This is a genomic window from Dictyobacter arantiisoli (assembly GCF_008326305.1).
Lineage (GTDB): Bacteria > Chloroflexota > Ktedonobacteria > Ktedonobacterales > Ktedonobacteraceae > Dictyobacter > Dictyobacter arantiisoli.
This window is the reverse complement of record NZ_BIXY01000063.1, coordinates 1-41,410: the sequence shown is the minus strand read 5'-3', so window position 1 is coordinate 41,410 and position 41,410 is coordinate 1. Positions and strand designations below refer to the sequence as shown.

The 41,410-nt window shown below is 46.8% G+C and carries 28 protein-coding genes and 3 CRISPR repeat arrays; of the genes, 13 read left to right on the top strand and 15 right to left on the bottom strand.

Going from position 1 to position 41,410, the window contains the following annotated elements:
* Positions 1-346 precede the first annotated feature (346 nt).
* From F1593_RS18880 to csx15, 9 genes are all read left to right on the top strand, one after another.
* Positions 347-1,213 carry a CRISPR-associated ring nuclease gene (locus F1593_RS18880; protein ID WP_172632248.1) on the top strand — a complete coding sequence of 289 codons (867 nt, stop codon included), beginning with the start codon at positions 347-349 and terminating at the stop codon, positions 1,211-1,213.
* Between the two features lie 450 nt (positions 1,214-1,663).
* Positions 1,664-3,655, top strand: a complete 1,992-nt coding sequence (gene cas10, locus F1593_RS18875; protein ID WP_149403121.1) for a type III-B CRISPR-associated protein Cas10/Cmr2 — start codon at positions 1,664-1,666, stop codon at positions 3,653-3,655.
* A complete protein-coding gene (locus tag F1593_RS18870) occupies positions 3,652-4,965 on the top strand; it encodes a type III-B CRISPR module-associated protein Cmr3 (protein WP_149403120.1) in 1,314 nt (437 codons plus the stop codon). Before cas10 ends, F1593_RS18870 begins: the two co-directional genes overlap by 4 nt.
* Entirely contained in the window at positions 4,965-6,347 is a 1,383-nt protein-coding gene (gene cmr1, locus F1593_RS18865) for a type III-B CRISPR module RAMP protein Cmr1 (protein ID WP_149403119.1), read from the top strand. Before F1593_RS18870 ends, cmr1 begins: the two co-directional genes overlap by 1 nt.
* A complete protein-coding gene (cmr4, locus tag F1593_RS18860; protein WP_149403118.1) occupies positions 6,347-7,246 on the top strand; it encodes a type III-B CRISPR module RAMP protein Cmr4 in 900 nt (299 codons plus the stop codon). Before cmr1 ends, cmr4 begins: the two co-directional genes overlap by 1 nt.
* Positions 7,247-7,249: 3 nt before the next feature.
* Complete coding sequence (gene cmr5 / locus F1593_RS18855) at positions 7,250-7,645, top strand: type III-B CRISPR module-associated protein Cmr5 (RefSeq protein ID WP_149403117.1); 396 nt, start codon at positions 7,250-7,252, stop codon at positions 7,643-7,645.
* Positions 7,642-8,721, top strand: a complete 1,080-nt coding sequence (gene cmr6 / locus F1593_RS18850; RefSeq protein WP_149403116.1) for a type III-B CRISPR module RAMP protein Cmr6 — start codon at positions 7,642-7,644, stop codon at positions 8,719-8,721. Before cmr5 ends, cmr6 (F1593_RS18850) begins: the two co-directional genes overlap by 4 nt.
* Before the next feature lie 42 nt (positions 8,722-8,763).
* Positions 8,764-9,888 carry a Card1-like endonuclease domain-containing protein gene (locus F1593_RS18845; protein WP_149403115.1) on the top strand — a complete coding sequence of 375 codons (1,125 nt, stop codon included), beginning with the start codon at positions 8,764-8,766 and terminating at the stop codon, positions 9,886-9,888.
* A gap of 112 nt (positions 9,889-10,000) precedes the next feature.
* On the top strand, positions 10,001-10,378 hold the full coding sequence (gene csx15 / locus F1593_RS18840; protein ID WP_149403114.1) for a CRISPR-associated protein Csx15: 378 nt from the start codon (positions 10,001-10,003) through the stop codon (positions 10,376-10,378).
* A 61-nt stretch (positions 10,379-10,439) separates the two neighbouring features.
* Here the strand turns inward: csx15 and F1593_RS29630 are convergent, their stop codons facing one another.
* On the bottom strand, positions 10,440-10,571 hold the full coding sequence (locus F1593_RS29630) for a hypothetical protein (protein ID WP_268907070.1): 132 nt from the start codon (positions 10,569-10,571) through the stop codon (positions 10,440-10,442).
* Positions 10,572-11,454: 883 nt separating this feature from the next.
* Positions 11,455-12,555: a serine hydrolase domain-containing protein gene (locus F1593_RS18835; RefSeq protein ID WP_172632247.1), complete on the bottom strand. Its 1,101-nt coding sequence runs from the start codon at positions 12,553-12,555 to the stop codon at positions 11,455-11,457.
* A gap of 278 nt (positions 12,556-12,833) precedes the next feature.
* Between F1593_RS18835 and F1593_RS18830 the strand changes: the two genes are divergently transcribed.
* From F1593_RS18830 to F1593_RS18815, 4 genes are all read left to right on the top strand, one after another.
* Positions 12,834-15,056 (top strand): ATP-binding cassette domain-containing protein, encoded by a 2,223-nt coding sequence (locus F1593_RS18830; protein ID WP_149403112.1) that lies wholly within the window; start codon positions 12,834-12,836, stop codon positions 15,054-15,056.
* An 88-nt stretch (positions 15,057-15,144) separates the two neighbouring features.
* Entirely contained in the window at positions 15,145-15,726 is a 582-nt protein-coding gene (locus F1593_RS18825) for a YdeI/OmpD-associated family protein (RefSeq protein ID WP_149403111.1), read from the top strand.
* A 1,005-nt stretch (positions 15,727-16,731) separates the two neighbouring features.
* Positions 16,732-17,226, top strand: a complete 495-nt coding sequence (locus F1593_RS18820; RefSeq protein WP_149403110.1) for a TIR domain-containing protein — start codon at positions 16,732-16,734, stop codon at positions 17,224-17,226.
* A gap of 78 nt (positions 17,227-17,304) precedes the next feature.
* A complete protein-coding gene (locus F1593_RS18815; protein ID WP_149403109.1) occupies positions 17,305-20,211 on the top strand; it encodes a tetratricopeptide repeat protein in 2,907 nt (968 codons plus the stop codon).
* Positions 20,212-20,262: 51 nt separating this feature from the next.
* Positions 20,263-21,840: a CRISPR direct-repeat array (repeat unit 37 nt; unit sequence GTTATAATCCCGCGTTCGGGCTTTCTCTCATTCTGAC).
* Between the two features lie 414 nt (positions 21,841-22,254).
* Here F1593_RS18815 and F1593_RS18810 read toward each other — a convergent pair.
* From F1593_RS18810 to cmr6 (F1593_RS18755), 13 genes are all read right to left on the bottom strand, one after another.
* The gene (locus F1593_RS18810; RefSeq protein ID WP_235932625.1) at positions 22,255-22,902 is read right to left on the bottom strand and encodes a hypothetical protein; all 648 of its coding nucleotides are present in this window, start codon (positions 22,900-22,902) and stop codon (positions 22,255-22,257) included.
* A gap of 115 nt (positions 22,903-23,017) precedes the next feature.
* Positions 23,018-23,197 carry a hypothetical protein gene (locus F1593_RS18805; protein ID WP_149403108.1) on the bottom strand — a complete coding sequence of 60 codons (180 nt, stop codon included), beginning with the start codon at positions 23,195-23,197 and terminating at the stop codon, positions 23,018-23,020.
* 389 nt (positions 23,198-23,586) lie between these two features.
* Entirely contained in the window at positions 23,587-24,084 is a 498-nt protein-coding gene (locus F1593_RS30145; protein WP_443092219.1) for a hypothetical protein, read from the bottom strand.
* A 2,811-nt stretch (positions 24,085-26,895) separates the two neighbouring features.
* Positions 26,896-27,186 (bottom strand): CRISPR-associated endonuclease Cas2, encoded by a 291-nt coding sequence (cas2, locus tag F1593_RS18800; protein ID WP_149403107.1) that lies wholly within the window; start codon positions 27,184-27,186, stop codon positions 26,896-26,898.
* A 19-nt stretch (positions 27,187-27,205) separates the two neighbouring features.
* Positions 27,206-27,787: a CRISPR-associated endonuclease Cas1 gene (cas1, locus tag F1593_RS18795; protein ID WP_149403106.1), complete on the bottom strand. Its 582-nt coding sequence runs from the start codon at positions 27,785-27,787 to the stop codon at positions 27,206-27,208.
* Positions 27,784-28,797, bottom strand: coding sequence for a CRISPR-associated endoribonuclease Cas6 (gene cas6, locus F1593_RS18790; protein ID WP_149403105.1), 1,014 nt, complete (start codon positions 28,795-28,797; stop codon positions 27,784-27,786). Before cas6 ends, cas1 begins: the two co-directional genes overlap by 4 nt.
* Before the next feature lie 14 nt (positions 28,798-28,811).
* Positions 28,812-31,334: a type I-D CRISPR-associated helicase Cas3' gene (gene cas3, locus F1593_RS18785; RefSeq protein WP_149403104.1), complete on the bottom strand. Its 2,523-nt coding sequence runs from the start codon at positions 31,332-31,334 to the stop codon at positions 28,812-28,814.
* An 18-nt stretch (positions 31,335-31,352) separates the two neighbouring features.
* Positions 31,353-32,087, bottom strand: coding sequence for a type I-D CRISPR-associated protein Cas5/Csc1 (gene cas5d / locus F1593_RS18780; protein WP_149403103.1), 735 nt, complete (start codon positions 32,085-32,087; stop codon positions 31,353-31,355).
* A 23-nt stretch (positions 32,088-32,110) separates the two neighbouring features.
* The gene (cas7d, locus tag F1593_RS18775; RefSeq protein WP_149403102.1) at positions 32,111-33,127 is read right to left on the bottom strand and encodes a type I-D CRISPR-associated protein Cas7/Csc2; all 1,017 of its coding nucleotides are present in this window, start codon (positions 33,125-33,127) and stop codon (positions 32,111-32,113) included.
* A 104-nt stretch (positions 33,128-33,231) separates the two neighbouring features.
* A complete protein-coding gene (locus F1593_RS18770; RefSeq protein ID WP_149403101.1) occupies positions 33,232-33,696 on the bottom strand; it encodes a hypothetical protein in 465 nt (154 codons plus the stop codon).
* Positions 33,693-36,341: a type I-D CRISPR-associated protein Cas10d/Csc3 gene (gene cas10d / locus F1593_RS18765; protein WP_149403100.1), complete on the bottom strand. Its 2,649-nt coding sequence runs from the start codon at positions 36,339-36,341 to the stop codon at positions 33,693-33,695. The genes F1593_RS18770 and cas10d overlap by 4 nt, the downstream gene beginning before the upstream one ends.
* A gap of 262 nt (positions 36,342-36,603) precedes the next feature.
* Entirely contained in the window at positions 36,604-37,722 is a 1,119-nt protein-coding gene (locus tag F1593_RS18760) for a helix-turn-helix transcriptional regulator (protein WP_149403099.1), read from the bottom strand.
* Positions 37,723-37,768: 46 nt separating this feature from the next.
* Positions 37,769-38,742: a CRISPR direct-repeat array (repeat unit 37 nt; unit sequence GTTGTAATCCCGCTTTCGGGCTTTCCTGCTTTCTGAC).
* 250 nt (positions 38,743-38,992) lie between these two features.
* A CRISPR array of direct repeats spans positions 38,993-40,059; the repeat unit is 37 nt; unit sequence GTTGTAATCCCGCTTTCGGGCTTTCCTGCTTTCTGAC.
* Between the two features lie 402 nt (positions 40,060-40,461).
* Positions 40,462-41,295, bottom strand: coding sequence for a type III-B CRISPR module RAMP protein Cmr6 (gene cmr6, locus F1593_RS18755; RefSeq protein ID WP_149403098.1), 834 nt, complete (start codon positions 41,293-41,295; stop codon positions 40,462-40,464).
* Between the last annotated feature and the right edge of the window lie 115 nt (positions 41,296-41,410).

Sequence of the window (41,410 nt, the reverse complement as noted above, 5' to 3'; positions counted from 1 at the left end):
AAGAATGCACCACAAGCACTTGCAGCTCTGAACGGAGGGATCTTAGCTCTCATGGATTGGCTTGCTGTTCGTAACGTTGCTTCACAAATGCGGCATTTTTGTGCTCACCCCCAAGAAGCAATTCAATTGCTTCTTGGGAAGCTTTCGCGGTAAAATGGGTACACCAAAAAGCCCTGGAATGACGTGATGAGGTATATTACGCTCCCGGAGTGCATGTGTTAAACTATAGAAAAGTACTGATTTTCCAGCATGTGGTGGACCACCAATCAAAATTGCGGGTAATGGATTCATTCTTTCAACAACTCCTTTTGTATCACTAGTCAACATGGAAGATAGGAAGAGACTCGTGCCAGATCGTCCTCATATTCTCCTCGCAACGCTGGGTGGTCAGCCCCAGGTTGTCACTTTTACGCTTGATCTCCTGCTCAAAAATTTTCCCATCAGCCATGTAATTGTTCTGCATCCCAAAGCGACCACTGAAAAACTGCAACGCTCCCTTAAACAATTGCAAGCCGAGTTCGTAGACGATTACTATCAAGCAGCCGGGCGCGTTATCCACTTTCGATCGCACATCCTGCGCATGGATGGTGATCCTATCGACGATATCGTTGACGACCAGCACGCCGACGCCACCCTGGAAACAATCCATCAACTAATCGTCGATCTCAAACGCCAGGGCCATCACATCCATCTATCCATAACTGGTGGTCGGCGGCTCATGTCCTTGCTTGCCATATCCGTCGCGGCCCTCAATTTTGATCGTCACGATCACATCTGGCATATCCATACACCCGAAACTACCGTTGCGCAGGTCAAAAACGGAGCACGCATGCATGTAGCAGAAGAGGCTGGCGTCAAACTGATTCGCGGTCCCTTCATCACCCTGGGAGCTTACATCACGCCAGGCAACACCTCATTTAAAACCGCCGAACAGGAACAGCAAGATCTACTTGATCAACAAGAACGCCAGCGCTGCCAGCGTGTCATCGAAATGGCCACACCTGCTCAGCTCAAAATCCTCAAAGCCTTCGCACGAGGACTGCGCACCCAGCAAGTCGCCAACGAACTCACACTCAGCGAACCCACCATCCACAGTCACAAAACCATCCTGCTCCAACACTGCCGCAACGCCTGGAATATCCCGGTTGCTGAGCCACTGGACTACCACTTCATCTACCAGAAATTTGGCAGTTACTTTGGAAGCGACGACTAAAGCAAGTATAACTAATCGGACGCTAAAACACATCATTACTTCTATTGATTCTGCTCATAAGGCTAATGAGTCATCCATAGCACTTATAAGCAGGATCTAATAGTTCTCCCTATCACGTGACGCGCTCTTGCTTTATAGGAAAACGAATTGTGAAAAAAATTCATTGATCTTCACGATTCATAAATATCTATGAGATTTTTCATTAGTATCTATGATGCTCTTAGCCATACAAAGACTTATACTACTTATGTTTGAGATAGAGATAATGAATCAAAGTTACGAATGTGCAGGCGACTACTGCATAGCCAATTACATGAATAGTTACTTATGGTAGCTATATTTTGCATTTAATAGACATATACAAATTTTCGTAGTAAGATGGTCAAGCACATCATGCATTACGGGTTATCGTTGTTACCACAATAGTGTTTGAACAGGTAGTGAGGGTTCATGCCATATCTGTTTCTTTTCCATATCGGGCCAGTACAGAGTTTTATTGCAAGTGCGCGGCGAACGCGCGATCTCTGGTTCGGCTCTCAGCTATTAAGCGATCTCTCCTGGACAGCGGCGGCATATATTGCCGACACATATACTCATGAGGCACTGATTTTCCCTTCTTTTGAAAAGCCTGAAGAGCTACGTTCGCTAGAAGCTGAACGCAACGTATCGAATAAGATTGTCGCTCTCCTGGAACCAAAGGAAGATGGAGCAAAATTTGCACAGGAGGTAAAACAAGCAACTATTCAACGCCTGGATAAAATCAAAAAACAACTGTATCAGGAACTCGGGGATGTGTCTTTTCATGACAAGGTCATGGATAAACAGTTGGAGGATTGTCTAGAGTTCTTCTGGGTGGCACTACCTTTTCCTTATCAGGGCAATAGCGACTACTCAGAGGTGCGAAAACGGCTGGAAGCCCTGATGGCTGCTCGCAAGGCAACCTATACCTATCAACCCGTCAGTTGGGGCAGCACACAGCATAAATCATCGATTACCGGCACGCTTGAGAGTGTCATTCCTCAGGGAATTTATACGCAACCAGAACAACAACGCATCTCAAAACTCTTTGAAATTTTCCGTGCGGGACCCGCTGAGCATCTTTCAGGCATTGATTTGCTAAAGCGCCGAGGAAAATTTTCGGATAGAGAGGATGCACAAGCATATTTTTTAAGCACATCTCATATCGCCGCTCAACCATATCTTGAGCGTTTAGAACTTCTGGAACAAGATCCAAAAGTAGCTATGCAAAAGGTAAAGAATGCCTGGATCACATATCATAACCATCTCAAAAACAAATTGCCAACACTAAGACATGAAAATGTTCCCAATCAGAATAAGACACTCGAACATTCCATCATTGGCTTTGCAGATGGGGCACTACTCTTCGAGGAGCATCTTACTGAGCACGCGAATAAAAATGCTGATGTTTTGCAAAAAGCCACTGATTATCTCCATACATTCAAATCTGAAGTCGATATAGCCTGTGGGCAAAAGCTAGTCATTGATCCATATTATGCGATTGTGGTTGCAGATGGTGACCGGATAGGCGAGATCATCGATACGCTCGCGAAACAAGCTGGAGGATATCACAATCATCAACGTTTTTCGCAGAAGCTGGCCTTATTCGCAGGGGAAGCCAAACAGATCGTCAGAAAATATCAAGGAACACCTATCTATACTGGTGGCGATGATGTGCTGGCCCTTGTACCACTGCATAAACTGCTAGAGTGCACAAAACAACTTGCCGAAACATTCCAGAAGACACTGGCTCCAGCACTGAATGACATCGACCCGCCAACACTTTCGATGGGGGTGGCGATTGTCCATCACCTTTCGCTGTTACAGGAATCATTGGGGCTGGCTCGTAGGGCTGAACGGCTGGCGAAGGGTGTTGACAAAAAGAATGCGCTGGCAATCCTGATCAGTAAGCGCAGCGGCGAGCAATCGATTATCAAAGGACCACGCGTGCAGGTTACAGCGGCGCTTGAGCAATACATCAAATATTATCGCGAGGGCGTGATCCCTTATGGTCTGGCTTATGAACTACGTACGATGTATCAACTCCTCTTGCCAATCGAGCAAAAGCTGTCCGATGAACTAAAAGAGATTATCTGGAGTAATACAAAACGTATCCTTAAACGTAAGCTGGATCTGCCAGGAAGTAAGGTCAGGCAGACATCTTCATCGCAGCCAAAGACCGATGAAGAAAAAAAGGCACAGGATTCACAGGCCAAACAGATTCTGCTGACTCTTTTGAAACCTATCGAGGGACGACCGGAACACGACCACCTTTTTGAGAATATGGTAGTCGACAAAAAAGACAAACCTGTTCCATTGCCAGAATTTATCAATGAGCTCCTCATTGCCCGCGAACTGGCGGAAGCTATGCAGCTAGCAAAGATAGTGATAGAGCCACAAGCAACAAAAGGAATAGATGCATGAGTATCTGGATTATTGAGCCACATGATCCCCTGCTCTTTCGGGATGGACGCCCATTTGGGGCCTCGCCGGGAGCAATTGCCAGGTCACTCCCTTTCCCTTTCCCTTCAACTATTGCGGGCGGTCTACGTTCGCAAATGGGACTGGACGATCAGGGACGTTTCCGGTTCACCGAGAAAGAAGAACTAGAGCACCTCAAGAAGGTTGGTGTTCGTGGCCCTATCCTTGTTCAGCTCCCGCAAAAAGCCCAGGAAAAGGCACGGTGGCTGGTACCTGCTCCCCTGGATGCGCTCCCTTTTGAGATCAAGAAGGGAGAGGCAGAAGAAAAGCAGCCAACACGATTTACGATTGAGCAGCTTGTTCCATTGACCCCATTAGCAGAGGTCATGACCGATCTAGATACGGGCGAGCAGACACAGCAATCTCTCTGGCTAGTAGGCTTGCCCAATCACCGGTCCGAGAAGCCCAGTACCAATACTCCTGCATACTGGTATTGGGAGCGATTTTTGGCCTGGTTAGAGAATCCAAAAACGGATTGCTGGAAAACTATCACAGCCCCGGCGCTTGGCATCAAAGGACCTGCCACCGAAGAGCGTGTCCATGTGGCAATGGATCACCAGACGCACACGGGACGCGATGGATTTCTCTTTGCCACATCCAGCCTGGAGTTTACAGCCAACGAAAAAACAGAGCAACAGGAAGAAGAACAACAACCTCCCTCCCTGGCACAAGCACGTCAGCTTGGATTAGCGGTAATAGTTGATGAGAAAAAAGATATCAATGATGAAGCTCTTTTACAGCCACAGTATGGCCTGGGTTGCCTGGGCAGCGAACGCCGCCTCGTCAACTGGTCTCCAAGCCAGGAGAATATTCCTTGCTGCCCGGATACTATCAAACAATCCATTATTGCTAATAGCGCCTGTCGCCTCGTACTGCTAACACCCGCCTATTTTGCTCAAGGATATCTTCCTCAATGGATATTGAATCGGCCACAGGCTATCAAGCCTCAGCTCAAAGCCATGGTGAACAAGCGTCCACAGGTAGTCTCGGGATGGGATATTGTCAAGAAAGAACGCAAACAATCACATCGACTTGCCCCCGCAGGTACCATCCTCTTCCTGGAACTACAAGGAGACGAGCCAGCTATTGAGGAATGGATTGACGAGATCTGGCTGCACTGTATCAGTGATGATGATAATGGCCCTACACCTGATCAATATAGGCTCGATGGATTTGGTCTGGCGGCCCTGGGCACCTGGATAGATAAAACACTTCCATTGCGCATTGATTCTGATCCGAAGGGGAAACAATAATGATGGGTAGAACACATCGAGAGGCCACACCACCAGATGTCCAGCTAACAAAGATCGAAGATCCAAACATCATCACCCAGATACGTGAATATCAACTGATCACCCCTCTCTTCGGAGGAGGCGTCAAAGCTGGCGAAAATGACAGCCTCACACCCATTCGTGGGACCGCCATTCGCGGCCAACTCCGCTACTGGTGGCGCGCCACGCGGGGTGGCAAACCCGAATTTGAGGGAAATCTCAAAAAAATGAAAGAGGCCGAAGGCCACATCTGGGGCACCGCCACGCTCACCAAAGATCAAAGCCCGCAAAAAATAGCGGATGTCATCCAGATCCGTGTTGAAATAATTCATGGCGGCAGCGCCAAAGAGCCATTTGAAATTCCTGAAGAGAAAACTCAATCTGGTAAATTCAAATCCAGGGAACATTCAGAAAATAAGATTCATTCCTACGCAGCATTTCCCATTCAGCCACAAGATAAAGATTTATCAGGCTCCGAAAAACCTCCACTGAAAAAAGTGCAGGAGGATATTAAGTTTCGGCTGACCATTTCTTTTCCTCGACATATCGTATCCGAAATTGAAGCAGCACTTTGGGCCTGGGAAACCATTGGCGGGGTTGGTGCTCGCACCAGGAGAGGCTTCGGTGCCTTACGTTTACTTACAGTTGACAGCAAAGTACACAATGACTTTCCAATATCAGAAAAAAATATTGATGTACACAAATGGATGACTGAAAAGCTTGGAAAGTATATTCCCGAAAACGCGCAATGGCCTGAGGAAGTGCCTCACCTGGAAAAAGGCATGGCGCTTCAAGCAGCGACAAAAGCAAAAGATGCTAAATTTGCCTGGTATAACCTCATCAAAAAGCTTTTTGCTTTTCGCCAGACACCCTTTGGGCGTTCGGGGCGTAGTTGTTGGCCCGAAGCTGAAACAATTAGACATCTCACAAAGAAAAGACATTACGGGGAAAAAAATCATCCGAAGAAATTTCCACGGGCAGCATTTGGGCTTCCAATTATATTTCATTTTAAAGATGATGAAAAGACAACAAGTAAAAATCCTGATCCACAAGAAACAATTTTGCAACCCAAAGGCACAAAAGATGAAGAAAAGATAGAACAGGGAGGTCGTTTTGCGAGCCCTCTTATCCTCAAACCACTTACGTGTAAGAACAATCAATCAGTAGGCATAGCATTCATTCTTGAAGGATCAAATTTACCAGCAGAAGGAATCATTCTGGTAGAAAAAGATAACAAAGACAATACATATCCAGTAGAAGCCCAGTTAACGGCTGCCGATTTGAAACAGTTACCAGAGCTTAAATTGCAAGGTCAAACGGATATCTTAAAAGCATTTATGAACTATCTTGGAGAAAACAGATAATGAAAGCACAGCTAACATTTATCCATACTCTTTCATCCCTGCATGCAGGGGTTGGCCAGGGCGCAGGCGTGATTGATCTACCGATTGCGCGTGAGAAAGCAACGAGCATCCCGTATCTTCCAGGTTCTTCGCTCAAAGGCTCTATTCGCACACGCTACCTGAACGAAAATGGAGAGCAAAAAACGTTGCGCCTCTTTGGTGCTGATGAGGTTCAGGGCGAGAATACAACGGCCAGCCTGGTCCAGTTTTCGGATCAAAGACTCCTACTCCTCCCGATCCGTAGCCTGGCAGGTACCTTTGCCTGGGTCACCTCCCCATTTATCCTCTCTCGCTTACAGCGTGATACCGAGCACCTGCAAATGCCGGGACCAGCAAATACTATTCCAGTGGTGGAGTCTCTTAATAGCTGCCTGCTTCCCAATGAGACAAGCGCACTCAAGCTCCAGGTTCCAGATAAAGATACCATGGTCTACTTAGAGGATCTCGATTTACAGGCAAAGCCAGATCCTGAGCTTGAACGCTGGGCGCACTGGTTAGGTCAGTGTATCTTCCATCAAAACACGCGCTGGCAAGATATGCTCACCGCGCACCTGTGCCTGGTTCATGATGATCTCTTCAGCTTCTTACTGACAACAGGCACTGAAATCACCGCGCGCATCAGATTACAAGAAGGGACCAAAACAGTCGTCAAAGGAGGTCTCTGGTACGAGGAGACGCTGCCCGCGGAAAGCATTCTCTCCGGTGTTGTGATGGCTACCCCTTTGCAAAGGCAGTCGCTCACACAGGACGAGATCATGCAGGAAGTCGAAAAGCTGATCAAGACCCCGCTACAACTAGGCGGAAAAGCCACCGTAGGTCATGGGCTCTGCCGCGTAATGATGCCTGGGAAGGATCAATAAATCATGCAAACACGAGATCAACGCGATGCGGCACATATCTATCAGCAGGTGCTTGAGATCAGCCAAAAGGGTGACGACAACGCGAAAAGCTATGGCGTGATCGCTCATAAACTGCCGATCCTGATACATTCCGCCGGATTGGTACAGGCGCTCTTTTTTGTCGCGTCACGCAAAGAAAACAAAACAATGCTCGATCAATTTCTGAAAGACCTGGCCACGGCCGTTGGGCAGAAAGATGGTGAGCAACTCTTAATAGCCGCTCAGAAGGCCGATCTAATCGAATATATCTATCTCACCCAGCGCGTTCTAGACGCTTTGCTCTGGTACAAACGCTTCGCACAATCCCTGCTGGATGTTGATACCAGCGATAGTATAAACGAGGGAGAGCAAGCCGAATGAAAAACCAACGCCAATGGACCTTGCTTCAAGATGCCAAAGAAATACATCCAATCTTCGAGGAATCCATACGCCAGCAATTCCAGACACATGCAGGACTCTGGCTCGACAAATATGTGCGCGACGAACCGCTATCAAATTCTGGAGAAGAAACCATACAGCCGCGTCCACAACTGATCGACGAAGTAGCTAACCTGCCCATTCCTAAAAGCTATCCCGACTACTACAAACAATGGGAACAAACGCTCAAGAATTACGAAGCTCGCACCAAAATCGCCAGCACCAAAGGGCGCATGATCGTCCACCTTGGTGCTGAAAGCGTGATTGAAACATCGATCGCGCTACACCATACCTATGGCACTCCCTATATACCCGGTAGCTCACTCAAAGGATTAGCCGCCAGTTACCTGAGCCAAAAACTCCGCCTCCTAGTCAAAGAAAAAGGAGAAACCAGCGAGGATTACAAAAAGCTTGCGACAGACTACAAAATACTGTTCGGAGATCAAGATGAAGCTGGCTATATCATCTTCTTCGACGCCCACTATCGCCCTGAATCAGCGATTTATCAGGGGCGAGAACAGCCACTACACTCAGATGTCATGACCGTCCATCATCCTAAATACTATCAGGGATCACAGGCACCTAACGACAAACAAAGTCCCGTCCCCATCCCATTCTTAAGTGCCACTGGTCACTACCTGATCGCCCTCGCCGCCCCCGACCTGGAACAAAAACAAGCCTGGATCGACTTCACCTTCGACCTGCTCGCCCAGGCACTACTCGACTGGGGCATTGGAGCCAAAACATCCAGTGGCTACGGACGCATGACCATTAAGGAACCACCCATAGATCCAGTTGTACGCCAGATCGAAGGTTATCACAAAGAACTCAAAGCGCTGTCAAACAATTCAATCAAAAATCAGATAAATAACCATTACCAACACTGGGAAAGAATTAAGGATCATCCCCTGGGCACAAATTTTGCACGAGCTATCGTTGAAAAAATACGCCTGGCCAACTGCGAAAAGGACCTTCGAGAGAAACCCTGGTATAAGGAACTTCTGGCAGTTATTGATTAAGAATAGATTTAGATGTGTCAATAGAAGAAATAGAGGGAATCTATGCCTAAAGCCTTATTGGTCCTCTTTGGAGGTCGCTTAATTCCTAATGTCCTCACCATGATTCATGAGAAGCCAGATCTTCTTGTTGCTATAGTATCAGAAAGTGTAACTAAAGGGTTGCCTAATTTTCATAAATTGGTGGATACGCTTTCTGTCGAAAAAAAGCCCCTTGTAGACACATCTTTTGTGGTTAATGCTTTCAATGTTGAAGAAATAAGTAGCCAATGCAAAAATGCTGTTGACGCACATCCAGGTTACGAATGGATATTTAACATTACCTCAGGTACTGCAATCATGAGTATTGGCGCCTATGAGGCAGCCAAAATATTGCAGCATAATGGCCATTCTATAAAATGTTGGTACATAGACACAGGTAATACAAATGTTGTTTCGCTTCTTGACCAGGAGAAACCAGATACTGCGATGTTTGATATCAGTGTTGAACAATATATTGCTACGTATAATTGTCGCTTAGAACCAGGCAACCTTGGGAATTTACGCAAACTGGCCGAAGAAAAATGGCTCCCTTTTGCACTAGAACTGGTTCAGCATCACGAAAATATTGATTTGCTAAAGCAAGTTATACAGGAAATACAGGATGAAAACAGTCGTAGGAAAAAGGAGCAAAAGAAACGCGAGATCACCAAAGAACCACCAATGATCATCAATCCGCAAGTTTATAATGTGCAAACCAGAGAGGCTTACTCACTTCTAGAAGCTGCTTATAATGTAGGCATATTGAACAAATTAAGCAGCAAAGGATCTTCCATTACTATCGATATTACTCCTCAGCAGTTTAATTTTCTGAATGGCACCTGGTTAGAAGTATATGTATGGCATGAAGTAAAAAAATTAAATCGATTTACTGATTGCCAATGGAATCAAGAGCTTTATCCTTTACATGAAGCACCTTCCCCGGCAAATCTTAATGAGCTAGATGTTTCTATGATCCACAAAGCTCAAATGTTTTTTGTAGAATGCAAAGCAGGGAAGGATGCTTTCTCAGCCAAGACATTAAGTACATTTGATTCCGTCGCCAATACATTAGGAGGAAATTTTGTTACAAAAATTTTGGTAACAAGCCTTGCTGCCAAAAGTGATGACCACAGAACCAACATTTTTTAGAACTAGCCGAGGTCAGAAAAATAGTTATCATCACAAGAGACACATTGACTCAAGTTGGTCAGATTATAGGTCAACAAATCAAACAACCTGAACATACGAGGATGTAATAGTTATGTTAGTGCTCAATTTCTCTCATCCTTTGACAGAAGCACAAAAATCCCAGATTCAAACACTCGCGGGCAAAGCCATTGAGGAAGTAAAGACGATCGCAGTCCAGATCAACCAGGATGAGCCATTGGAAACACAGCTTATTGCCATCATTGACGCAGCGCAACTCAGCTCACAAGAATGGCAATCGCTCCCTTTGCTCATCAACCCGCCAGGATATGCGCCTGCGGCATTCGTCTTGCTCGCAATGCTGCATGGGCGCATAGGACACTTCCCGGCGCTCATCAGGATGCGCCCCAAACACGATCCCATTACCACCTTTGAAGTCGCCGAGATACTGAATCTACAACATATCCGTGAACAAGCCCGCCAGCAGCGGTAACTGACCAAAAAATCCAGAGCGAAATGATCACTACCTATCTGCGCTGATCATTTCGCTCTCATCATTCTACACCACAACCTGAGACCGAGAGGATCGTACGATGAACGGCAAAGCGCACCTCCATCGCGGCCCAACGCTCTCTCCCCTGCCCTGGCACCATTATTGAGGAACAAATACCCCCAATTTTCGCCATCCATTCCCGCTCTTGAAGCAGTATTGCCCCTTGTGATGGGACAGGCTACGTTGACGCGTAGCTAAACTTACAGGATCCTCCTACGGATCGATCGCTCTGCAACCGGGTGTATTTAGAGCAAAAGCCAGAGCTCACGGAAAACTTACAGGATCCTCCTACGGATCGATAGCTCTGCAACTCAAGCATAAAGAAAGCCCCTGCCAGCGACCAACTTCCAGCTTACAGGATCCTCCTACGGATCGATAGCTCTGCAACCCGCCGCTTCCGTAGCTGGAAATAGCCTAATTCCCTCTTACAGGATCCTCCTACGGATCGATAGCTCTGCAACCGCGGGTGGCGTGCGCGTTTTTTTTGGCACATATGACCTGCGGTTTGAACAAGGCCCTTGTTTTGGCTTCTGAGAGCTACATGTTCTCTCTTGTTATACGCGATTTTGGGGCTGTGGTCAAGCTTTTTCGAAAATCGATTTTTGTGCACTATCACGGTAGGATTTTCGGATGCACTTTTGCACGTTCAATCTATTCATCATGCCTGATACATGGTACCAGGCGGCCAATTAGGGCGGATTTCTGTCCTCATTATGAGGGATGCTTTGATGGTGGCTGGCGGTTTTCGAAGTGGTGCTCTGTGAAGCCTGTTTTTAGAGGGTTGTCTGTGTTCTATGGGCATGATTGCGGTACGATGAAGAGAGCACGGGCCTGCGCTGCGCTTCGTGCCGTGCCTACATACAGCTTCCATCATTGGTGGTTTTCCCCTACATTCATTTTATGAAGGGGTATTGACTCTTGTGGTCGGGATCTGTGACTCGTATAGGCCTGTTCCTCAAAGTGTCTGTAGCTACAGACACTTCGTATTTGAGCGAGATTGTCCTTTACAGGTTAAGTTATCCCAGTGTGCTAGAAGATAATGCAGGAAGGATAAAGTCTGGTATCAGTGCTCGAATCTTGTTGTGTTGTTCTCGATCCTTTTGTGCTTGCTCGGTTGATGCCGCCGTGACCACAATGAGGTCGAGTTCTGGAATAACATAGATATATTTGCCCCCGAAGCCTGATGCAAAGAATGCCTGGAAGCCCTGCACCTGCTCTATCCACCAGAGGTATCCATAGTTCGCGTTGACGGGCGGACCTCCATTGCTCTGCTTGTGCGTGGAGGCGGCGCTGTAATCCTGAGGAATTATCTGTGTTCCATCCCATTGACCATGGTTGAGATAAAGAAAGCCAAGTTTTGCCATGTCTCGTGCTGTAAAATGCGCTCCAAAGCTGCCAGTGCTCGTGCCCTGTGGGGAAACTTTCCAGGGATAGCCATCCTGTTCGTCCCATAAGGCATCTGCATGCCACATATGTGGTCCTGTTTCTTCATGTTTCCAGGAGAAGCGGGTATCTTCGTTGCGCCAGATCCCCAGGATTTCAAAGAGCGTCTGGTCAGCAAAGGCGGCGGCCTTCATCCCCGTCACCTGAGTTAAGATGCCTGAAAGAATATCGACACTGCGATTATCATAAAAGAAACGCTCACCTGGTTGCTCAACCATCGGGCGTCGCAGTGAGGAATGTACGATGTCGCGCCAGAATTCGTGAGGATACGTTTCTGTAAAGCCCGTTTGGAAGCTCAAGAGATGGCGTAAGGTGATAGCCTGTTTCCGTGGATCTTGCTCTTGTTCAGCGATCTCTGGAAAGAAGTCTAACATGTGCTGATCCAGGCTATGGAGTTGCCCTTGCGCTAATGCGATACCTATGAGCGCCGAGATAACACTCTTCGTTACTGAGCTAATTGAGTTAAGACTGTTTTGATGGAATCCTTGATAATAGTGTTCAAAAGCCAGATATCCATTACGAACAATCAAGAGAGCATGCAGCCCTGGTAAATACTCGTCTATATATGCTTGCATGCTAACAAACCGATCTGGCTGAAAGCCCACGGCTTGTGGCGCACGTGTTTGCCAGTTTATCGTTGGCCAATATGTGCGTTGTGGAAATGAATCCAACATAAGCATCTCCAATATATAAATTTATCCACTTCATTTTATCACTTCAACTGAACAACCTGTCAGAGCATTAGCAAACAGCAGAGATCGCCTATGTATGGAGTCGCACCAGAGGAGAAAATTGGAGAAGATTTGCCCATCCTTCTGTGTTATACTGTTCCTTTGTACAAGCTCAAGCGGAGAGGCGAAGGCGTCAGAACAAAGGCATCTCATCATTGGAAGCCTGCTTGAAAGATTCAGTGGTCACTATTCTAGCGATGTGAGAGGAAGCATAGATCAGCATGGTGCAAGAATATATCGAAATTCGTGGTGCCCGCGAGAATAATCTCAAGGATGTCTCGCTAAGGCTGCCCAAGCGCAAAATCACCATTTTTACCGGCGTGTCTGGCTCTGGGAAGTCATCGGTGGTCTTTGATACGATAGCCAACGAAGCACAACGGCTGTTATTCGAGAATTTTAGCATGTTCATTCGCAACTTCCTGCCACGCTATCCCCAACCAGACGCCGATGCGATTGAGAACCTGAGCATGGCAGTGATTGTTGATCAGAAACGCCTGGGCGGGGGATCGCAATCGACGGTGGGCACCGTTACTGATATCGCGTCTGTGTTGCGCCTGCTCTTTTCGCGCATCGGTAAACCCTACGTGGGCTATGCCAATGCGTTTTCCTTCAACGATCCCCAGGGCATGTGTCTGGAATGTAATGGGCTTGGCCGCAAGATCGGCATTGAACTTGAGGTACTGATTGATACAACGAAATCGCTGAATGAGGGAGCGGTCATCGCTCCGGGATTGGCCGGTTGGGAATGTGAACTTTATGCGCATGCGGGCTTCTTCGACAACGACAAGAAGATAGCCGATTATACACCAGAGGAACTGGATCTGCTTCTCTACACCGAAGCCCGTAAACATGAGGGTCTGCCGTACAACACCTATGAGGGTCTGGTGTCCAAGTTCAATCGCAAGTTCGTTGCGCGGGACATCCAGACGCTCTCAGCTCGCATACGGCAAAAGGTTGAGCCATTTTTGAAGCTTGGCCCCTGCCCGCTCTGCAAGGGTAGCAGGCTCAATCAGGCCGCATTAAGCTGTAAGATCGAAGGATACAATATTGCCGAACTGGCAATGATGGAGATTGATGAGCTTTTAGAGGTTGTCAAGGGTATCACAGAACCGGCGGCGGCACCAATCGTTCGGACATTGATCGAACGGCTGCAACATCTGGTAGAGATTGGCCTGGAGTATCTCAGCCTGAATCGACTCACCGATACTCTATCGGGGGGTGAGTCGCAGCGGGTCAAAATGGTCAAGCATCTTAACGGCAGTCTGGTAGATGTCATGTACATCTTTGATGAGCCAAGCATCGGACTGCATCCGCGCGATGTCCATCGCCTGAACGAACTTCTGGAGCAATTGCGCGATAAAGGGAATACCGTCATTGTTGTCGAGCACGATCCTGATGTAATTCAGAGGGCCGATTATATCATCGATATGGGACCACATGCCGGGAGCGAAGGAGGCAAGATTGTCTATGAGGGCGATTTCACCGGCCTGCTCCAGGCCGATACGCTGACCGGCAACCATTTGTTGCGTAAAAGGCCGCTTAAGGAGAACTTTCGCCAGGCGACCGGGACACTGCCAATCGTCCATGCTACAGTGAATAATTTGCAGGATGTTAGCGTGGATATTCCCACTGGCGTGCTGACAGTCATCACTGGCGTGGCTGGTTCAGGCAAAAGCTCGTTAATCAATGAAGCTTTTCTGAGCCAGCATCGGGGAGCGGTGGTGATTGACCAATCGTCTCTAAGCACATCCAGTCGCTCCAATCCCGCCACCTATACCGGCATTATGGATGATGTACGCAAGGCTTTCGCGACGGCCAACCATGCCGAGGCCGGTCTGTTTAGCTTTAACTCAAAGGGGGCCTGTTCCAATTGTCAGGGACTCGGCGTCACCTACACCGACCTTGGCTTCCTTGAGGGAGTCAAGCTTCCGTGCGAAGTGTGCGGCGGCAAGCGCTTTAAGGATGAGGTATTGGCCTACACATTAAACGGAAAATCGATTGTAGATGTGTTGAACATGACCATTCATCAGGCGCTGGAGTTTTTGAAGATCAAAGAAGTACAGCCAAAGCTCCAGGCTTTGAGCGATGTGGGACTGGACTACCTGACCCTTGGTCAACCCCTGAGCACCCTCTCAGGCGGCGAATGTCAACGTCTTAAACTGGCTAGCGAACTCCACAAGCGGGGCAGTATCTATGTCATGGATGAGCCAACGACCGGGCTGCACCTCTCGGATATTGGTCGGCTGCTGACCATCATGAACCGACTGGTAGATGGTGGAAATACAGTGATCGTAATTGAGCACCATCTGGATATCATTCGCAACGCCGATTGGGTCATTGATATGGGACCGGAAGGCGGCAATAAGGGTGGCATGGTGATCTTTGAGGGCACGCCGCGAGAACTGCTCAACGCAAAGCATTCATTAACCAGTCAGTATCTGTAATAGATCCACTTGAGGCAGAGGAACACAACGCCTTCTATTTTGCAGCATAGATCTTTTGTTCTATCCAATTCTATTGTATACTTGAGATATGAAAAATCACGAGGAATTAGCAATCAAAGAGTTTACGACCCAGCAAGACTGGGAAACATGGCTTGCAGAGCATTACGCCGATCCAACAGGCATCTGGCTCAAAATTGCCAAAAAGGGCACTGGTATTCTCTCGATCTCGTACGCGGAAGCGCTGGAGGGTGCACTCTGCTATGGTTGGATCGATGGGCAGAAGGCTGCGTTTAACGAGCAGTACTGGCTCCAGAAGTTCACTCCACGCCGTGCAAAGAGTATCTGGTCGCAGATCAACTGCGACAAAGTCGATGCATTGATCAAGGCTGGAAGAATCCATCCAGCGGGCCTGCACCAGGTCGAACGAGCAAAGGAAGATGGTCGCTGGGAGGCCGCTTACGCAAGTCAGAGCAAGGCGACAGTGCCAGACGATTTGCAAGAAGCACTAGACAAAAGTCCCCAGGCGCGCGACTTCTTTCTCACCCTGAACAGTGTGAACCGCTACGCCATCCTATTTCGAGTCCAGACCGCCAGAAAAGCCGAGACTCGCGCGACCCGTATCCAGAAGTTTGTGGAAATGCTCGCAAGAGGAGAGAAGCTTTATCCTTAGCAATTTTCCTCATGGAATTGACCCGTTTTTGGAGGGGACCCAAACGTAAAAATTAGGGCAGTGAAAATACCTGAAAAATGAGAAATATGGCATTGACGTACGTACGTAATAGGAGACCTGTTTTATTCAGCCGTAGCGTTCTAATCCCGTGGTCGGGCTTTCCCTCATTCTGACGACCGCGCTTATCAAGTTGACGGAAGAACTGAAGAGTTCTAATCCCGTGGTCGGGCTTTCCCTCATTCTGACTCCGGTGCTTATACTATAGCATAAAAAGCGGGTTGAGGGTGTGTTTTGCGGGAGGCTCTATTTTAACGAGAAAATTTTGCCGTTCTTTGAGGCTTTTTTTGAAAAAAATAAGCTCGACGCGCTTCTCAAGCGGAGCGGGAGGCTCAGCTCAGATGTGTCGGTGCACCTACCTCCCGCGATAAGGCTTGTATTGTACCAGTCCTGTTTCATCCATAGTGATTCCAATAACTGCTCTACCATGCCAAGAAAGATGGGGCAGCAATTTCTCTCTTTCGAAAGGCTCATTATCAACCACAGTACATTGAAAAGATACCAGCATAAATAGGACTTCTCATCAACTTGTAAATGCTCATACTTAAGCAGAACAAGTTAAGAAAAATGCTAGCAGAGATAGAGCAACGGCTTACTCCCACAGTCCAATCATTACATAGATGAAACAAAATAGCAGGATAATAAATGCTCGTCACTTCTAAAACGTTACCGCCATTCATAAATGTCATTTTTCTGTATACTATTATTTATCTATAAATCCTGATATCTTATTACCGCTTGGTCGATATGTAAACTATTTAATAGAAAATTAATCAATACGTATTTTAAAATCACCATTCTGATGCGTTTAACTCAATATAGCATATCACTGTAGGAACTTTAATTCTCAAGATTGTCAAGTAACACCGCTTATACTATACTATTAACATAAATCGGCTTAGTGGTATTTGCAAATACCATTCTTTTTCCATTTACGGAGATAACTGCATGTTGACAGAATTAGAAGCTTCAGGCTTTGTCAATATATTTATAGCTTACGCGCATCAAGATGCAAAGCTTGAACATATACTCTTTAAGCATTTGAATCCTATGATTCGACAGAAGCTTATTTGCCCGTGGGATGATCGACAAATCATGGCTGGTAAAGTACAGCAAGAGGAACTGATCAAAAATTTTAATGAGGCAGATATCATCCTCTGTCTGATCAGCCCTGATTTCATTGGTTCTGACTATCACAATTGGATAGAAACTCAATCTGCTTTAGATAAACAGGCGTCAGGTGAGGTAAAAGTTATCCCAATTTTATTAAAATCAGTTCAGTGGGAAGATACAATATTTGGTTCTTTAACAGTAATTCCAAGAAATAAAAAACCAATCGCAGAAGATCGTTTTAGGGACCGTGCATTTACTGAAGTGGCCAGAGAGATCAAAAGAGTAGTGGAAGAGGTTCGTCATGGTCATCCTTTTGTGCACATTTTGTAAAAATACTTGCGCCAGAAAATCCTTTTGTAGTATTGATAACGTACGATTGATGCACTCATTGTGGTAAAGGAGTATATCTTGGCAATTCATTCAAATTCAACAGGACCACTTCCATTTCAGGCCAGTACTACTTCTGAGGAAATATCTAATGAAACGATGGATACTTTTTCCCGGCTTCCTGATCCGGTTGAACCCATAAAGATCGCCATTCTATTTTGTGACGATGATAGTACTTTAAACCAGCAGCTCAAAAAATATTTAAATCCTTTGATCAAAAATAAATATGCTCACATATATCAAGAGCTATCTGCAGGTTCATTGGTAATAGAAAATATACTGTCGCAGATGGATAATGCTGATGTGATTATTATTTTACTTAGCGTAAATTTTGATTGTGATCCGGTGTGGAACGATTCTAAAATACATAGACATATCAAAAAGTGTGCAGAAAATGGTAAGCGTATTTGGCCCATCGCAACAAATTTCTATGGATATGAAATGTCAGATATTTGTAAAGATTATAATATTTTCTTTTCAGCAGAAACAGATAAGAAAGTAGCTGCAAATCAAGATGAGATGTACCTCAAGATATTTCGAAAGATAGCTCATGAAATAGAGTACATGCTCTTGGATCGATATTCTCAAATAGGGGATGTCTATGTTAAACAGTTACAATTCTCACAAGCTCTCAATATATACAACTATAAATTTGTTTATGTTCAAGAGTATGCTCCCATTTTACTTAGAAAAGGACGCATCTTTCGCCAACAAGGAAAATTTGAAGAAGCCAAAGATTGCTTTAAAGCAATAAATTCATATTCATCAATTATTCAAACACTTGCAAAGTCTCAGGGACGTAAGATACCTGCTTTAACACCTATAAGTTCAGAACTTATCATGGTCATGAATGACTACAGCTATGGTTGCGCTCTTATGGAGTTGGGAGGGCTAGTAGAGATATCACAAATAGAAAGTTGGCAAACATATTTCACGAAAACAACACAAATATTTCAGCAAGTGTATCAATATTGTGCGATTCTTCTTGAGCAGAAGACCTTGCCCATCAAAAAAAATCTACAAGAGGTTTGTGCCATGGCTTATTGCAGTGAAGGAGATGTATACACATTGCTCGGGCACAGAAATCATCACGTTGATTACTACAATCACGCATATAATTTATATGTTTCTGCTCATACTATGCAATCAGACACTCCCTTATATTTGTTGAATATGGGTAAAACATGTGTCACATTAGGTAATTTGTGCCAGGATGAGCAATGGTACACGCAAGCTCTTATTCATTATACAGATGCAACCGTTAAATCTGGTGAGAATGCACCAGCCTATATGGGATGTGGCGATGTCCTTTTTCATTTGCAACGTTATGATGAGGCACTGACTGCATACAACGAGGCTTTACACTGTAATCCACCTCAACAAGCACCATTATTTGCGAAAATGGGCCACATATTTCTAACGCAAAAGAAAGCACAAGAAGCTTTGCTTTCCTTCGAAACTGCGCTGCAACTAGAAGCAGAGAATGCCCAATATCATGCGGGCAAAGGACAGGCTCTGGCAATGCTGAATCGATATAAAGATGCATTGCAGGCATATGACCTGGCACTAAATTATGGCAATAGTTCACTTGACCTTATTGCCCGTAGAGTCAGTGTCCTTGTGGAAATAGTTGAAGAAGAATACGCATATGGTCACTCCGCTGAAGGGTTTACTGCTTTTAAGGAAGCATTGAATATATGTCAGCGGCTTTTGACCCAGGTCAACAAAGAACAGCAAGCAGATATTTTTTGCAATATAGGACGGATCTATTTTGCTCAAAATAAAATTATTCCCAGCCTCATCTATTATGCGGATGCAATTGACACTACCGGACACAAGGCGAGTAACTATTTAGGCGCAGCAAAGATTTATACTGAAATGGGCGATCAGGCGAATGCGGATAAATATTTTCGATCTACTTATCAATTGCTGGCTGATGCTGAATCAAAAATTAAAGCCGATTATTATAAGGCTTTTGGTCGATATCATGAACGCTTTGCAGGTCAAACAAAATCGGAGGCATACGTCAGATCATGGGAAGGGGCATGTACTTACTACGAAAAAGCAATTGCTCTTTATACTCATGCGTTTAGACGTGCTATAACCCATGTCAATTTAGGTGAAGCATACAGAGAAATTAACCGATATGAAGAAGCAATTGATGCTTTTAGCAATGCATTAGAAGAAGATAGCGAACTTATCGCATGCTATTTCCTGCAAGGAGAGTGCTATGCATATTTAAAACAGTACACGAAGGCATGTGAGCTTTTTTCAAAAGCAATTGAAGTTGGTTACGATATTATATTTGTGAGGATCGCGTGGGGAAATGCACTCCTAAAAAGAGGGCGATACCTGGAAGCAAAAGAAAAATTCGAAGGCGTGATTACGAAGGCCAAACAGAATATCTCTACTGACGTAGCTGAAAATAAGCATAAGACTGAAATTGCCTATGCTTATGGTGGTATAGGTATTGCTCTGTATTATTTAGACGATGAAGAAGACGCGATCCAAGCCTTTGTGAAGGCAAACAATTTTGATCCTTATATATTTAAATATCAATATTATGCTCGCCCACTTGATAGCATTATGACTTCGATTGAAGTGCGTATACGCAATAATCCCTCCGATTGGGTAGCTTATAGACAAAAAGGAGATATTTTGACTGTCCTCAAACAGTATGAAGAAGCATTCAACATGTATACAAAAGCAATGCAAAGCGGAAGACTTCTTGATGCTCAATTGGCAGATGTCATCCACAAACGTGATAGCGTATCCAAACAATATGCAGAATACCAAAATACAAACAAACTAAATAACAATTCTGAAACGTTGGTTACTCAAAAGCAAAGAAATGATATTACATCAACGTCACATCACCAACAGCCTAAATGGCTTGGGAAATTGTTTAATAGACAGCGAATCAAATAAGCAAGCAAGCCATGAAGCAAAGAAGATATTCACGAACACAATAAACAAAAAGTTATAATCCCGCTTTCAGACTTTCCCTTATTCTGACACAACAGATCAGCTGGTGCCATCAGGTGATGCGGCGTTGTAATCCCGCTTTCGGGCTCTTCCTCTTTCTGACACAAGCACACAACGGGACCAGGCGCTACTCAACCAGCTGTTATAATCCCGCTTTCGGGCTCTTCCTCTTTCTGACTTAGAGAGCAAGAGGTGGACGCTCGCACAGCGGTCGTTATAATCCCGCTTTCGGGCTCTTCCTCTTTCTGACTTCTCGATCTCCTTTTTTCGTGGTTGCTAGGCAGAGGTTGTAATCCCGCTTTCAGGCTTTCTCTCATTCTGACCGCGTGCTATTGAGCAACTCCCGTCACACTATGCTGTTATAATCCCGCTTTCGGGCTTTCTCTCATTCTGACATGCATTTTGTATAAAATACACACCAAACAGACCAGTTATAATCCCGCTTTCGGGCTTTCTCTCATTCTGACCGATGTGGAGTTACTGCACCCTGAGCGTGCTCTGGTCATGTTATAATCCCGCGTTCGGGCTTTCTCTCATTCTGACTATTGTCTCCTGGAGAATATCGGATAGATTTAAAAGTTATAATCCCGCGTTCGGGCTTTCTCTCATTCTGACTCAATATTGCCTTTTTTGTCCCCACTAATTTGATAGTTATAATCCCGCGTTCGGGCTTTCTCTCATTCTGACGACACGAGAGAACTGGCAGTACAGCATCCCCTTCTGTCTGTTATAATCCCGCGTTCGGGCTTTCTCTCATTCTGACGTGGATTATTCGATGTAACGTATGCGGAGAAACGAGGTTATAATCCCGCGTTCGGGCTTTCTCTCATTCTGACTCAAGTACACAACAGAATCCGTAGCAATCTATGTTGTTATAATCCCGCGTTCGGGCTTTCTCTCATTCTGACACTGAGTGCTCTGTTTCCTGAGCATGATCGCTTGATTGTTATAATCCCGCGTTCGGGCTTTCTCTCATTCTGACCGTTTTCCCCTCGCGTTGGATAGGATAGGCTGCCGGTTATAATCCCGCGTTCGGGCTTTCTCTCATTCTGACTCAGTACGATCCAAAATTAAAGTTGTGTGTTGGTATTGTTATAATCCCGCTTTCGGGCTTTCTCTCATTCTGACACCAGCCTGGTCAGTGGCAAGGTGAGGATTGCAAACGTTATAATCCCGCGTTCGGGCTTTCTCTCATTCTGACGCATTTTGAATCATAACCGTTCGTATTGTTTGTCAAAAGTTATAATCCCGCGTTCGGGCTTTCTCTCATTCTGACAGTCATACGGAAAAATACAAAAGATTATGTGGTGACACGTTATAATCCCGCGTTCGGGCTTTCTCTCATTCTGACAAAATGAACGCAAGAGATAAAGGTTATGAATCTGCATTGTTATAATCCCGCGTTCGGGCTTTCTCTCATTCTGACCAACAAAACATTCGATCTCAAGATAGATACAGAAAGTTATAATCCCGCGTTCGGGCTTTCTCTCATTCTGACCCCCAAAGGTTTTGTCCAACGTCTTCGAGACATGAAAGTTATAATCCCGCGTTCGGGCTTTCTCTCATTCTGACCCTTGCTCTTATATTATAGCATAAGAAGCGGGTTGAGGGGGTATTTTGCGGGAGGTCCTGTTTTGGTGGCTAGATTTATCTCTTTTTTGAGGGCTTTTCAAGGGTTTGATGTGCTGGACCAGCCTCTGAAGCCACGCGGGAGGCTCAGCTCAAGACTAACGGTACACCTACCTCCCGCGAAAATACTATAATGTAATACAATGGTGTTCATCCAAAGCCAGTTCTTTGTTTGACCCTATCAGGTGATAAACGCCAGCTCGAAATACGCTACTACGTGATCAGATACACAACGAGCAAATTTTCACAAGGAAAAGAGAAGCAAAAATTTATAGCTCGAAAGTAATCATCAAAATATATAATCTGGAGTATCTTCTCAAGCTAGCTCAGACAAAGTCAACCTCAATCATAGTAAGTTTACGATGCAGAAAAATAGGCTGCTTTCAAAAATGCGGTAAATGCTCCCATCTCTTCTCGATACTCTGCCAGTTTCTGTTGTTGTATCTCCAGTGGAGCATCCAAATAAAAATCTTCCCCTCCCTGGATGGAAAGTCGTGTTCGCCCACTTACTCTGCCAGAAAGTATGAGTCTGCAATCAAAAGAAGTCACGCGATCACGATAAAATTGCTCCAGATACTGAATGAGTTTATGACGCACTGGACATTGTAACAATCTGGCCTGATAACGCAATTTATGCATCTCCACATATTTGCTATTGCGGAGCTCTTTCAATATCTGAGCTTGTTCCTTGGCAGATGGATCTTTTTGTAGATGAGCTGATTCTTCCTGCAACTTTTCGGCCTCTTGAAACTTTTGCTGGGCAGTCTTCAGAAGTTCAAGATGTTCAGAACTTTGCACTTCTACATCAACCCATGGAATGGCAAAACGCTCTCCTTCGACAATATGGCCGCCACACGACATCGTCGTTGGGATATCGAGTGCATTGAGAGCGAGCACCGTTTCCATAATCGGTTCGTCAATCGGCATACCAAGCCCATCGGTCTTATGAGCAAACAGTTCGCCCAGTTCGTTCCATCGCTGTTGTAACACATCCTTTTGCAGCATCCATTCACCTTCTCACAGTACCAGATAAGCCACAACACACATCAAGAGGGAGTCAAACCATTTTATTATGCTCTAACCAAACGGATCACAACAGACAAAGCTCGGATCTATCCACTTATTGAGCGGCAACGACATTGGGAATCGTCTTACTACTTTTCGGAATTTCCGTTTTAGCCCAGGTATCATCCTGTGCACAATGATATAGCATGCGATCATACTGCTTTCCAGTCTTCGAGTTATGACTCGTATCAACCTTCCACACGGACATCTCTTGTTGGCACACAGGACATTTCATAGCCGTCACTCCTTGCTTCTCATCAAAATCAACGCACCCTATAACTATCATTATACCCGACCAACATATGCACAGCATACAAGCATATATAAACTATTGATATACTGAAGCCATAAAACCGCATGATATCTTATGTGAATTGCTATTTGTAGGGGGTATAAAGAAGCAAAATTAGTGAAGTGCATTCAGCTAGAGCAACATGAGCTCGGGCTGTTCCTCTTTCTGACTTTTCCCTTGCCGTTACTGGTAAAATAAACGCGCTGTTGTAATCCCGCTTTCGGGCTCTTCCTCTTTATGACGTTACGGATAAAGATTATGAGCGACTCATGTATGTGTTGTAATCCCGCTTTCGGGCTCTTCCTCTTTCTGACACAACAGGCCATCAAGCGTCATATTATCGAGAATGTTGTAATCCCGCTTTCGGGCTCTTCCTCTTTCTGACACAACAGGCCATCAAGCGTCATATTATCGAGAATGTTGTAATCCCGCTTTCGGGCTCTTCCTCTTTCTGACCGCTGTTGCCAATGTATTGCGGATACGCAACCCGGCAGTTGTAATCCCGCTTTCGGGCTCTTCCTCTTTCTGACTCCCTCGCCCTGCAACAGAAGGTGATATCTATAGATGTTGTAATCCCGCTTTCGGGCTCTTCCTCTTTCTGACTCTGGCTGCTTTTCCAGCGGTAAACAGACACAAGAGTTGTAATCCCGCTTTCGGGCTTTCTCTCTTTCTGACCAAGAGACGCCGGTTGCTGCCGGCGTCTCCACTCCAGTTGTAATCCCGCGTTCGGGCTTTCTCTCTTTCTGACTCAAAGATGCAGCATCAGGATCAATTTCCATTCCGAATGTTGTAATCCCGCTTTCGGGCTTTCTCTCTTTCTGACCATCCAAAGAGGCATGCGTCTCCCAGACACGACTCGTTGTAATCCCGCGTTCGGGCTTTCTCTCTTTCTGACGAGCGTAATTACGATATCAACTATGTCGCGGGGTTTGTTGTAATCCCGCGTTCGGGCTTTCTCTCTTTCTGACGGAAAGAACAAATGCATAGATCTCGCACTGTGTAGGAGTTGTAATCCCGCGTTCGGGCTTTCTCTCTTTCTGACGCTCAAGCAGCGTCTCACATCATTACAGCGGCCAGATGTTGTAATCCCGCGTTCGAGCTTTCTCTCTTTCTGACGCATTGCAACCCGGCGGGAATACATACCTGCTGGACGTTGTAATCCCGCGTTCGGGCTTTCTCTCATTCTGACTTTACCAGAGGAGATTCTACAGGCGATTCAAGAGAATTGTTGTAATCCCGCGTTCGGGCTTTCTCTCATTCTGACGCGGTGAGCGAACAGTTCGGCGTTGGCACTCCCGTGTTATAATCCCGCGTTCGGGCTTTCTCTCATTCTGACGAGCCAGGCACTAGGCATTGAAAGCGCCGGTACGGTGTTATAATCCCGCGTTCGGGCTTTCTCTCATTCTGACGTGTTGCGCTACATCCTCGACGGTATCGCTGGGCCGTTATAATCCCGCGTTCGGGCTTTCTCTCATTCTGACCTGTCACTAAGAAGTGTACTGACGGAAAAAGAATAGTTATAATCCCGCGTTCGGGCTTTCTCTCATTCTGACAACTAACCTGATGAGAGCATCTTCTGTGGATGGAATGTTATAATCCCGCGTTCGGGCTTTCTCTCATTCTGACTGTTTCTGCCTGAGAGCAAGGATGTGTGCCATGGGTGTTATAATCCCGCGTTCGGGCTTTCTCTCATTCTGACCAATGTCCTGGCAGGTCAGGTGTACCGTGGTAAGTTGTTATAATCCCGCGTTCGGGCTTTCTCTCATTCTGACTACTATGTCAATAAGAATGTCTACCATCCTCTTTTGTTATAATCCCGCGTTCGGGCTTTCTCTCATTCTGACCTGATGAAAAATAGAGATGCCTTGCTGATTGGCATGTTATAATCCCGCGTTCGGGCTTTCTCTCATTCTGACCTGATGAAAAATAGAGATGCCTTGCTGATTGGCATGTTATAATCCCGCGTTCGGGCTTTCTCTCATTCTGACCTCGCTGTGACTCAGTACGTCATGGTTGTATCTGATCGTTATAATCCCGCGTTCGGGCTTTCTCTCATTCTGACGCGCTGATACCACCTTTGATACCACAACCGGATCTGGGTTATAATCCCGCGTTCGGGCTTTCTCTCATTCTGACGAAGCGGCGGTAAATGAAAGTATGAGTAGAATAAGTTGTAATCCCGCGTTCGGGCTTTCTCTCATTCTGATCTGGGAGTCAGACGCTCCATCCGCCTCATCCGACTCGTTGTAATCCCGCGTTCGGGCTTTCTCTCATTCTGACTCTGGAGATGTAGGTGTTGGGAGATACAGATACACGTTGTAATCCCGCGTTCGGGCTTTCTCTCATTCTGACGTTACGGACCCCGGAAGAGCGATCTCAATTTTCATTGTTATAATCCCGCGTTCGGGCTTTCTCTCATTCTGACAAAGATACCGCCAGGCGGCAGGTAAAGAACTACCCGTTATAATCCCGCGTTCGGGCTTTCTCTCATTCTGACTGTGTAGCGACGAGGAAGTCTTGTAGGCTTTGGTTATGTTATAATCCCGCGTTCGGGCTTTCTCTCATTCTGACGAGCTCGATTGGCTTGCCTCCCGCCTGGCTAACATGGTTATAATCCCGCGTTCGGGCTTTCTCTCATTCTGACAAAAGAAGCCAGTCAAGGCATAGAAGGTCTCTTTGATGGTTATAATCCCGCGTTCGGGCTTTCTCTCATTCTGACTCCATTCTTCAACGGCGGTGCCTGAGAATAGCACGTTGTAATCCCGCGTTCGGGCTTTCTCTCATTCTGACTTTGTTTCCACTTTATGCGTGCCCGGATCATAGGTGGTTGTAATCCCGCGTTCGGGCTTTCTCTCATTCTGACCCAATTGCACCCTGGCAAAGAAAGTAGATCGCACGTTGTAATCCCGCTTTCGGGCTCTTCCTCTTTCTGACTTCAAGCGATAGGGAAGATGCATGCAGAAAAATCTGGTGTTGTAATCCCGCTTTCGGGCTCTTCCTCTTTCTGACTTTAAGGAGATTCATCAAAATGGGCTTAATCGAACCGTTGTAATCCCGCTTTCGGGCTCTTCCTCTTTCTGACTCTATCACCTTGCCAGCCATCGTGCCTTCTTCTGTGTTGTAATCCCGCTTTCGGGCTCTTCCTCTTTCTGACACACTGTGACTCAAGCTCAATATGATGCGTTATACGCGAGTTGTAATCCCGCTTTCGGGCTCTTCCTCTTTCTGACTAGATATCCAATTCCGCGAGGCACGCAACTATCGTGTTGTAATCCCGCTTTCGGGCTCTTCCTCTTTCTGACAACCTTCTGCCGTCCCATAGCCAAAATGGATAATAGTTGTAATCCCGCTTTCGGGCTCTTCCTCTTTCTGACAAAAATCGAGAGGCCACCAAAGATATTGATATCAAATGTTGTAATCCCGCTTTCGGGCTCTTCCTCTTTCTGACCCCTGCTCTTATATTATAGCATAAGAAGCGGGTTGAGGGGGTATTTTGCGGGAGGTCCTGTTTTGGTGGCTAAATTTGTCTTTCTTTTGAGGGCTTTTTAGGGATATAGTGCCTTGAGCCAGCCTCTGAAGCCACGCGGGAGGCTCAGCTCAAGACCAACGGTACACCTACCTCCCGCGAAAATGCGTGTTTCTTAGATGATGAAGACAGTATCTTCTTCTGGCAATTTTCCACCTACGGTTTCAACTTTACTCAGACAGGTGGTACATAAAGGATAAAAACGCACATGATCTTGTTGCTCGTCGAGGTGTTGCGCTAGTTTTGCTTTTAGTTGGACTAACTCCTTTTTGGAGAGAAAGCACTCGAACAGTGAAAATTGCGTCCATGCTCCAAATCCACAGAGAATTTTATGCACCTTCGTCCGTCTGCGATCATTTGGGATATCATACGCGATAATATAACAGGTTGTCTGGCCGAGAGGCATCGTTACACATACCCTTTCATTATCTCATGACGAATGGTATATAGGCAGGAATTTCTCCTGTCAGGTATTTTGCAACCAGTCTGGCCTGCAATTCTATACAATGTTTGTATTTTGTTTTATAGGCAAAGACTGGATGCGTAACTTCCTCATTGAATCTTTCTTCCAAATTTGTCAGAAAAATCTTTCTCGGCTCCTTCTTCAATCGATACGCTCCCATTTCTTGTTGGAAATCGTCTGGAGAGAGCATCCGATTATTGAGCAGGGCAATGACCACTGAGTCGACAATCAGGGGACGAAACTCTTCCATCAGGTCCAGAGCGAGTGCAGGACGCCCATACGCGGAACTGTGGAGATAGCCAATGTAGGGATCAAAGCCAGCGATGTGGAGGTTCTCACTGCACAGATACAGTCGGCTGATACGTATCTCGCCATCTTCCTGCTTCTGCCCTGCTTCGTCGGCATGCTGATGCTGAAGCGTGCCTTCCAGGACAAACTCGTTTGCCAGCATCTCTCCCTCGACGAACTCATAATAGAAACGGCGTGGGCAGTATTCCAGGGCGTTGAGATAGGATAGTGCAATGGTATCGGGTGGTTGCCTCATGTATTCGGTTGCCCTTCTACCATTTTCGGCTCCTCTCCTCTCACAGCAGGCTCACCATTCACGCGGGATACCCACCGCGCCTGGCCCATTCCCATAGTTGTTTTGTAGCCAATGCCAGAGAAAAAGGCGAAGCGGGCAAGCGAAGGAAGCCAGGTCGCAATCGGTGCAACTGGATTGCCTTTCACTTCATAGGTAATCTGCCCGTGAAAGCCAATCTGTCCAAAACGACTTGCCGAAAGATAGCTGGTAGAAAGGGCATAGTGCGTCACAACCATTTGTTCATCACACCACAATTCAATCGATTTCGGCGTCAGGTCCGCGCTCGCCAGGCGTGCTGAGACCGGTGCGAAGGAGTCCCATTGCCGAGCAAGGTTTTCAAAGACCATACCGGGGGTAGGAAAAAGAAAGAGTTGCTTTCCCCACATTTTTTGTCCTTTACTAAAGGCCGTTGGTGTCCTGAATTCGAAGGTGTAGTGTTTTCCGGCTGACTGTACTGATCGCAATTGGCTGAACGAGGAATACGCTGCCCAGGATGATGAAGTATTGCCGGGCTCTGGGGCTGTGATCAGACGACCAATCGAAAACTGCACCGCACCGATGCGTATGGTGAGCGTTTGTGCTTTGAGTAAGAGATACTGGAAAAATGAAGAAAAAATGGTAGCATCAAGCAGGGTTATGCGCAACCAAAAAATCTGTCCTGCTTTCACCGGTATCTTTCCATGCGATGCTGCCATATCCACGTCAGCCAACGGCGCGGAGGACGAAGGATGAAGTCCATTGAGCAGGCTGACCGTGTAGGGGCGGCGCTGATTTGGTGTATGCAGCCACTCGGACAGCGTCGGATTACTCTGTCGAACAATATCCAGAAAGGCTGCTTGTATGTGTGGTCCCGAGTTTGCGGCCACTTCCCCTGCATCTAATGCATGTAAACGTAGGAGCAAGGAGAAAAGCTCACCTTCTCGCGCAGGTACTCCGTCTGTCTGTACAGGGAGAAAAGAATCTTGTGACATTATTATTTCCTTTATTAGCAGAGCAATAACTCATCGTCATCCTGCTGCGTTTTTCGTCGATCTTTGCGCATCGCCCAGGCAGGTATCCCTGCATAGACATGAAAAGCCATTGTCCCGAGGACAGCTTGATAATTAACTTCGCGACCATCGCCAAACATAATTGTAAGCGGCAATGTCAAAATGCGTGCCTTTTGATGCAAGCGGTGCAGGGCGCGCATGGTGTGGCTGCTTGCGTCAGCACTCGTCACAAAGGCAGGAACAAATTGCGCTTGAAAGAGGGTACGCATACTCTCATCCAGACCATGATCGTCGTCAGTCGTCACGTTCAATCCATGGAGAGCGGTGACGCGATAAGCACAGCGTTCTTCCCAGGAGTCTTGCGTCTCATCTCGTGCATCTAATAACAAATGGAGCCGCAAAGGTTGCGGACGAAGTTTGCTAAGATGACAATAAACCTGAACATCAGTTCCTGCCACAATCTCTTGATCGCTATCAGCCATGGATGTACCATTGGATCTGCTTTCACCAGTCGCTTGTTTCCACTCCTGCAGTGTCTCATAATAACGAGCATGATAGTAGCGGATAATATGCAATGCATTATAGGTACTCACACGCTGATCCGAGTGAAGCTTCTGGGGATCAGCAATCAGGGCCAGAGGGGGCTGAAAGCCATCACGAAAACTGAAACGAGCCTGTTCTTTAAAGTAATTTCGCAGGTCATCTTGCAGCCAGCGGCACGCTACTTGCACACTGCCTCGCACTTCAGCACTCACTTTTGAGCGGGCATCCATCCAACGCTGACAGATCAGCGCCATACCCTGTTCTGCTTCAGGATGCTGCCACGGGATCTGTGCTTGCTGCAACCTCCCTTGCAGTACCTGCGGCAAATACTCAAAGATTTCCGCTGGAAAAATGCGTTGCCTCCCATAGTGCTTTTGGCTTTGACTGAAGGCATCAAGCAAGCGTTTCATCTGAGAATACTGCCAGGGCTTCAGCGCCGGCTCAACGGGAGAAGTAAAAAGCTGATGCATATCTTCGAGAAACATATCCATGGTGGATTGTTCCTCAAGCGAGAGTCCTTTCCGAAAACCAAGCACGGGACGAAAAAGCTCAAGGATAGCCCCCGTTTTGAGGTAGGCATAGAGATCATGTTTGCGCGGCATACAGCGAACCAGTTCTCCCAGGTGCTCTCGACTCACCGTCATGCCTGCGATTTCTTGCAAGCCCCGATAACTGGTAGGATCAATAACTGCCCAGACCGTGCTCGGATAGTCTTTCTGCTCTGCAGCTAAAACACGAGCAGCACGTCCAAGCCGTTGAATAAATTCATCATCACATGCAGCATCAAAGAACAAGAAGTCGATGTTCTGGCGCTTCTTTTTCTCCGCACGCACAAAGTTATAGCCAATATCGACGGTGGGACTGGCCAGGATCAGGCGCTTAAATCTGGCGACATCCCGATCCGTCTTGGATTGTGAGCCTGTGACACGTCCAATCAAGTCGGTCGGAATCTCCTTACATAATGCAGCATGAATGTTACTGATAAGACCTAATGAGCTGGAGATAATCGCACCGTCTTGTACTGGTTCCTGTAAAAGCCAGCGTTTTATGGTTGCTTGTTGCTGCCGAATCAAATTCAGCAAGCCACCAATCCCATGCTTCTCTTGCAACTCCTCTGTATTAGAGATATGCAAATGTACCGGTGCCAGCGCCTGGAGTGGCTCGACCAGTGCCTGATCGTCAGGCGCAATTTCACCTGGCCTGATCCATTCAATGGGGACGCCAAGATTGTTGAGGTATTGTTCAACTTGCGCTTGCGGTGTCGCAGTCAAAATACAGAACTGCCGTTTCTTCCTCGCACTCTCGATATAGTGATAGTGGTGGGAGAGCTTCATGTAGAAAAGGAACGAGGCTAACTGCTTGGCATCATAGTAATGAAACTCATCCACAATAACATAATTGAAACGGTTCAGAACGTCATTCGCCAGGGCTGCGCTATCAAAGGGATTGTAACAGTAATAGATGGCATAGTAGAAAATGTCAGGATTCACGACATAAATCGTGGCGCGATTCTCTCGATCATGTTTGAGCATGCTCGGGTTGTTCAAAAGATAGTGAAAAGCCGCACTGGTTCGTACCGATGCTTCACTAAATCCCGGCTGATTTTTGTATTCTCGCAGCCGATCTTTTGTAATCGGGACGACACGATACGGAAGATCATTGATCCGACAAAACTCTCGAGCATCATCAGCATGCTGCTGTAACAATTCGTTAGTAGGGGCAATCAGCAGCACATCATCCTGTTGCGGACTGAGCATTTTTTTGCCCTGAACACGCTTGAGGAGACGCAACAAAGCGGCCTTCGTCTTTCCTGTGCCGGTCGTATGCGTATTGACAATAATTGCTGCTTCAGAACAATATGTGCGCCATTGATGATACAAAGGGAAAAGACCCTCCTCACGAGGGAAGGTCTTCTCCGAGGGGTTATCTCCCAACCAGCGATATTCAGCCTGGGGCAAAAGCTCTACAGTAAACATGGTCTACTCCTCCATGTGCTACAAATCGACCACACCATAAGACATATCCGCAGGCAAATACACTGACGCACCATCAGCATCGCGAGCTTGCCAGAACAATCCTGACAGGCGACAATGACTTAACAAAGGTGCAGGATGAATATTATAAATGGAAAAGGCTCTCAGCGTAGACACAAGCGCCGGTGATAAATCGGCCGCATTGAGCATAAATCCTATGTCTTTGTCGGCAGCTTCAGGCTGTTGGGAGACAAGCGGCAATGGTTGCCATTCCACACGAGCTTTACTCATGAATTTCCCAAGACGGATATAGGAAGGAAGAAAGGGGCATTCCTCTTCTCGTGTGATCACGTAAAAAGTGGCGAGGCTCTCAGCACCCAGCATCCGAAGCTTCCCTGCTTGCGGAAAATTCGCAGCCCGGGCTTTTTTGTCCCGTTCAGTTGCGATCGCATTCTGATCAAAACGAGAGTAATAACTATCTGATTGCGCATTAAACTGGCTAAACGTATACCGTAACATTCCAGGCAAAAACGTGGCGGGCGTCACATAAATGCCACGCGCATTGAGTGGCCCTAGATCCTGTTGATAACGCGGCGGGCCACTCCAATCATACGGAGAAGCACAAAAACCTAAAGCATACGTCAGCGCATAATTGCCAATGAGCGGTTCACTCTCGTACAAGATACCAACTTCACGGCTGGCAAAGTACACGGACTCCATCAGCGTGAGATGAGCGCGATAGATCTGTATCGTCATGGCAGTCACTGCTCTTCCTCTGGTTATTTTGCTTCCATACCACTACTGTATGACTGTTCAATCTCTTGTAAGAACCCCTTCACATCCTCAGGTTTCCGATAGAGAGCAATCGTTTCATTCAGGATACGCTGAAGTGGCTCCCCATCAACCACGATGGGTTCACGACCCACCACACGAGCCAGTAAGGCAGAAGTGGAGTCTCGCACCGCCTGCTCCAAATCAGCATCTGATAAAGGAAAATCGAGCTCTTTGCGCTCGCCTTTCAATGTATCATATACAGACTGGGTCAATTCCAGATTCGAGAAGATCTCTGTGTCACTGAAGATAATCGCCGCAAGCGTATTGCGTACACGACCGAGGCGGCTGCTGATCGCTCCATAACGGCTACTGCGAGCAATGTTCCCGATGACATATTGCAACTCACCCAGCGTTACATCTTTGAGCGTCTCAATATCGAGAAAATGTGTCTCGGGCAGCACATACTCATCTTCATTGATCGAGGTAGAGGCTTCATTGGTCAATGGATTGCGCATCGTACCATTATCGAAGGTGGCATTAAATGTTCGCTTAGAGGTTATCTGGGCCACCGGACCAATAGAATAGGCATCATCAGTCATCACACGACTTTTCTGTGCTCCACCACCACCAACTGCATAACCATACAACATACAATCGATACATTTTCCACAGGGAGCATTGGTATTCAGAGCACATAACTGTGGTGTTTTATTTACCATGACCGTCTTGAGGAGTTCATGCTCCCGCAATAGTTCACGCCCAACGCGCCGTTCGACCGCAGTCTGTTTGCGCTTACTGATCACCACGCGACGGATGGCATGGCGATTTGACGCTTGCATTCCGGCGGTCACCAACTCTTTGGAAAGCCCTTCCCCACTGCCTTCAGTACGAAAAATGGTCTCCGATAGCGTTTTACGCACAACTAACAGGTTGGCATAGCGACCACTCGGGAAGCGCTGATAATGTGGCTGAAGATACTGACGATACGCGTTGAGTGCAGGTAATTGTTCAGTAATATTCACAGGTCATTCCTTCTTTTCTTTTCTTTTCACAATTCAATCATCAAACACATGCCCATGATGGAGTGCATACCCATGCATGCAATCAGGGCAGGCAGAAAAAAGATCTAGGCGCTTTCATCCTCTACGCCATCCGCAGCATCCGCTTCGGGACGATCCAATGCTTGTTGGGCTTCATCGGCATCCTTCGCCTGGCCTCTGGCAACAAAAATCTCAGCCAGAGCCTGGCGCATATAGACGACATACGCGCTGCGGATAGAGCGTTCACGCTGTAACAAGAAATTTGCATTCCCAGCATGAGCTTGTTCAAGAACCTCATCAAAAAAGGCATCGACATACTGATAGATATCCTCAGTATGGACACCACGAGCAATGCGCTTGACATGATCGGTAATCAAACCTTTACTGCTCGTCTTTACAAACTCGATCTCGTTCTCATCCCGTGTATCCGGGCAACGATCCAATTCATCGAGAATAATGTTCAACGGCTTGAGCAATGAGTTCCGCTTATACGACCGACCACGAATACGATGCTGTGCGGCGTATGTCGCCAAATTTTTTAACTCTCTCATGCTATTTCTTCTCCTGGATGCAAGCTCTCTAAAACAGGTTCGATCAGACGGGCCAACTGGATCGCCTGATATTCAGGCTTCCCTCCTCGGCGTTGTGCTACTTTCTGTTCGATCATCCTATCGACTTCATGGTAGGCTGAGAGTGGATCACGAGACGCCGCCGCAACGAAGGTAGAGATGATAACATCAAACTGCTGATCATCGGTCGCGAGGAGCCGAGCCAGAGCATGGAGCGCAGCCAACCGCTCACACAAACGATGCACCTCATGCTGTGTTAACGCATTGCTCGGGAGTAGCCAACTCATCGATTGCGGGATTGTCTCTGCCAGCAGCGCCACCGGCTCCTGACCATGATATTGATCAGCTAAATTGAGCAACGGTGTCGGCAAACGTGACAGGATGATGCGGCAGCCAAACCACCGTGTCAGTACCGCCGTTTTTGCGAGGGCGGACAAAAAACCACGCCCATAGTGAGTTTCTTTCACGGTCAGCGGCAAAACAGGCGTATTGCTCAACAATTCTGAATAGAGAGGCGTACCCAGGCCTTCTACGCTCCGTGGCAGGACCTTAATCTCTTCCTGAAACTGCTGATAACTCTGTTGCCATGCTGCGAAATACGCCTTATGGTCATACCATTGCAATAAGTAGTCGCGTGAATTTATCAATAAAGCAGTTTCATTGCCTTGTTTGAGATGTTGAACGCTTTGCCACCAGGAAAGCAGTAATGGTTGCGTAAAGTGGGCATAGGGAAAAAGATGGAGATAGAAAGTAAGGTATTCTTTGCCATGCTTATCCTTATGTGATTGCCAGGAGAGTTTCTCCAGGAGAAATTGCATCCGACACACCGCACAGACATTCCGTTTGGGCTCCCGCGAACTGCCACCTTCCAAACGATTAGAAAAACTTTGTACCCCGATATTCGCTGGAACCTGCATAGCCATCCACTCTTCCGCTCGCAGAGAGCTTCCGCAGTAGCAACACTGAGCATCCGGTCTTTTCGCATCCACATAGCGCCGTAAATTATCACGAAAACTGTTTACCTGAAGCGGAACTGCGCGCACCGCATCAGGATCACTATCCCAGATACGAAGATTGCGCTCCAGATAGTCACGCAGAGAGGACGATGTGAACACGCTCTCCTCGCCTTTGGTAGAAAGTGATTGAGCAGCATGAGGCTGCTTTTGCTGTGCTTTCTTCCCCTGGCGAACGGTCATCACATCCTGAAATTGCTCCTCAAGCGCGTGCAAATCCGCGAGCATTTCTGTTTCCATCTCATCCAGTGACATCTGTGGCAAATCATCGGCGAGAAAATACGCACGCCGATAGGGATCAATCACCACATACAATGGGTCCAACTCCACCGGGACAGCGAACAGTCGCAGTGCGCGATCCCACGCATCCTGCTTTATGGCTCTCAGTTGCGCGCTCTGATGATCTTTCAGGAAATTGCGGTATGCCAGTAAAAACTCGCCTCGCTTCAACACGTCATCTTCCAGAGAGAGAATATGCGGCTTCCTCAAAGCATCCGTAATACGCTCTTGCAGGAAAGGTGAAAGATCTGGACGGGTCAAAGCAAGCTCAAGATCACTGCGCACCAGGGCCTCACGCTGTTCTCGCCATTCCAGGCGATAGATCTTGCCCTCAGCAATGCCATACATGAGCGAGAAAATCTTTTCCAGTGAAGCACCACTCTCTAACGCTGCCGTATCCACGCTGATCCCATGAGGCCGCGCTTTGACAAATTGTGAAATTTGCTTCAACTGCATGCTAGCGATTTTCTGCTCCACACGTTGAGCCAGTACCGCCCGATGCTCCGCCGTCCAAGTAAAAGGAAAGGTAATGGGTAAAAGGAGATCAACTCCTTCAGGATAATAGAGCACATCAATACAAACATCTTTGCCATACAGCTCTTGCAGGTAGGCAACCATCTGGTTATGAATACAATTGGTCAGCAGACCACGCAGTTCAGCGAGACGATAGCCAATAAAACGATAGTGATCAGGATGACCGCTGGCATACAATCCCGCATTCAAATGGAAAGCGAACTTATCGCGGATATGCTTCTCATGGGTCAGCAGGTGATCACCAGAATGGGCATTATCTGAAACATCCGCCACCTTCATCAGATAGCGCAAAGGCCCTTCCAGGCGATCATGATCAAGCAAGCAGCGATCAAGAAACGCATCATCGTGTTGAGATTGCTGCGGCGACTGCTCCTGGTGTGCATCCATCAGGTATTTGATGTCAAAAAGATACTGCTCCCACTCAGGAAAGAAAGGCTCGACCTGAAGAGCAAGTAGTTCTGAGCGCACATGTTCCAGTACAGCAGCATTGGCATAGCTTACCGCACGCCCATTGGACTGCTTACCATAAGCGGACAGTTTATTAATATCATGCAGCGTGATAGCCAGACAGAGACACGACATTTCTCGTTCCGTGAGTTCAAACAGGCGCCGTAATTTCTCAACAATGGTGACTAAATTAATCACATGGCTCCAGAGGCTCTCCCCCATCTTTCCGCCGGTATGAATAAAGCTCTTATAGGCACACAATTTTTTACTGGCAATATGCTGCATATACAAGCCAAGCACCCGGGAAGCATCATCACTCTCATACGTAAAACCGAAAATGGACACATCATCCATAATGAACCACCAACCTCTTCTGTACTGATATATTTATCCAGTAGAACCAACCACCCAAAAAGCTATGCATCCATACTCCTCCATGATAGAAAACGTCCAACCTCAACTTCATCTAAAACCAGTATATACCAGGCATGCGACATGTGGTGTCGTTTCAAGCAAAACATCAGACGAATTTTCCGGGTTATCAAAAACTCGTTGTTTACATGGAGTAGACATGGTAATTGAAAAATCCAGAAAGAAGAGGAGGGTTAGATGTCCTTTACTCGGCATAGAGAGAAGACATTTGCTGTATCACACGTTTCATACGAGCGCGTAAGTGAGGGGGATCTATGATTTCTGCTTTTTCGCCATATTTGAGGATTTGCTGAAGAACACGCCACTCGCTATAAGCAGTGGCATGCACTAAGACCCGCTTGCGCTCCTGCCCGCGTGGATCTTGATAGGTCTGTTCTTCCTCAATCGTTTGTGTTAACCAACGTTGGCTCAAGCCTTGTTTAGAAAGACTGGCATCCAGCCAGAAACGGAATTCCAGTGGATGGCGGCGACGCTGACTATCAATCATAGTCGGCTGCTCTTTGAGCGTCTTTCCTTCAATGCGATCAATCCGATATTCGAGAAACGAACTCACTTTATGGTTGTAAGCAATAAGATAAAAATGACCCTCCATATAGATGATGTAATAAGGATCAATCTGTGCATGTGGCACCACATCCTGCTGGCCCTGGGCTGGCATATAATCAAACGCGATTTGTTGGCGATGCGAAATTGCTTGAATAATGCTGTCGATGGTGACGCGATGAGGAAGATAATCAACCACTGTAGAGAGATGAAAGTACAGATACGGCTTCTGTACCCAACGTTCAAAATGCTGACGCTGTTCGGGAGGTAGTGTCGAGACAAACTTTTCAATGAGCGTCAGAATATCCTGTGTAAAGGGATGTTCTTGTGAGGCGGATGGAAACGGAAGAGGCGGAAGAGAAGGATCGTCCTTAGAAAAGCGTGCAGGATCGGCAAACATATTATACAGCAGGGCCAGACTATCTACTTCCTGCTCCGTGAAAAGAAAGGTCGTTCCTGGCCCAGAACCTCTTTCAATATGATAACGAACAGGCTGATTTCGCTTGCGCACCTTCTGAATTTCAAATCCCTGCTCCTTCAAAAAATGAAGATCGCGCTCGAACAGCTTATCTGCACTGCGAGAGGAGGATGAGGATTGTTGTGAGGCCGGAGAATTTGTTTTGTAGTAAGAAGCAAGATGATCAAAGACATCGTACCGTGTACACTCATTCGCCAAAAGAAATTGCAAAAGACGAAAGATACGCTCAACATTGCCATGAGTAGGAAAAGACTCACGCCCGGAATAGTCATCAACAGCCATAGCTACACTCCCCCTAAAATCCTCATCCAACAAATGCCATTATAACATAATAATCCCGCTTTCGGGCTTTCCTGCTTTCTGACGATGATCGGTGCTGGGTGTGGCCTGTGTCATGCCGTTTTAATCCCGCTTTCGGGCTTTCCTGCTTTCTGACGATGATCGGTGCTGGGTGTGGCCTGTGTCATGCCGTTTTAATCCCGCTTTCGGGCTTTCCTGCTTTCTGACGGAGTAGCACAAATGTACGTTATCAACGGATTGAGCGTTGTAATCCCGCTTTCGGGCTTTCCTGCTTTCTGACGGGACGTATGTGCCCGGCATCGGAACCGTTGCCGGTTGTAATCCCGCTTTCGGGCTTTCCTGCTTTCTGACGGGACGTATGTGCCCGGCATCGGAACCGTTGCCGGTTGTAATCCCGCTTTCGGGCTTTCCTGCTTTCTGACCTAAATTTTTTATCATCTCTATAAAGGAAAAATAGAGTTGTAATCCCGCTTTCGGGCTTTCCTGCTTTCTGACGCAGGTGTTATTGGAGCCATTCGTCCACCCCCTCCGTGTTGTAATCCCGCTTTCGGGCTTTCCTGCTTTCTGACAAATAAGCGCTTCCGTCACAAAGACAAAGCGTATTGTTGTAATCCCGCTTTCGGGCTTTCCTGCTTTCTGACGCTACGGTATGGTTTGCCTGGAATAATTTCTGGGGTTGTAATCCCGCTTTCGGGCTTTCCTGCTTTCTGATCCTGATAACATGCATGATATGCTATTAAAAGCAGGTTGTTGTAATCCCGCTTTCGGGCTTTCCTGCTTTCTGACTAATTGTATATTCATTCTTCGGTTTCATTCTTCATGTTGTAATCCCGCTTTCGGGCTTTCCTGCTTTCTGACGAGGAAGAGTTGGTCATGAGCGTGAAACAGCACACTGTTGTAATCCCGCTTTCGGGCTTTCCTGCTTTCTGACTGATCCAGCGGGCTGTTTAAATTGAGACATAATAGTTGTAATCCCGCTTTCGGGCTTTCCTGCTTTCTGACTCCTGTGCTTATAGTATAGCATAAGAAGCGGGTTAAGGGTAGCTTTTGCGGGAGGCTCTTTTTTGATGGCATTATTTTGTCTTTCATAAGGCCATTTTGAGCGACCATATGCCCTCGACGCGCTTCCCAGGCGGCGCGGGAGGCTGAGCTCAGAGGCGTCGGTACACCTACCTCCCGCAGCATACCGTGAGGTGATGATTGTCATTCTCTGACTTCTTTTTTGGTTACCGGTAACCAACATGTAGGTAAACATTATAATCCTCCTTTCGGGCTTTCTTGCTTTCTGACTAGCTTGGCGACGATTGGTTCAACGACCAGGCCGCCGAAGTTGTAATCCCGCTTTCGGGCTTTCCTGCTTTCTGACGAAAAAGAAAGGACATCTGTTATGGCTACTTCAGCTTGTTGTAATCCCGCTTTCGGGCTTTCCTGCTTTCTGACGGAAGACTGGTCAATGTATTGTCCCCTTTGCGGGGTGTTGTAATCCCGCTTTCGGGCTTTCCTGCTTTCTGACGGAAGACTGGTCAATGTATTGTCCCCTTTGCGGGGTGTTGTAATCCCGCTTTCGGGCTTTCCTGCTTTCTGACATTGAGAACCTCCATCCAATTGTTGCACTAGGGAAAGTTGTAATCCCGCTTTCGGGCTTTCCTGCTTTCTGACGCCTACAACCATATGGGCCTGATATCACATCATTAATGTTGTAATCCCGCTTTCGGGCTTTCCTGCTTTCTGACATTAACCAAAATCTCTCAGCATATGACAGCCGAGTGTTGTAATCCCGCTTTCGGGCTTTCCTGCTTTCTGACTCATGAGGTTGCGGGTGAAATTAAAAACGATATTCGTTGTAATCCCGCTTTCGGGCTTTCCTGCTTTCTGACAAATTGCGACTTTTGCCACGGGTTTATTTGCCGCAAGTTGTAATCCCGCTTTCGGGCTTTCCTGCTTTCTGACTTTCCTACCGCAAAATATTGGGTAAAAGGCGTCACGTTGTAATCCCGCTTTCGGGCTTTCCTGCTTTCTGACGACGTTTGGTCACAAAATTGATCGTGTTTATTCTTCTCTTGTTGTAATCCCGCTTTCGGGCTTTCCTGCTTTCTGACCACAGGTGTTTTTGTCATTGCCGGAGTCTCTGACTGTTGTAATCCCGCTTTCGGGCTTTCCTGCTTTCTGACCTTTCGCAAGAAGGATTGAGAAAGGCGGAGATGGCCAGGTTGTAATCCCGCTTTCGGGCTTTCCTGCTTTCTGACCGACAGTCCAGGCCACAACATTTACACAAATGCCGCGTTGTAATCCCGCTTTCGGGCTTTCCTGCTTTCTGACTCCTGTGCTTATAGTATAGCATAAGAAGCGGGTTAAGGGTAGCTTTTGCGGGAGGCTCTTTTTTGATGGCGATATTTTGTCTTTCATAAGGCCATTTTGAACAATGCTATGCCCTCGACGCGCTTCTCAGGCGGCGCGGGAGGCTGAGCTCAGAGGCGTCGGTACACCTACCTCCCGCGAGGATGCTCTGTGGGTTACATATCATCATCCTTTACCTGGCTGGTTTAGATGAAAGGCTGCTTATGGTTGCTTGCGATTCAGGGATGCATGCATCCGATAAGGAGATTTTCATTCGGCGGATCAAGCTGTGAAAGGTTGGTTGGGCCTGAAAAGGCTGTGCGAGAGGCTCAGAACAACATGATCGCCTCAGGGCCTCTCGCGGAGATGGGATATTTAGTGCGACTACTTTTTCTGTTTTCCTTTGTTCTTGTTTTTCACTGGCGCTGGCTTACAGATCCAGATAAGGCGGTCTTCAGCGCGTTCTTCACGCAGGAAGGTGCATCCTTTGCGGTTGCCCGGAGCCCATTCCTGTGCTTCAGGGAAGCTGTCTTCAATGACAAGCAATAGCGTTTGCGTTGAGTTCTCCTCATATCTCAGAAAAGCAGTTGCGCCTGGGTATTTTTGTTTAGCCCATACATCTGGTTGGATGACTGTGCAATTTTGCGGTAGCTGCTGGCCTTCCTGATAAGAAGGAAGGTTGGGTCGGGACCATACTATTGCGGGCTTTTTCGGCACGACCTGGATAGGCTCCTCCTTAAAGTATCCATAACCTGCATTGGTCTTGCCACCAATACCGTCGTTCTGGAGCGCCTGTAACAACCATCCACGTACGCGCTGTACATCTGCCAGGTGTTTTTTATTATCGGCATCTCTGGGAGCCAGCGCAAAGGCGAAAGTAGTTTTTGCAACCGTTAGAAAAGGGATCGGGATCGGATTCTCTTCGTTGGTTGGTGACTTGATAGCGTTGCTCGCCAGTGAGCCATAATATTTTTGATAATGGGGCGTCATAATATCGCATTGTAATGGAAGTGTTTTCTGGCCCGCCGGGATGACTGGCATGGCATCGAAAAAACAGACTGTGCCAGCTTTTTGCTGTGAACCAAAGATGCACTGGATTTCTGGATGATCAGTTTCAACATTGAGACTGGGACTTTTCTCTCCCGCTGGATTTTGCGAGACAAAATAGTCTTTTTCTTCACGGGCTGCGTAAGCTCTGGTAAGCCCTTTTGAACTTATCCGAAAACGTGGAAGGAGATGATAGAATCAAGAACAAGGAAAGGAACACGAATCCCCCAAGCAAAGGAGAAACCAAGATGGCCCGAACCAAACCGTGGGAAGTCAGTGACCAATT

Bases quoted from the DNA above. Each gene is read 5' to 3' on its own strand.
- cas6 (WP_149403105.1), bottom strand. From the start codon at position 28,797: ATGTCACAAGATTCTTTTCTCCCTGTACAGACAGACGGAGTACCTGCG.
- cas2 (WP_149403107.1), bottom strand. From the start codon at position 27,186: ATGCCTCTCGGCCAGACAACCTGTTATATTATCGCGTATGATATCCCA.
- cmr1 (WP_149403119.1), top strand. From the start codon at position 4,965: ATGATGGGTAGAACACATCGAGAGGCCACACCACCAGATGTCCAGCTA.
- F1593_RS18770 (WP_149403101.1), bottom strand. From the start codon at position 33,696: ATGAGAGAGTTAAAAAATTTGGCGACATACGCCGCACAGCATCGTATT.
- F1593_RS18825 (WP_149403111.1), top strand. From the start codon at position 15,145: ATGAAAAATCACGAGGAATTAGCAATCAAAGAGTTTACGACCCAGCAA.
- cas10d (WP_149403100.1), bottom strand. From the start codon at position 36,341: ATGGATGATGTGTCCATTTTCGGTTTTACGTATGAGAGTGATGATGCT.
- F1593_RS18760 (WP_149403099.1), bottom strand. From the start codon at position 37,722: ATGGCTGTTGATGACTATTCCGGGCGTGAGTCTTTTCCTACTCATGGC.
- cas10 (WP_149403121.1), top strand. From the start codon at position 1,664: ATGCCATATCTGTTTCTTTTCCATATCGGGCCAGTACAGAGTTTTATT.
- F1593_RS29630 (WP_268907070.1), bottom strand. From the start codon at position 10,571: ATGGCGAAAATTGGGGGTATTTGTTCCTCAATAATGGTGCCAGGGCAG.
- cas1 (WP_149403106.1), bottom strand. From the start codon at position 27,787: ATGAGGCAACCACCCGATACCATTGCACTATCCTATCTCAACGCCCTG.
- cas3 (WP_149403104.1), bottom strand. From the start codon at position 31,334: ATGTTTACTGTAGAGCTTTTGCCCCAGGCTGAATATCGCTGGTTGGGA.
- F1593_RS18820 (WP_149403110.1), top strand. From the start codon at position 16,732: ATGTTGACAGAATTAGAAGCTTCAGGCTTTGTCAATATATTTATAGCT.
- F1593_RS18870 (WP_149403120.1), top strand. From the start codon at position 3,652: ATGAGTATCTGGATTATTGAGCCACATGATCCCCTGCTCTTTCGGGAT.
- F1593_RS18845 (WP_149403115.1), top strand. From the start codon at position 8,764: ATGCCTAAAGCCTTATTGGTCCTCTTTGGAGGTCGCTTAATTCCTAAT.
- F1593_RS18835 (WP_172632247.1), bottom strand. From the start codon at position 12,555: ATGTTGGATTCATTTCCACAACGCACATATTGGCCAACGATAAACTGG.
- cmr6 (WP_149403116.1), top strand. From the start codon at position 7,642: ATGAAAAACCAACGCCAATGGACCTTGCTTCAAGATGCCAAAGAAATA.
- cmr4 (WP_149403118.1), top strand. From the start codon at position 6,347: ATGAAAGCACAGCTAACATTTATCCATACTCTTTCATCCCTGCATGCA.
- F1593_RS18830 (WP_149403112.1), top strand. From the start codon at position 12,834: ATGGTGCAAGAATATATCGAAATTCGTGGTGCCCGCGAGAATAATCTC.
- F1593_RS18805 (WP_149403108.1), bottom strand. From the start codon at position 23,197: ATGAAATGTCCTGTGTGCCAACAAGAGATGTCCGTGTGGAAGGTTGAT.
- cmr5 (WP_149403117.1), top strand. From the start codon at position 7,250: ATGCAAACACGAGATCAACGCGATGCGGCACATATCTATCAGCAGGTG.
- F1593_RS18810 (WP_235932625.1), bottom strand. From the start codon at position 22,902: ATGCTGCAAAAGGATGTGTTACAACAGCGATGGAACGAACTGGGCGAA.
- cas5d (WP_149403103.1), bottom strand. From the start codon at position 32,087: ATGACGATACAGATCTATCGCGCTCATCTCACGCTGATGGAGTCCGTG.
- csx15 (WP_149403114.1), top strand. From the start codon at position 10,001: ATGTTAGTGCTCAATTTCTCTCATCCTTTGACAGAAGCACAAAAATCC.